This is a genomic window from Lysobacter sp. Root690, from assembly GCF_001427785.1.
GTDB lineage: Bacteria > Pseudomonadota > Gammaproteobacteria > Xanthomonadales > Xanthomonadaceae > Lysobacter.
Genome location: NZ_LMHM01000001.1, coordinates 731244 through 788674 on the forward strand (window position 1 = coordinate 731244; position 57431 = coordinate 788674).

The window sequence follows — 57431 nt, forward strand, 5'->3', positions numbered from 1 at the left end:
CGCGACCCGTGTCTGCGCGATCGCAAACGCGATGGCGCATGCCGCGGCCAGGCCGAATCCACCCAGCACTACGGCATGATCGAATCCCAGGCGCGGCGTCTCGATGATCGCGCCGATCAAACCGACCAGGCCGACCACCGCCAACACCTGCCCGGCCATATCGAGGCGCCTGTCGGCTTTGCGCGGCGTTTCCGCGATGCGCCAGGCCAGCACGATGCCGAGCGCGCACAGCGGCAGGTTGACGAAAAAGATGCTGCGCCACCCGAGCGTTTGCAGCAGCGCGCCGCCCAGCAGCAGGCCCATTGCCGCCGCCGCGGCGCCCGAAGCGGTCCACACCGCCATGGCGCGTGCGCGCTGCGCCGTGTCGTGCGCGAAGGCGTGATTGAGCAAGGCCAGCGAGGACGGCACCATCAAGGCGGCGAACAGCCCTTGGCCGGCGCGCGCCGCCACCAGTTGGGTCACGCTCTGGGCGAGGCCGCATGCCGCCGAGGTCAGCAGAAATCCGCTCAGGCCGATCAGAAAACTGCGTCTGGCGCCGAAGCGATCGCTGATCGCGCCGGCCGACAGCAGCAACGAGGCGAACAGCAAGGTATAGGCATCCACCACCCACTGCAGGCCGAAGATGTCGGCGGCCAGATCGTTCGCCAGCGTCGGCAGCGCCAGATTGACGATGGTGATGTCGAGCTGGACGACCATGAAACCAAAGCAGGCCGCGAGTCGGGTGACGCGAAGCTGGCGGTCGGAGGATCGAGGTGGCGTGGGTGATGGGTCGGACATTTTGTTTCCGTCGACAGGGTGAAAAGCGGTCCGTGGTTTCCGTAGTGGAAGACCCAATCCACCGCGGCTGTTTTGGCCAAGCGTCACGACAGAGCGTCCACGCGCGTGGGCGAGCGCCACACCACATCCACATGCCCGCGGATCGGCACCTGGCCGCTCGCATCGATCACCTGCATCGCGATGCGTGCCTTGCCTTCGCTTGAACCGGTCACGGCGATGATCTGCGCCGCGTCGATCGACGCATTGGCCTGGATGTCGCCACTGAGCGGCTTGCGGAAATCGGCCTGCACCGCCTTGACCACGAGCTTGGCGCCACGCGCCAGATGCTGCGCGACCACCAGCGCGGCGGCATATTCGCCGGCCAGGCTCGCCGCCATCGAATGAATGCCGCCGGCGCGATTGCGCAGATGACGACGATTGCCGGCCAAAATCGACACCTTGCCCGGTTCGATGGCGACGATGCGGAAGCCGTGGGTGTGGAAATACCGACTTTGCCGGCCCAGCGCCGCCGATACGATCCGATAGCGCCAGCCGCGGGGAAGAAACGCGAGCCGATCCAGCGAACCGGACACATCGCCCATGATCCGCTCATGCCAACTCAGGCTAGGCATGTCGCATCAACCCGCGGCATGTCCACTTGACGTAATGCGTCAGCACCCAGATGCCGCGGAAGAATTGCTTTTCTTCGCCGCCCTGCACTACATGCCGGTGATGCAGCTCCTGCAAGGTCAGCAGGTAGCGGAACAAACCGAAGATCCGATAGAACGCCCAGTCCTTGCTGCCGCGCGCGGAGGCGCTCAGGTAGCGATCGAGCAGTTCCTCGCGGCCGAACATCCCGGGCAAGTGCGACGGCTGCCACTGATAGCGCCGCGCGACGAAGTGGTCGCCCGGCTCGGTCCAGTACGACAGCAGTATGCCCAGATCCATCAACGGATCGCCCACGCCGGCGAATTCCCAATCCAGCACCGCGCGTATGCGCGTCGGCCGCGCCGCGTCGAAGACGATGTTGTCGAGCCGCCAATCGTTGTGCAGCAACGCGGCGTGACGTTGCTCGGGCACGTGATCGAGCAACCACTGGCCTATCGCGCGCAGATCGGCGCCGTTCCAGGTCCTGAGCCGAGCATGACGGCTCAACCAGTGCAGCAGCAGTTTGCGCAGATGGCTCGCGCTGGGTGGCGCCAATGTCAGATCCTTCGAGACCAGCGAACGCGGATCGATCCGATGCAGCGCGAGCATCTGCTCCAGCAGGTTGACGCACACCTGCCGCGCATCGCCGATCGACAAGGCGACGCCGCCGAACGATCGCCGGCGAGGCACGATCCCCGGAACGTAGCGCATGACATAGAACGGCGTTCCGACGATGCGTTGATCCGCGCACAAGCGGAGCATGTCGGCGACCGGACAGTGCGGTCGCAGCGCGGCCTGCAAGGCGAACTCGCGCCGCATCCGCTGCAACCCGCCCTGCCCCGGCGGCGGCCGGCGCAACACCAGGTCGTGCGTGTCGTAGCGCAGGCGATAGGTCAGATGCGACATGCCGCCGTCGCAACGATGGATATCGGGCCGCCCGTCGACATCGACGCCCTCCGATCGCAGCCAGCGCGTGACCGCCGCGACCGCACCGGACGTTTCCGACAACAGCGGATCGGTGGATCGCGACGGCACCGGTTCGACGTGCGCGCGTTGTCCGACGAACTGCCGGTGCCGGATCGAAATTCCGGCCGTACTTGTGCGATGGCGAAAGCCGAAATCCGGATCGGCGAACAGTCGCGCGCGCGCGCCTGAATCGGTCAACACCGCCGGGCCGAGACGATGCGGCCCGCGCGGCGGCCCATCGAGGCCGGGCGGCGACGCAAGCGTGGTCGGCTTGTCGTACGCGGATGGCCCGCCTGTATCGCCTTCGTCCTTGTCGTTCGCCATGGCGCGCCCCTGTCCGACTGCGTCCGCCTTCGAGTGCTCCGCGCAAAACCGGCCGTAGCGCACAGTTCCGCTCGCTCCAGCCGCGGCGGCAAGCACGCCGCTATCGCGCGAATCGATAGCACGCGTCGGGCTGCATAACTGATACTCGCGACCGCTTTCCCGGCCCCGGGCGGATCGGCGCGCCTGCGCGATCGCGCATATCGGCCGACGGTCTCAGTTGCGATGCGTGACCGGTTGCCGCGCGTGCGCAGGCGATCGCGGGACCGTCGCGCGCACCCCGGTCAGCAAAGCGTCGGACGCCAAGACACAGGCTGCTGCTGCCTTATTGCCAGGACGCGTGGCGGGCGTGCTCGGTCGCATGAAGCGCTCCGAGGCGCGCTATCCCTTCATGAATGCGCACACGCATCGTCCATCCCGCGACGCAAGGCCGTTTCGCGCCATCGCCATGTTGCGCCGCGACAAATAAATCGGCCGAGAAAACGCTTTCTGTCGAGTCCGTAGCAGCCCATGTCCTGTTTTATTGACAGCGCTGTCAGTCCGCGTGTCAAATCGCCCCGCGGCACTTTCGGGGCATGCAGGATGTACCTGCATATCCATCGCAAGATCCTGGGGAGGAGTTTCGATGAAGCAAACGCGTGTTGCCCCGCGGCACACCATGCTGGCGTCCGCACTGTTGTTGGTGCTCGGCCAGCCGCTGTACGCACAGACGACCACGACCACGCCGGGCACCGCTGCCGACGAGCAGCCCAAACCCGATGGCGAGCGCGATGCGAGGACGCTCGACACGGTCGTCGTCACCGGCATCAAGGGAAGCCTGACCTCGTCGATGAACCTCAAGCGCGATGCGCAGGGTGTCGTCGACGGCATCGCCGCCGAGGACATCGGCAAGTTCCCCGACACCAACCTGGCCGAGGCGCTGCAGCGCATCAGCGGCGTGTCGATCGACCGCAGCAACGGCGAAGGCTCGCGCGTGACCGTGCGCGGCGTCGGCCCGGACTTCAATCTCGTGCTGCTCAACGGCCGGCAGATGCCGACCGCGACCGGCGGCCGCGCGTTTGAATTCAGCGACCTGGCGGCCGAATCCATTTCCGCGGTCGAGGTGTTCAAGACCAGCCGCGCCGCCACGCCCACCGGCGGCATCGGCGCGACGATCAACATCAAGACCGCGCGGCCGCTGGACAATCCCGGCCTGCACGCCAATGCCGGCATCAAGGGCATCTGGGACGGCTCCGACGACGATCTGCCGGGCGCCTACAAGGGCGATTCGGTGACGCCGGACGCGTCCGGCATCTTCAGCAACACCTCGGCCGACGGTCGCTTCGGCATCGCGCTGAGCGCGAATTACCTCAAGCGCGAATCCGGCTCGGCCTCGGCGTTCGTGGCGTCGGGCAATGGCTGGCGTCCGTTTATCGATACCCCGCAGCCCAACGGCGAAGGCGCCGGCTCGGCGTTGCCGCTGCCCGGCCAGCCCGGTTCGGGCAACATCACCAACCGCCCCGGCCCGAACGACGTCTACTCGATGCCGCAAAGCCTGGGCTACAGCATCAACTCGGTCAAACGCGAACGCGTCAACAGCCAGCTCACCTTCCAGTGGGCGCCGACCGACAACCTCACCACCACGCTCGACTACACCTATTCGCAGAACAAGATCGAGCAGCTGCGCAACGACATGTCGGTGTGGTTGAACTTCACTCCGGGCACGAGTTCGTGGACCAAGGGCTCAGGTTCTTCGCCGACCTATTACGACGAGCGCTACAACGGCAACTCCGACTTCGCCAACGGCGCGAGCAAGACCGCGGTCAAGCGCGAGAACAAGTCGGTCGGCCTCAATGTCGATTGGCGCGTGGCCGACAACTTCAAGCTGAACTTCGACTACCACCGCTCCACCGCCGAATCCTCGCCCGACAGCCCGTACGGCTCGAGCAACACGCTTGGCGCCGCCGGCTTCTTCCGAGCCGGCAATACCATCGACTTCAGCCGCGATTTCCCGGTGCTGACGCTGCACCTGCCGGCCGGCATGACCGCGATCGACCCGGCGCAGATGCTGGTCGCCGGCTCGGTGTTCCGCAACGACATGCACCGCGCGAAGATCGAACAATTCCAGGCCAACGGCGAGTTCGAGTTCCAGAACTATTCCAAGCTCAATTTCGGCGTCGCCTCGACCGACTACGAAAACCGCTCGGCCTTCACCAACGTCCAGCTCGATACCTGGGGCGGCGCCACCAGCGTCAACGACTACCCCGATTCGGTCTGGCGCCTGCAGCACATGGGCGATTTCTTCAACGGCGTCAGCGGCAGCAACGATCCGAACTTCACCGATTCGTTCTTCCTGTTCGACTTCGATCAGGTCCGCCAGCTGGCCGAGGACGCGTGGGTCGCCGCGGGCAAGGGCTCGCGCGAGGACTACCGCGCGTCGTTCGACTACAGCGGCGCCGCGGTTCCCGGCAGCACCGCCAACCGCACCGTGGGCGACAGCCAGGTGCGCGAGGAGTCGAGCAGCTTCTACGTACAGTGGAGCAATACCTTCGAGTGGAAGCTGCCGGTCAACCTCGCCGCTGGCGTGCGTTACGAGCGCACCAAGGTCAAGGCCTCGGCGCTGCAGCCGGCGCCGTCGGGTATCGACTGGCTGTCGGAGAACGAATTCATCATCCGCTACTCCGGTTCGGAGTTCCGCAATCTCGACGGCGACTACAAGTACTGGCTGCCCAGCCTGGACGTGTCGGTCGACCTGACCGACAGCATGAAGCTGCGCGCCAGCTACGGCGAGTCGATCGGCCGGCCGAACTGGAGCAGCCTGAATCCGGCGCTGGGCGTCGGCGGTCAGGCGCGCTACGACGGCGGCGGCGGCGGCGCGGGCAATCCCGGGCTCAAGCCGCTGGAATCGCGCAACTTCGACCTGTCCTACGAGTGGTACTACGGCGAATCGAGCTATTTCTCGGTCGGCTACTTCCGCAAGAAGATCGACAACTTCATCGCCGATCAGGTCAGCCGTCAGACCCCGTATCCGGATCTGCACACACCCGCGGGCGGCGCGTACTGGAATCAGGCCATCGCCCAGGGCTGCGCCGCCACCGACCGGCCGTGCATCCGCAACTTCATCCTCAACACCTATAACGGCCAACCCGGCGTGGTCAGAACCGGTGTCGACGCCAACGGCATCGCGACCGGCACGATCACCGGCCAGCCCGGCGATCCGGTCCTGACGTTCAACATCACCGCGCCGGTCAACAACCGCTCCGATACGCTCGACGGCTGGGAGTTCAACCTGCAACACGTGTTCGGCGACTCGGGCTTCGGCCTGGCGGCGAACTACACCATCGTCAATTCCGGTCTGACCTATAACGACGGGCGCCTGGGCACCCAGTTCGCGATGACCGGCCTGAGCGATTCGGCGAATCTCGTCGCGTTCTACGAAAAGGGCCCGTGGCAGGCGCGCGCCGCCTACAACTGGCGCGACAAGTTCCTGACCTCGCTCGGCGACGGCAAGGGCGCCAATCCCGCCTACGTCGAGGCTTACGGGCAGCTGGACATGAACGTCAGCTACGCGGTCAACGACAATCTGGTGCTGTCGCTGGAAGGCATCAACATCACCGACGAGACCATGCGTACACACGGGCGCAACTCGCGCCAGTTGTATTCCTACGATCAGTCCGGGCCGCGTTACATGTTCGGGGTGCGCTACAAGTTCTGATCGCGGCGATCGCCACGCCTTGCCGTCGGCGCGCACGGGACTACTGCTTCGGCAGACCCATGCGACGTCGACGGTGAGGGCATGGCGGCCATCGTCTTCGGCCACGGTCCGGCGCCCGATGCGCCGGCGATGCGCGGGCCTTCCCCTCGGTGCGCCACGGGTACATTCTCCTCCGGAGCAGCCACCGCGGGCGCAGCCCCGCGGAAACCTGCGCCGCGGCTGGTGTTCCGCGGAATCCGCACCCGCTGGGCGCCACGCTCACTCATGGCCCGCACCGATCCTGGAAACCGCGATGCCCCAAGCCGTACTGCTCAACAACATCGACCATCACGACCTGCGCGTGATCACCGCCCGCGGTGCTCGCTACGGCGACGATACGATGCTGGCGCCGACCTTCTTCCGCGAGTTCCGCGACTTGCAGGCGCACTACCCGGTGGTGTTCCAGAAGACCGCGGACGGCGGTTTCCAGCCGATGGCGCTGCTGGGCCTGCGGCCGGACGAAAACCTGTTTCTCGACGGCGAAGGTTCCGGCACCCAACGCTGGGACGCGCATTACCTGCCGATCGCGGTCCAGCGCCTGCCGTTTCTGATCGGCATCGCCGACGACGAACCGATGATCCATATCGACCTGGCTCATCCGCGCGTCGCCCGCGGCGATGCGGCCGAGGGTGAGCCGCTGTTTCTCGAACATGGCGGCACCACCGCGTACCTCGACCACATGGCCTCGATGCTGCGCGCGCTGCACGACGGCCTGCGCGACAATGCGGACTTCATCGCCGCGCTGCTGCGCCATCGCCTGCTGGAACCGTTCGCGCTCGATATCCGCCTGGACGACCGATCCGAACTGCGCCTCACCGGATTTCACACCATCGACGAACAACGCCTGCGCGAACTCGATGCCGCGGCACTGCATGAGCTGTCGCAAGCCGGTTTTCTCGAAGCCGCGTACATGGCGATGGCCTCGATGTCGAACTTGCGCGACCTGATCGAACGAGTGAACCGCCGTCATGCCGCCGATCGCTGAGGCCATCGAGGAACTGCACAGTATCGACGCGGCGGCGCTGCCCGAGGCCTTGCTGCATCCCACCCGGCCGTACGTCTTGCGCGGTCTCGCGGCGGATTGGCCGATCGCCCGCGCCGGCGCGGCGTCGGCGCAGGAGGCGATCGCCTACCTCAAGGGTTTCGCGCGCGATACGCCGGTCACGGTCAGCATCGCGCCACCGCAGGCTGGCGGACGGATTTCCTATCGCGAGGACATGCTCGGCTTCGGCTTCTCGCAGGAGAAGTCGACCTTGCCGGTCGTGCTCGACAGCTTGCTGCAACAACTCAACGATCCGGCGGCGCCCACTGTCTACGTGGGCTCCACCACGATCGATACCTGGCTGCCGGGTTTTCGCGAGCACAACGACCTCGGCTTCGGCGCGGCCCAGCCGCTGGCGAGCATCTGGATCGGCAATCGCACTCGCATCCCCGCGCATCAGGACGTCCCCGATAACATCGCCTGCGTGGTCGCCGGCCGGCGTCGGGTAACGTTGTTTCCGCCCGACCAGTTGCAGAACCTGTACATCGGTCCGCTCGATCGCACCCCGGCCGGACAGGCAGTCAGCCTGGTCGATTTCACCGCGCCCGATTACCAGCACGACCGCGAACGTTTTCCCCGATTCGCCGACGCCTTGCGCCACGCGCAAACCGCCGAACTCGGGCCCGGCGATGCGGTGCTGATCCCGAGCATGTGGTGGCATCACATGCAGGCACTGGATGCCTTCAATGTGCTGGTCAATTACTGGTGGCGGCAGTCACCGAAGTGGATGGACACGCCGATGAACGCGTTGCTGCTCGCGATCATGAGCGTGCGCGACCTGCCACCCGAGCAACGCGAGATCTGGCGCGAAGTGTTCCGCCATTACGTCTTCGATGCCGACGCGCAGACCGCGGCGCATATTCCCGAAGCGGTGCGCGGCCTGCTCGCGCCGATCGACGAACTTCGCGCGCGCGAATTGCGCGCGCGCCTGCTACACGGCCTGAACCGTTGAGAGACGCCATGCATAACGATGCCGAGCGCAATGCAAGCGCAGCCAGACCGATCAAGCGCGTGGTGATCGCCGGCGGCGGCACCGCGGGCTGGATGGCCGCGGCCGCGATTTCCAAGATCCTCGGCGGCAGCCTGGAGATCAGCCTGATCGAATCGGAGGAAATCGGCACCGTCGGCGTCGGCGAAGCCACGATCCCGACCCTGACCACGTTCCACCGCCTGCTCGATATCGACGAGCGCGAGTTCATGGCCTCGACCCAGGGCACGATCAAGCTCGGTATCTCGTTCGAAAACTGGACCACCGAGCAGCACCGCTACATCCATTCCTTCGGCAGCACCGGCAAGGATCACTGGAGCGCCGGCTTCCAGCATTTCTGGCGTCGGGGCCGCGAACTCGGCCTGGCCGGCAGCTACGACGACTACTGCGTCGAACTGCAGGCCGCGCTGCAAGGCAAGTTCGCGCATCTGAAGAATTACCGGATGAACTACGCCTACCACCTCGACGCCAGCCTGTACGCGCGATTCCTGCGCACGATGAGCGAGGGCAACGGGTGCCGGCGCATCGAAGGCAAGATCGTCGAAGTGCTTACCGATCCGGATTCGGGCTACATCACCGCCTTGCGCCTGGAGCGCGGCGAAGTGATCGAAGGCGATCTGTTCATCGATTGCACCGGCTTCCGCGCGCTGCTGATCGACAAAACCCTGGGCGTCGGCTTCGAGGATTGGTCGCACTGGCTGCTCAACGACAGCGCCATCGCCGTGCAGACCACTTCGGTATGCGATCCGGTGCCGTACACCCGCGCGATCGCCGAAAAGTGGGGCTGGCAGTGGCGCATCGCGCTGCAGCACCGGGTCGGCAACGGGATCGTCTATTCCAGCCGTCATGTCGGCGACGATGAGGCCAAGCAGGCGTTGCTCGATAGCGTCGACGGCGAGATCCTCAAGAATCCCTGGCCGGTGCGGTTCCGTCCGGGACGGCGCCTGCAGTGCTGGAGCCATAACTGCATCGCACTCGGTCTGGCCGGAAGTTTCATCGAACCGCTGGAATCGACCACCATCCATCTGATCCAGCGCGGCATCACTCACCTGATCCGTTCGTTCCCGCAGGTCATCAGTCAGGCCGGTGTCGACGAATACAACACCCAGATGGCAGATGAGCTGCAGCACGTCCGCGACTTCGTGGTGCTGCACTACCACGCCACCGAGCGCCGCGATTCGCCGTACTGGGAATATGTGTCGAGCATGACCTTGCCCGATACGCTGCGCCGTCGCATCGAATTGTTCCGCGAGACCGGCACCGTGTTCCACGTGCCCGGCGAGTTGTTCGCCGAGAACTCGTGGATCCAGGTGATGATGGGCCAAGGCATCACGCCGAAGACCCATCATCCGACCGCCGACACCATGAGCCAGGCCGATCTGCGGCGGTTCCTCGACGACATCCGCACCCAGGTCGACGCCACCGTGCGCGCATTGCCGTCGCATCAGGCTTATCTCAGCCAGTACTGTCCCAGCGCGCCTCGCGTGACGGTGCCCGCCAATGTCGCGTGATCGGATGAACACTCGTTCCGGCAACACGCGCGGCCTCGGCGTCGCGCTGGCTTCGGTGGGTCTGTGCGTGGCGATGGCCTTCGCGCCGAAAGCGGCCCAGGCCGAGGGATTCCTGCGCGCGCAAGGCCAGCAGATCGTCGACGAACACAACCGCCCGGTGATTCTGCGCGGCGTGGGTCTGGGCGGCTGGATGCTGCAGGAGGGCTACATGCTGGGGCTCAGCGGTCCGGGCATGCAGCACACGATCCGCCGGCGCATCGTCGATCTGATCGGCGAGCAGGACACGCAGGTGTTCTACCAAGCCTGGCTGGACAACTATGTCAGCAAGGACGACATCGACACCTTGGCGGCCTGGGGCTTCAATTCCATCCGCTTGCCGATGCATTACGAGCTCTACACCCTGCCGGTGTCGAAAGAGCCGGTGCCGGGCCAGCAGACCTGGCTGGAGGACGGTTTTCGTCGTACCGACGAACTGATCGCCTGGGCCAAGGCCAACGGCGTGTACGTGATTCTCGATCTGCATGCGGCGCCCGGCGGTCAGGGCAACGACCTCAACATCTCCGATCGCGACCCGTCCACGCACTCGCTGTGGGACGACGCCGCCAACCGCGACAAGATGGTCGCGCTGTGGCGCAAGCTGGCCCAGCGCTATCGCGACGAACCCGCGGTCGCCGGCTACGACATCATCAACGAGCCCAACTGGGGCTTCGCCAGCGCCAAGGACAAGAACGGCTGCGAGGAAACCGGCAACGCGCCGCTGCGCGAGCTGCTGATGCGCACCACCGCGGCGATCCGCGAGGTCGACAAGCGCCACATCGTCATCATCGAAGGCAACTGCTGGGGCAATAATTACCGCGGCGTGCTCGATGCCGGCCTGTGGGACGACAACTTGGTGCTGAGTTTCCACAAGTACTGGAACGGCACCGGCCGCGACAGCATCAAGGATCAACTGGCCCTGCGCGCGCGCTGGAACATCCCGCTGTGGCTCGGCGAGACCGGCGAGAATTCCAACGACTGGTTCGCCCGCACCGTCGAAACCATGGAAGGCGAAAGCATCGGCTGGGCCAACTGGCCGGTGAAGAAGCTGCGTTACAACAACCCGCTGCAGGTGATCGCCAACCCGGGTTACGAGCGAGTGCTGGCGTACTGGGAAGGCAAGGGCCCGCGACCGAGCCGCGAGCAGGCGCGCGAGGCGCTGCTGACCCTGGCCAACCACGACATTCTCCTGCACAACAATGCGCGCCATCCCGACGTGGTCGATGCCTGGCTGCGCGCGCCGCGCGACGACCGCAGCCTGCCGTTCAAGCGCAATGCGATCGCGTCCGGCGGTGGCGAGGTGGCCGCGGTCGATTTCGATCTGGGCCGCAACGGCGTGGCCTATTTCGACCTGACCGCGGCGAACGAGAGCGGCAAGCCGAGCGGCGACTGGAACCCGTCGCAGTTGTATCGCAACGACGGCGTGGACCTGATTCGCACCGCCGACGGCCTGCGCGTGGCCGCGATGCAGAACGGCGAATGGCTCAAGTACACGATCGAGGTCGAGGCCGCCGGCAATTACGCGTTGACGGTACGCGGCAGCGCCGGTCGGCTGAAGATAAAGCTCAACGGCGACGCATTGGCGCCGATCGATGTGAATCAATCCCGGCCGGTGACCTTGCCGCGCGGCCGCAACACGGTGGTGGTCGAAGCGGTATCGGGCACGCCCGATCTCGCGTCGCTGCAACTGCAACCCGTTTCCGGAGACGCTCGCTGATGCGGGTATTGGTCAGCGACATCGGCGGTACCAACGCACGCTTCGCCATGGCGGAACTGGCGCGAAGCGCGCCGCTGCTGCACGACAGCGTGCGCGAGTACCCGGCAGCGGATTTCCCGGGCGCCGCCGATGCCGCGCGCCACTTCCTCGACGAACTGGGCGAACGCGCCGATGCCGCGGTGTTCGCGGTGGCCGGCCGCGTGCGTTTCGAGGAAGCGCAGATCACCAATCATCCCTGGCAGATCCGCGCGCCCGAAATCGGCGCCGCGCTGGGGACGCCGCGGGTGGCGCTGATCAACGATTTCGCCGCGCAGGCGATGGCGATCTCGCGGCTGCGCGCGGACGACGTTGTGGCGATCGGTCCGCTCGGCTGGCCGGGCTTCGACACGCGCGCCACGCAAACGTATGCGGTGATCGGACCGGGCACCGGCTTGGGCGTGGGCGGTCTGCTGGTTCGCAACGGCCGCTGCTTTCCGCTGGAGACCGAAGGCGGCCACGCCGGTTTCGCGCCGTCGCGGCCGCAAGACCTGCGTACCCTGGAATGTCTGATGCGCAGGTTCGGGCGCGTGTCGTGCGAACGCCTCGTATCCGGGCCCGGGCTGGTGAATCTGTATCTGTCGGTGTGCGAGGTCGAGGGCGTGGCGGCGGAATCGTTGTCGCCCGCGCAGATCAACACGCACGCCGCGGCCGGGGATGCGCACTGCCAGCAAGCCGTCGATCTGTTCTGCGCGGCGTTCGGCTCGATGGCCGGCGATCTGGTGCTGACCCTCGGCGCCTGGGACGGCGTATTCCTCGCCGGCGGCGTGGTGCCGAAGCTGTTGGATGCGATGCGGACACGCGGCTTTCGTCAGGCCTTCGAAGCCAAGGGCCGCTTTTCGCCGGCCATGGCCGACGTGCCGTCGCTGGCGGTCGTGCACGCCTGCGCGGGCCTGCTCGGCGCGGCGGCGTATGCGGCGGAAACCTACGAACCGGCGGCGGTCGCTTAGCCGTCGCCGGTGGTTTCAGGCTCCACTCGCGCATACCGGCTCGGCGAACGTCCCACCTGCCTGCTGAAGGCGATGCTGAAAGCGCTGGCCGAACCGTAGCCGACGCGTTCGGCGATGTCCGCCACGCTCAGTTCGTCGCGCCGCAGCAGGTCCTTGGCGATTTCCATGCGCCATGCGAGCAGGTATTCCATCGGCGCGACGCCGACCGCTCGGGTGAAGCGATCGAAAAACGCCGATCGCGACAGCGCCGCTTCCTTCGCCAGTTGCGCGACCGTCCAGGAACGGTCGATGTGCGCATGCATCCGCGTCAACGCGATCGCCAGCCGTTCGTCGCCCAGGCCGCGCAGCAATCCCGGCGGCGCGGTCACCGCCGTGCCCGAACGCAGCGCTTCAACTAGCAGCATCTCGACCAACCGGCTCAGCATGAACTCGCTGCCGGGTTTGCGGTCTTCGTACTCCTCGCCGACCATCTGCACCAACTGGACGAGCCGCTGCGATCCCTGCACATGCACGACCGCCGGCAGCAGCGACACCAACAGCCCGGAATCGGCGCCGTCGAACAGGAACGCGCCGCCGAGCGAACGCATGTCGGGCGGTCCGTCCTGATCGCCATGGCGCAGCTCGCCCTGCCCGCCCGGAACCAGCTCGGGATCGATGAACACCGGCGGCGCCGGCACGAAACTCGACATGGTGAAGCCCGGCGTCGTCGGCAACAGCACGAAATCGCCGGCGCGGATGCTGATCGGCGCATGCCCGTCCACCGCCAGCAGCGCGCCGCCTTCGAGCACGATGCAAAAGCTGGGCCGGCCGTATTGCGCGTAGCGCACGGCCCAGTTGCCCTTGCCGCTGATGAGGTTGGCGAACGCCGCGCGCGGCTGCAGTAACCGGACGACTTCGGTAAGCGGGTCGCTCATTGGACGCTCGCTAAATTAAAACGGACTTCCCATTATCGACCATCCCGATGGCCTTCCCTATCGTTCGCTCCGGACTATTCACTTCACTGGAGCCAAACGATGAACGACGCAACCAAGACCGTATTGATCACCGGCTGTTCTTCGGGCTACGGCCTGGAGACGGCCCGCCATTTCCTCACCCAGGGCTGGAAGGTGATCGCCACGATGCGCACGCCGCGCGAGGACGTATTGCCTACCTGCGAGCGCCTGCGGATCCTCGCGCTCGACGTTACCGACCCTGCCAGCATCACCCAGGCGCTGGAACTCGCCGGGCCCGTCGACGTGCTGGTGAACAACGCCGGGATCGGCCTGTTCGGCGCGTTCGAGGCCACGCCCATGGTGACCGTGCGCGACGTCTTCGAGACCAATACCTTCGCGGTCATGGCGATGTGCCAGGCATTCATTCCGCAGTTCCGGGCCCGCCGCGCAGGCACCATCGTCAATGTCACCTCCAGCGCCACCCTGGCCGCGTTTCCGCTGGTGGCGGCCTACACCGCCAGCAAGACCGCGATCGAGGGATTCACCGCTTCGCTGCAGCACGAACTGCAGGCCTTCGAGGTGCGAGTCAAATTGATCGAGCCCGGTTACGGCCCGTCGACCCGTTTCACTTCCAACGGCCAGCAACGCATGCAGGGATTGATTCCCGAGGCCTATGCGCCGTTCGCGCACAGCGTGTTCGCCGGCCTCGCCGACAACACAGCGGTCACCCGCGAGAGCGATGTGGCCGAAGCGGTCTGGCGCGCGGCCAACGACGCATCAGATCGATTGCATTTCCCGGCGGGCGCCGACGCCGTGGCATTGGCGCGGCAGCCCCGACTCGCATGAAGCCGGCTGTCGCCGTCAGCAGCTGAAGAAGAACGGCTTGCCCGGCGTGCCCTTGCCCAGGGTGCGTGTATTGATATCGAGCGAGTACCACAGCCCGCCGCGCCGCAACGACACCGGCACGGCGCCGCAACCGGGCGCCGCGTCCTGGAAATCCTCGCCGAACGGCGTTCGCCCGGCCGCGTCGATCACCGCATAGCCGCGCGCGCGTTGCAGGACCAGGAAGTCCTGAGTCTGCATGTACAGCCGCCCCTCGAAGCGCCCCACCCGGCGCGGCTCGCCGCGCGCATCGAAACGGAACAACTCGGTGTTGCCGTCCTCCGACGGCAACGCCAGCATTCCCGATCCGGTGATCGCGACCCTGCAGCCGTTGAGGCCATGCGGCGCGCGGGTGAACGGGGTCAGGTCCAGAGTGAGGTAGACACAACCATCGTCCTTCGTGTCCAGCGCCAGCGCCACCAGCGTATTCCACGACCATAACGCCGCCGGCTGCCCATCGGTCAGCGCACGCAGCTCGATCACTTTGGCGATGCCGTCGGCTGCATGGTGCGGGCCACACTCGCTCAACAGTTCGACCCGCTGCTTGGCGAATGCGATCCACAGTCCGGCGCCGCGTCCCGCAGCCTGCTCCTGACTTGGCTTCGACGCCGGACACCTGTCGATTCCGCCGCTCGCGGCATCGACGAATTCGATCGAATCGAAACGCGGCGGCAGCACTTCGCGCAGGTCGGATGCGAGTATGCCGGTCGCGCCGGCATCGGCCTTCGGCGCATACCAGTACGTCTCGCCGCCGCTTCTGCCGCGATAAGGCGAGAGGTAAGCGTAATAGCCCGAGCGCCGCACAAGCGGGCGATCGCCGGGCCCGATGCGGATCAGCTGCATGCCCAGGGGATCGCCGCCGACCAGCACCACGCTGCCGTCGTCGTTGATGTGATCCACACCCAGACTCGCATAGGCCAGCGGCAACACCGTGGCACCGTGGACGTCGATCACGCCCTGACAGCTCCCGCGCGCGACTTGCAGCAATCGGTCATTGATCGGCTGCATGCGGTCGAAGATCGGCGGCGTCAGGCGCCGATCTTTTTGCTCCAGACCGAAACGCCACAAGCCAGCGGCGCTGACCGCATAACGGCGAATGCCCTGGTCCGGTGCGATGTCATCGTTCTGCTCGTCATAAAGTGAATTGAACGCATCGCCGTCGGGCTCGCCGTCGAAACGGCACGGACCGGCTGCCTCGCGCAGCGCGCGCGCCGAGGAGAAGTCGATACTCGATCCGGTGTGCACGCCGGTTTCACTGCCGACGCTCGTCGCCGGCCACAGCAGGCATAAGGCCACAAGCCACGTTGTTTTCACCGACCGACTCCGTTTTCGCGAGCTGCCGACGCCTTCCGTTGGCTGTGACGCCGGCCACCGTCCATAACGGAATCGTCCATGCAAGGCAGGGGATTATGCATCGCGGCAGATCGACGCGAGCGAACCGCCGTGTACGCGCTGGCCTCGACGAGCGCGATGGGCGCGTGCATCCAGGCTTTGCGTCATCGCTGCTTGCATGCCGCCCGCGACGAAGCCGCCTGGGCCCGAATCAGATCTCGGCGGAGGCGCCCGACGACACGGCGATCGTGATGGCTTCCTGCAGATGCTCATGGCGCCAGTTACTCGGCCCGCGAGCGTGCGCGGTGACGCGAACAGCGCCATGGGTCTTGTCTTGCCAAGCAACCTGACACTCGATCTCGATCGGCTCCCCACTCACGCCGACGACTCGGGTTGAAGCCGCGCGCCCCACCAAGGCGATGAGTTCGGTCTCAGGGAGGGTGCGGATGGCTTCCAGTTCCTCCTGAAGTACGACGTATGCGTCCGAAGTTCTCATCGATGAGCCGCCATGCGCGCAACGGCGGGATTGAAGCCGTCCACGCAGCGATTCAGTTCGGGATGATTTTTCATTTGCGACAGGCCGCCTTTACCTTGGAAGCCCAGTACCGGTCGCCAGGATCGACCGTAACAACCCGGAAGCCGTGCCTGTCGCCTTCCGCTTCGACTCCGGCGCAGTCATCGACCAGCAAGTCGATCCCGAATGCCGGCGGGTACTTGGACGGACCGACGGGCCGGCCGCGCAAGGCGTTCGCATGGGCGGTTGCATTCACCACGCCGCCGAGACGAATTCCCGCGCATAACAGCCATAGGTACAGGTAGCGCTTCGAACGCAGCGAGGACGTGTATATCCAGACCTCATGCCCGTCGGCCTGCAGCTCGCGCATGAGCGCGACCGCCCCTTCGCGCAAGGGTTCGCGAAAAACCAGGCGCATCGGCAGCGGCAACGACGAAGATCGGAATTGCCCTCGACCCAGCGGAGTCAAGGTCCCGTCGATATCGAAGGCGATCCGCATCTGAAGTTGCCCCGGGACCTCGGTCAATGACGCCATGCCGCGGAAACAGCGCGGCGCCAAATCAGCGGCGGCCGCATGCCACGACCGCCGCCGGAGTCCGCACGAACGAACAAGGCTTATTGCGCGCTGCGTTCGCTCCGCGGGCTCTGCGCCTGGGCGATCTGGATCGGGCGCGGCAACGGATTTTCGACCATCGGCCGCGGCAGGTCGGTGAACGGCGCGGCGATCGGATTGGTGCAGAAGGTCTCTTCGCACAGCGCACGCGCTTCTTCGCAGACCTGCTGCTTTTCCGGCGTATCCGCGCGGCTCATACAGCGCACGAACAGCCAGGGGCAATCGTTGCAGGCCGCGAACGCGCTGGAGATGGGCAGCAACGCGGCGAAGACGGTGATCGAGCCAAACAGCAATGGGGTCAGCAAGCGAGACTTGAACATGACGATCCTTCCCATGGGTGGCGCCGACTCATTCGGCCCGGTGAGATTATCACTTGGCCGATCCCGCCGAAGGCTGCATGGCAAAGCGCCGCGAGCAACCCGCGCTTGGATGGAAATCCGGACGCAGCGCGCATTAAGCGTCTGACCGCCGTCGAAAACCAGACGGCATCAAGCCGTGGTTTGAGCTCGATCCGAACCGCGACGCGGCGACAGCTCGGAACCGTCTGACCTCTCGGTCAAAGGCCTGGACTCGAGCTTCGATGCATTCGGTCCGATGCATGCCGCACTGCGGCAGAGGCATCGCTGCCCTGGACGACGTTGCCGACCATCGCCGGAGGATCGCCCCTTAGTACTGCGACGCGACAGCGCGACGACGCCTCGGGCGGCGCCACGCTGTCGCCTTCATGCCTTCGCTCAGAGCCTGCGATACACGCGCACATAGTCCACGTGCATCTTCGCCGGCAACTTGCTTTCGTCGACGTTGAAGCCCGGCCAGTTGCCGCCGATGGCGAAGTTCAGCAGCAGGAAAAAGTCGCGATGGAATTCGTCGGTGCCGTTGATGCTGTTCTGGATGTTGGCTTCATGGAACTTGTTGCCGTCGACGTACCAGCGGATCGCGTTGGCGTCCCACTCCACCGCGTAGACGTGCCAGTCGGCGACGTTAAGGGCGGTGTTGCCGCCGTATTGCGCGTAGTTGCCGTTGTGGTCGCGCCAATGGATGGTGCCGTAGGTACGATTTTCGTTGTTGACATGCTCCATGATGTCGATCTCGCCGGAGGCGGGCCAGCCGACTTGCGGCAGGTTGGAGCCCAGCGCCCAGAACGCCGGCCACGCGCCCATGAACGACGGCAGCCGCATCCTCGCTTCGATCTTGCCGTACCTGAAGTTGCGGATCCCCTGCGTCTTCATGCGCGCGGAGGTATAGCGAAACCCGCCGAAATCCTGGCGCCGGGCGGTGATGACCAGGGCATTGTTCTCGATGCCGGCGTTCTCGCGCCGGTAGTACTCCAGTTCGTTGTTGCCCCAGCCGCCGCTGCCGTTTCCGGTCTCGAACACCCAGCTCGGGCCGATCGATCCGTTGAACTCGTCGCTCCAGGCCAGCTGCCAAGTCTGCGCGCTGGCGCCGCCGGCGAACATGCAGGCGACGAAGAACAGCATGCCTTTCATAAGCAGTTTCATGACGTCTTATCCTCGTGGGAAAGGGAGTGAATATCGATTCGACCGGACACGGCGCGACGACTCGCGCGCAACGACGCGAGGTGTTCGGCTATATCCGACTGGCCGCGATCAAGCCCGACCGCTCAGGCCGGCTGCTTGGTCCTTGATGAGAAATTCCGCGGCGCCGCCAATGTTGAGCGCATGCCGCCAGCGACGCGCCCGAGCATTCGGCAACCGGCCGCGAGGATGGATCGATCGGTGCATGCGCCGACGTTTCGCCACCCTTCCGCATCAGGTCCGCGACCGACGCTGTCCTTGCATGACAGCGCTGTCAACCGGTGTTTTGCCGAACGATTCTTTGCGCGGACAGGTTCACATTCCGGATGTGGGCTGGTTGGTACTAAGCCTCGGCCTTCGCCCGAGCCGTGCTGCACGACAGCACGACGCTGCGCCCGCATCGGCGAGGTGAGTTGTCCGTCAACGGGCACGGTCGCTTGCCTCGATACAAAATTTGCCGAGTCTGCCCTGGTCGCGATTTTGCGCAGCAGTGCCGGTCGGTCCCGTCGCGCGACGGGTAGAAGCGACGTTCCGGCGTGGGCCGGAATCCCAAGGCGCTAAGGAGAGTTCCGATGTTCCGTTTGCACAGGTTGTCCAAGAAGAAGTTGTCGCTCGCGTTGTTCGCCGTCGGCCTGATCGTGTCGTTCGCCGCGGCCGCCCTGCCCTATCCGAATCCGGGCGAAAGCTACATCCAGACCTATTACTCCGATGCGACGCGCACCCAGGTGGTCGGCGAGCGTTCCTACGGCCACTGCGGCGAGAGCTACTCCTGGGGCACCCTGAAGGGTTACTTCACCCTCAGCAAGGTCACCTGCGGAACCGGCGGCCCGGAAGGCGCTAACTGAGTCGTCGGCCGCGGCGCTCGTCGCCGCGAGCCGCAACCGAGCCCACCGCATGCGGTGGGCTTTTTGTTTGGCGATCCATGCTCGACGGTGTCGCGATCGACCCATGTCGGCCTGAATGTTCGACGTCGGTTTTCGTGGGCGGCCGGCCCAGGCCACATTCGACCGTGACGTAGAACGCACTTCCACGAGCATGTAACCGTTTCCAAGGGTAATCCCTAGCTGGTCCTGTGCCATCTCGGCACCTGTAATGAGCCACGACCGCTATCACCGCCGCGCACCGGGCGGCACACAGCACAGGAGACCGACTCATGGACAGCGTCAACGGCAGCTCCGGCACCGCAGGCACTTCGGGCACTCACGACAGCCAGTCCGCCTCGCTCGGCGCGCAGTCCACGCCGACCCAGGCCGAGACCCAGGAACAGGATCTGCGCGAAGCCCTGGCCGAAAATCCCCAGGCGGTGGCCGCATTGTCCGCGCTGACCGCGAACACCCACTACGCCCAGCTCAGTGTCGAACAGCAGGTGCAGGCACTGGACGCGTTCAACGCCGCGCCCAACCTCGCCACCGCGACTTATCTGCAGGGCGTCGCCGAACAGACCTTGAATCCGCAAGCCACGCCCACCTCGCTGACGCCCGATGCCGGCACGCTGACCCTCGACGGGCAGACCTACAGCATTCGCAACGGCAATCTGATCGGCGCCGACGGCCAGGTCGCCGGCACCATCCGCAACGATGGCCAGGTGCAGCTCAACAACGAAACCACGACGCGCAGCGTCTACGACGACATCAACACCCGCGTGCAGTTGCGCGAGACCAACGCGGCGCAGGAGTTGCAGGACTTGGTCAACCTGCACGCCGCCGATCCCAACGCACGTCTGGACAACGCCAACATCAACCGCGAGATGGCCCGCCTCGCCACCGACGTGATTTCGCGCGCGCGCATGGAAGGCATGGACATGCGCGTGGTCAGCGATTTCCGCAGCGTCGAGGAGCAGAACGCGCTGTTCGCGCAAGGCCGCACCGCGCCGGGCCGGGTGGTGACCAACGCGACCGGCGGCAGCTCCTGGCATAACTACGGGCTGGCGGTGGACGTGGCCTTCAACAACGCCAACGGCCAGCCGAGCTGGCCGGAAAACGCCAACTGGGATCGCTACGGCGAGATCGCGGTCCAGCGCGGACTGGAGTGGGGCGGCAACTGGCGCGGGATCAACGACCGCCCGCATATCGAATACCACCCCGGGCTCGGCGCCGGCGAAGCACGCACCATGCTGCCGGCGTATCGCCAGGGCGGACTGGATCAGGTCTGGAACAACCTCGGGCTAGGCGGACGGTGACGTGTATCGCCTGACGATCCCGGCGTTCGCGTGGATACTGACGCCATCCGCGCCGGCCGGGACCGCTTCGCCATGACCGCAGCATCGCTTCGCCATCGTCGTCTGCGCCTCGCGGTCGCCGCCTGCTTTCTGATCGCGACCGCCGCTTGCGCCGCACCGCCGCGCGGCGTCGTGCCCGCGGTCGACACCACCGCGGTGCAACTGCCGGCGCAGGGACCGTTGTCGTTTCATCCGCAGCGCGATGAGCTGTCCTGGGCGCAGGGCCGCGACTGGCATCGGCTGGATCTGAGCAACGGCCGCAGCGAACACTTCCAGGCCGAGGCCGAGATCGCCGATCTCGCTTACGCCGACGACGGCGCGCTGTGGCTCGCCGCCGGTGCGCCGCAGCGTTGGCTGCAAGGCCGGCGCACTTGCCACGGCGATAACGCCGATCTCAGCCGCGCGTTCGGCGCCGACCGCGACGGCATGCGCATGGCCAGCTACGGCCACGACGACACTCAGGGACCGATCCGCCACCAATACTGGTTCGATCCGCAATGCCGCGTGCGTCGCGACAGCCTCGCGCCGTTGCCGGCCGGCCTCACCGACAGCGCCGCCGATCCGGGCGAAACGTCCGGCTCCGATGCTGCACTCGCGGCCAAGCTGCGCAGCGCCACGCAACCGACCGCGGATGGCACCATCGCGGTATCGCGCGATGGCCGCTGGCGCGTGGTCGAACGCGGCGGCGAACGAAAACTCGAGCGCGTCGGTCCGCCTTAAGTCCGCACCCGGCGGTCGCCAAGCGCATCGGCGCGACGCGATCGATCGCATTCGCGGCGGCTGCGACGTATCCGGCCAAGACTGACAGCCCATACAACGACAGGGCTGGAACTTCGCGCAACTTGAACGATCGCGGCGGTGATCGCGACGCGCCTACATACCGAACGGTCGATCCCCTCGACTGCATTCGGCTGCATGCGTGGCCGTGCGCGGCACACGAGGCCGCGGCGGAGCTCGTGCATGAAATCGCCGCTGATCGCAAACCCGATCACACGCCAAAAGGACGGCCGTTGAATTTTTCCGTTCAAGCGGCGGCGGTATCGAATCGCGCATCGCCGCGGCGGCACATGCCGCGTGCAATGCCGATACATCGCACGCGTTATCTGTCGCGCTGACTCAGAGCGGACTGATCGCAACCACCGTTATCGTCGCATCGGCCGTCGACATTCGCACGCGACGGTCGTCGAGAGGTTGAGCACGCGCGGACGCCCCGCCGCCAAGCCTTGGTCACGGAGGGTTACGGCACAGGCATTCGATGGGTGGCTGACGCACGGCTCGACTCGATGTCATCGCTACTCAAACCACAGGATGGACCAACGACATGAAGATCGATTCGCCACAATCGTCTTGTCCCCGCAACCACGTCGATATCGACCAGTTCTGGAAACTCGCCGACGATCTGCAAGGCAGGACCGTCGAACACGCCAAGGACATGTTCGCCTTCGTCGAAACCGCCAGCCCGGACCGCTTGTTCTCGCTGCTGGTGCAGTACCGGTATTTCACCGTCTACTACATCTCCGACATCGCGCTGCTGATCGCGCGCCTGCAACCGGGCCGGATGCGCAGCTTTCTCGCCGACATTCTGCTCGACGAGCTCGGCGGCGGCGACCACACCCAAGCCCATCCGGAGTTGTACGACCGCTTTCTGGCCAGTCTGGGACTCGAACATTCCTCGCTCGACGGCATGGCGCTCGCCGACAACATCGCCTTGCTGGAAACCGCGCGAGCGAAATTGATCGCGCCGGAAAACACCAGCGCCTACGGCATCGGCCTGCGCGGGATGGGCGGCGAATGCGTATGCCAGATCTATCTGGCCCGCTTGTACGAGCATCTGATCCTCAATCCGTACATCCGCGAACGCACGGCGAGCATCGACTGGACGTTCTGGGAGCTGCATATCGGCGAGCACGACATCGCCCACCGCGAGAACCTGCGCAAACTCATCAGCGACGAAGTCGCCGGCATGGACGGCGACAGCGTGGCGGCGCTCGAAGCCGGCTTCCGCGACAGCATGACCGCATGGTCGGCGTTCTGGCAGAACATCCACGACGAGGCGACCAAACCGGCGGGCCAGGAATCGAACCCGCGCGCGGCCGTCGGCGACGTGGTGCTTGGTCCGGCCAAGAACGATCGGGATGCGGTCACCGACATCCACCAGTTCCATCTCGCCATCGGCGTGCATGACTTGCAGCAGGCGCGGCAGTTCTACTGCGATGTGCTCGGCGCCAAGCAGGGACGCTCGACCAAGAACCTAATCGATCTCGACTTCTACGGCCATCACCTGGTGATCCACCAGACGCCCAAGGACGCGGACAACACCGACAACGCCTTCGGGTCGGCCTTCTATGGCGAAACCGTGCGCGTCCCGCACTTCGGCATGAACCTCAACTGGCGCGACTGGAGTTCACTGGCCGATCGGATCAAGTCGAAGGACTACACCTTCATCGACCCGCCGCACGTGCGCATGCGCGACCTGCCCGGCGAGCACGCGACCATGTTCCTCAACGACCCCAGCGGCAATTCACTGGAGTTCAAGGCGTTCCGCAATCACGACGAAGTGTTTTCGGTGATCTTCTCCAACAGCACCCGCGACATCTTCGGGCTGGATTCGCTGGTGGCGAAGGCCGCCGCGGCCGCCTGACCGCGAACGGACCGCTGCATCGAGGAGGCCCCGAGCATTTCGGGGCCTCCTTGTTTCCGCGGCCCGACAGGCATCGGGCCGCGCACGAAGCGGCTACGCCACCGCGTATCGATCGGTCACGGCCAACGCCTCATCGATGATGGCCAGGCCCTGGCGCAGATCGTCTTCGCTGATCGTCAGCGGCGGCACCACATGGGTTCGGTTGAAATGAGTGAACGGCCACAGGCCGCGCTGCTTGCAGGCGGCGGCGAAGTCGGCCATAGGCCGGTTGTCGGCGCCCGCGGCGTTGTACGGCACCAGCGGTTCGCGGCTGTCGCGGTCGCGGACCAGTTCGATCGCCCAGAACATGCCGACACCGCGCACCTCGCCGACCGAGGGATGCCGCTGCTTGATCGCCTCCAGCGCGGGCGCGATGAGTTCGTCGCCGAGTCGGCGCACGCGCTCGATGATGCCGTCGTCTTGGTAAACGTTGATGCAGGCCACCGCGGCCGCGCAGGCCAGCGGGTGCCCCGAATAGGTCAGTCCGCCGGGGAACACCTTGGTGGCGAAACTCTCGGCGATACGCTCGCTTATGATCACGCCGCCGAGCGGCACGTAGCCGCAGTTGACGCCCTTGGCGAAGGCGATGAGGTCCGGCACCACGCGCCAGCGGTCGATCGCGAACCATTCGCCGCAGCGGCCGAAACCGGCCATCACTTCGTCTGCGACCATGACGATGCCATGCCGGTCGCATAACTCGCGAACGCCCTGCAGATAGCCGTCGGGCGGGACCAGGATGCCGTTGCCGCCGACGACGGTCTCGAGCACGATCGCCGCCACGGTGTGCGGACCTTCGACCATCAACACATCGGCCAGATGGGCCAAGGCGCGATCGCGCTCCTGCTCGGGCGAGGACGAATAAAAGGCCGAGCGGTACGGATACGGCCCCCAGAATTTGACCGCGCCGGTCACCCCAGGCTCGGCGCCCCAGCGACGCGGATCCCCGGTCAAGGCCATGGCGCCCGCGGTGGCGCCGTGATAACTGCGATAGGCCGACAGCACCTTGTGCCGGCCGGTGTGATGGCGGGCGATGCGCACGGCGTTCTCGATCGCCTCGGCGCCGCCGTTGGTGAAGAACACCTTGTTGAGATCGCCGGGCGCGACCTGCGCGATCAGCCGCGCCGCTTCGGCGGTGGCCTCGTTGGCGTGATACGGCGCGAGCGTGCACAGCTTGTCGGCCTGCGCCTTGATCGCTTCGATCAATTTTGGATGTTGATGACCCAGATTCACGTTGACCAATTGGCTGGAGAAATCCAGCCAGGTCTTGCCGCTCTCGTCCCAGAAGCGGGAGCCGCTCGCGCCGGCGACCACGACCGGATCCAGCGAGGCCTGCGCCGACCACGAATGGAAGACGTGCGCGCGATCGTTGCGATACGCGGCCGATCTGGCCTGAGCCTGCGCGTCGTGGTCGGTGTCTGTCGTCATGCCGTCGCTCCGGATGGGCGGAATGGATTGCCGTCAGGGCCGATCGTCAACGCGTCGCGGCCGATCCGCTTCTGCGGCGACAACCGCTCAAGGCCCGCGGCCAGAATTACAGCGACCGTTCCGGCGCGCAAGCCGGGTTGGATGCGACCGACGCCGCTTGATCGTCACGCCGATCGATGTGCGCCGCCGCGCGTCTGCGGGCCAGCAGCCGATCGCGCAGCCGCAGGAACGGCCGCTCCACGCCGTAGTGCAACAGCGCGGCGGCTGCCAACGCGGCGACGCCAAAGGCGGCGAAGGCAACGATGCCGCGCCCGGCCAATACCTCGCCGAACGCCTCGTCGACCACATGGAACATCGCCTTATGCACCAGGTACAGGCTGTACGACGCAGCCGCGAGCCAACCGGCCCCGGGAATCGCCCAGCGCCCGATCCAACTGCCGCGGCTGGCGCCGGCGAACACCAGCAAGCCCAGGCCGGCCGACAGCACCGGCCAGCCGATCGCATTGCCGAGCAAGCCGGTGCGAACGTGAAACAGCTCGAACGCAAGCGCGACCACACCCAATCCGAGCAATAAGGCGATGTTGGCGTGAGCCTGCGCGCGCCGCCACGTGTGCGGGCGGAACGTCTTGAGCGTCGCCAACACGACGCCCGCGAGCAAGCCGTCGAGCCGGTTCCAGGTCGGGTAATAAATGTCCTCGACGAACCAGTTGCGCCGCGCCGCGTCGACCGGCCCTTCGACCGCGGCATCGTGCAGCCAGACACCGGCGCGCAAGGCCACCCCGGCCAGCACCACGCCGATGCAGATCGCGACGAACGCCGCCTTCGAAGGCCGCCGCGTCAGCCACCACGCAAGCAGCGGGAACACCAGATAGAAATGCTCTTCCACGCACAGCGACCAGGCGTGCGAGAACGCCTTGTTGTCGCCGTAGTCGATCAGCAGATTGAGGGTGAAGCTCAGGAACTTCCATGCCGGCTCCAGGCCCGGCGCTTCGCGGAATCCCGGCACCCACATGTAGATCGCCAATACCGCCAGGAACGCCGGCAGGATGCGGAACGCGCGACGCAGATAGAAACCGCCGAACGACAGGCGCTCGCCACGCGCGAGCGGCGCCAGCACCTGCGAGCCGATCAGATAGCCGCTGAGCACGAAGAACAGGTCGACACCCATCCAGCCGTAGCGCGACAGCCAGGCGTAGTCCTCGCCCAGGCCGCCGACCACGTAGGAATGAAACAGCATCACCCAGACCACGGCGATCGCCCGCAGCAGATCGAGTCCGGGCAGGCGCGTCGCCTCGCCGGCCGGCTCCGGCGTTTGCAGGCGTGCTGCGTCGAGGGGTGCGTCCGCCACGTGGGCCGTCCTGTGCAGGAATCAAACCGGAACTGTAACGGACCCGGCGCGGTTGTGAATCGGCGCGTCGCCGAATCGTGCGCGGGTCGCGGCGAAGCGGTGGCTGCGTTTTCGAAACGCCCGGCGCTGCGGGCAGCGCCGCCTCGTGCCCGGTTCGCCGCATCCAGCCACCGGCTGGCCGCAGTGCGCGCGCCCGCCACGGCGCGCGGCGCTTACAGTCCGCTGCACCCTTGCAACCTGTCGAGGTTCGGATGAAAGCGTTGTCGATTCTGCTCGCCTGCCTGCTGTCGCTGCCCGCATCCGCGTCCACTTCCGCGTCCACCAACGCAGAACCGCCGTCGCGCCAGCACGAGGCGGGCATCCGCTCGGTGATCGAAGCGTTCCGGGTGTCCATCGTCGAAAAGGACAAACCACGCTTCGTCGCGCTGTTCGTGCCCGCGCCGGTCACCTGGCAATCGGTCGACAGCGACGAGATGGTTGAACGGATCCGCAAGCAGCACCCGCGGGCGGCCAAGACCCGCTTCAATCCGGACAGCACCTATCTGAGCTTCATCGACAGCATCGTCAACGACCCCAAGCGGATCGAGGAAACCTTCGACCGCATCCGCATCGACAGCGACGGCGATATCGCATCGGTCGCTTTCGACTACCGGTTCGTGGTCGCGGGCGTCGAAAGCCATCATGGCCAGGAAAGCTGGCAGTTGCTGCGCACCGACCAGGGCTGGCGGATCGCTTCGGTGATCTGGTCCATGCGTCCGTCGCGCAAGGCGAGCGGCGGTCGATGATGCGGTTGCCGCCTGGATCGGCGGGCTTGATGGCATCATGATTTCAAACCCAGCCGCCGGGACACCGAGTCGATGAAACAAGCCGGGGATAGCGACATCGAACCGCTGTCGTCGCCGCCGTTCTGGCTGCCCGTCCTGGCGGGCCTGCCGATCGGCCTGTGCCTGATCGTGATGGCCCTGCCGGTGCTGGGCCACGGCCACGCCACCGCCTACCGGACCTTGTACCTGCTCGCGTTCCTGATGTGGGTCGTGCCGCTGACCGCGTTGCAGCGCGCGTTGTGGCGCCGGCGCACGCCGCTGTGGGCCATGGCCTTCGTGCTGCTGGCGACGACTTATCTGATGTCGCTCGCGAACAACGCCCTCGGCGCCGCGCTGGCGGTGATCGCCGGCTGGGAGTCGGCATCGGATTTCGAATGGACCGGACTGTTCAGCGGCCTCGATGGCTGCTGGCTGGCCTTGATCGCGTTCTGCGCGATCCACGCAGTGGTGGCGTACTACGCCCAGCTGAAACAGGAACAGCACCGGCGCCTGCATATGACCGCGCTGGTGCGCGACGCGGAATTGCGCGCGCTGCGTTATCAACTGCGCCCGCACTTCCTGTTCAACACGCTCAACGCCATCTCGGCCTTGGTGGCCGAGAACCGCAATCGCGAAGCCAGCGACATGATCGTCCGGCTCGGCGACTTCCTGCGCGCCACCCTGGATGGATCGCAGGGCCATGAGGTCGCCTTGGCTGACGAATTGGCCTTGACCGAGACCTATCTGGAGATCGAGAAAGCGCGCCTCGGCGAGCGCCTGCGCCTGAAATGGCAGCTGGGGCCGGATCTGCTGCGCGCACGCGTGCCCTGCCTGCTGCTGCAACCGCTGGTCGAGAACGCCATCCATCACGGCATCGCGCGCCGCACCGCCGCCGGCGAACTCGATATCCGCATCGCCCGCGAGGGCGACCGGCTATGCCTGCGCCTAAGCAACGACACCGAACCGACGTCATCGGCCGATGCCGCGCCGCGCGCCAGCGCCATCGGCCTGCGCAATATCCAGGAGCGCCTGGAAAAACTTTACCCCGGCGAACACGGCTTCGAGGCGGGTCCGCGCGCGGACGGCGGTTTCGAGGTGCGGGTGAGTCTGCCGTTTCGTGAGGCGTCCAGCGCGCAGGACACCTCCGCATGATCCGCGTCGTGGTGATCGACGACGAACCGCTGGCCCGCAGCGGCGTGATCGTGCGGCTTGCACGGCAGGCCGATGTGGCGGTGGTCGGCGAATACGGCGATGGCGCCGCCGCGCTCTCCGGTTTGCGCGAGCTGCGGCCCGACCTGGTGTTCATCGACGTGCGCATGCCCGGGCTGTCCGGACTCGATGTGCTCGCCGCCCTGCCCGCGCACGAGCGCCCGATGGCGATCCTGTTGACCGCTTACGAGAGCTTCGCCGTGCGGGCCTTCGAGCTGCGGGCCGTCGACTACCTGCTCAAGCCCATCGACGACGAACGCTTCGCCGAAGCGCTCGATCGCGCGCGCCAGGCGCTGGCGTGGCGAACGTCGATGCCGCCGGCGCCCGCGGCCGCCGAGCCGAACGCGCCCAGCCGCTGGCTGACCCGCTTCTGCGTGCGCGTGGGACGCAAGACCGTCTACCTCGCCGCCAGCGAGGTGGAATGGATCGAGGCCGACGGCGACTACGCCACCCTGCATGCCGGCGACAAGACGCATCTGCTGCGCGAATCGCTGCAGCGGCTGTGCGAGCGTCTCGACCCCGCGCTGTTCATGCGCGTGCATCGCTCCGCGATCGTCCGCATCGACTGCGTCACCGAGCTGCAGCCGCTGGCCAACCGCGACGCCATGCTGCGATTGCGCAGCGGCACGCCGCTGCGCGCGAGCCGCACCTACATCGAGCCCTTGCTCGGGCGGTTGCGTGGTGAGCCGGACCCGGAATCGTAGTTGCCGGATTCCGGCGGCAAGTCGAACCTGGATTAGCCATCGTCGCGAAAGTCTCGTGCAACCTCCCGGCAACTGCGAACCACTCACGCATCATCCGGTGTTCCGTTCGCGGCTGTCGCTGACGAAGTTCGCCGCGCTGAATTAGCGCGCCGCAGCGGCACTTCCGACAAACCTGTCACGACCGAGCTTGACCGCCAGTTTGCGTGCATCGGCGAGATCCTCGTCGTTCGGCGGCGCGCGGCGCTCCAATTCCGGAAGTCCTTGGCGTAGCAAAGCACGCGCCCGAACCACATCGCCGCTGAGTGCATAAATCTCCGCCGCTTCGATTCGAATACGCGCCAATTGCAGATCGTCGGCTTGGATTCTTTCGCTATACCCCAAGGCAGCCTCTATGTGCAGGCGTGCTCCAGCCAGGTCGCCGCGTTTTTTCGCCAGCATCGAATCGGTCGTCGCGAACATGGATCCAACACTCAGTTTTCCAGGAAAATGCCGCGCGTAGCCGGCGCGGCCGATCTCCAGGAAACGTTCGCTCTCATCGAGCCGTCCCTGTTCCATCAACATCTGGGCATGTAAATACGCCACCCAGGCGTATTTCGCGGAGCGTTCGCCCCTGAGTCGCTTCGCCAGACTCAGCGCCCGTTCGATTGCGGTGGTGGATTCGGCCGTGCGCCCAAGGTCGAACATCACGTTGGCGCGAATCGCATGGGCATTGACGATCGCCTGGGCCATGCCGGGTTCATCCTCGGGAAGACGCGCGATCGCGTCGTCTAGAAGCACCAGAGCGCGCGCGGAATCACCTCTTTCGAAATAATGGATGGCCAATGTGACATCGCCATCGGCCAGGCTGCGCTCATCAAGCCCAAGGCGCTTCATGATCGAGCGTGCTCGTCGCAGGTGGTCGGAGACGTTATGCCCATCTCCTTCCGGGACGAGTGTCAACGCCATCGCCGTCTCCGCGTCTGCGGTCAGCCGGCTGTTCTCGCCATAGATACGATGAGCGATTTCAAGCGCACGCCGCGTATGCCAGCGCTGTTCCAACGGGCGTTCCTGGACGTAACGCAGCCGCGCTGCGCTATTGTGCAGCGAAAACCAGAGCGGATCGTCCGGCCCCAACGATGCCTTCGCGGCTCTCTCGGATTGCTGCAAATAGGCCTGCGCTTGTGCGATTTCGTTCTTGGTCGCCGAAATATCGAGTAAACCGATTAACAGCGAGGCGCGCTCGGGCGAATCGCCGACCCCGGCTTGATCGAGATAGGTCAGACCGCGACGCATATGGCGACCGGCGGCTTCCATATCGAAGACTTTCTGGGCGGTGGCTCCATAGTCCGCATAGGCTCTCGCCATCTCGACAGGGCCTGCATTAAACCGCTCGCGCAGTTCGACCATCTGCTTCATCGTAGCCAGCGCCTCGCGATGCCGGTCCAGTTGCATCAACACCTTTCCGCGCGCGCTCAAGGCACGGGCGCGCAACTCGGCGCCGGCGGGATCGCGACCGTCGAGCAACGACAACGCGACATCGGACGCGCGCAGGCCCGGTTGCGGATCGTTGACGCTGGCGTAGATCTCGGCCACGGTGAGCCAGGCGATGGCGCGGGTGACGCGATCCTCGGGCGGATTCCTGGCCAGCTTCTGCGTCGCCGCGCTCAGCAGCGAGGCGACCGTGATCGGCTTGCCGCGCGCCTGGGACGGATCGCTGGCGCCGAGCACCGAGACCAGGAAGTCGCGCGAGGCATGCGCATTGCGCGCCTCGCGTTCGGCGGCGATCTCGGCCGCGCGCGAACGCTGACGCTCGACATCGAGCCGTACCACGAACGCGCCGATCAACACCAGCGCACCGACCCCGACCGCGCAGCCCAACCGGTGCCGGCCGACGAATCGGCTCAGGCGATAGCCGAGCCGATCCGGCGCGGCCGAGATCGGCCGGCCTTCGAGGTAAGCGGCGATGTCGTCGGCCAAGGCCGTCGCCGTCGCGTAGCGGTCCTCCGGCCGTTCCGCGCAGGCCTTGAGCACGATGCGATCGAGATCGCCGCGCGGGACGAGGCGGCGCGCGCGATCCTCGGCGTGAACGCTCGGCGCCGGCACGTGCGCGTCGCCTTTTCTAAGCGTCGACAGCCTGGCCCCGGTCAACAGATCGAACAGCACCGTGCCCAGGCCGAACACGTCGGTCGACGTGGTCGCTTCCTCGCCGCGGCGCTGTTCCGGCGCGCCGTAGCCCGGAGTGAACGCGACGGTGACGGTCGCATTGTCGCCGAGGTTTTCGCCGATCAGCTTGCCGACGCCGAAATCGAGCAGCACCGGCGAACCGTCGTCGCGCACGATCACGTTGGACGGTTTGATGTCGCGATGCAGGATCAGGCGCTGGTGCGCGTGTTGCACGGCCATGCACAACTGCCGGAACAACTCCAGGCGCCGACCCAGATCGAAAGTTTGCGAGGCGATGTAGTCGGGCAGCGTCCGCCCCTCGACATAGTCCATGACCAGGAAGGGCTGGCCCTGCTCGGTTTCGCCGCCGTCCAGATGCTTGGCGATCCGCGGATGATTGAGCCCGGCCAGCAAGGCGCGCTCGCGCCGCATCCGACGCCGCTCGGCGAGCGTCGGCACGCCGTGCAGCAACTTCAGCGCGACCCGCTGCGCGGTACCGCCGACATCGCGCTCGGCCAGGAACACCGTGCCCATGCCGCCGGCGCCCAACTCGCTCAACAGCCGGTACGAACCGATGCGATGTCCCGGCGCCGGCACCGACCACAGATTTCCGAGCCGGTACGCGAGCGAGTCCGGCATCGCGTCGTCCCCGGTGTCCTGCGCATGCCGCAGCAGACGCAGCACCGTATCGCGCACCTGGGTATCGGCGTCAGCCGCGCAAACGAACTCGGCGCGCCGATCGGGCGGCTGGGTGCTGGCGGCGTGGAAGATTTCTTCGATCCGACTCAGTTGCTCGGGCGTCATGGCGATGAACTCCTTTCCATCGGCCTGCCGGCCATGGGCGGAGTCTAGCGCTTCGATCGCATCCGGCCGCCGGGCGGCGTGCGCCTAATCAGGTGTTTCCCGCGACGCGGCGAGCGCGCTGACCATGACGTAGTAACTATCGGGATCGCGTAACACGAACGAAACTGCGTGCAGCTTATTGCTCTTTGAAGAGCGCGGCCTTGGATTGCGGGAACAACCGCATGCGCCGGCTGCCGAACGATTCGCTCCGCGAATGCACCAGCATCGTCATCCTCGTATCTGTTCGAAGTTCCGGCCCTGCCCATGCCTCCACAGCGGCGCGCTGGAATCGGGCCTGACCTTATCGCGACGGCCGTTTCCAGACTGTTTCTTCGCTACCCGCGCCGACGCCCAAGCGTCGACAGCATCGCTGCGAACTCAGGGTCGATCGCCCGCAAGCGGTGGGCAAGAGTCGTCGGACGCCACGCATAAAGGTATCGGCGTACCCAGCATCCCCGAACGCGATACCGGAACCAGCTCCAGCCTCCAGCGAACCTCTCCGTCGGCATCCGCGGAGAGGCTGGTCCAGGCCCAGTGAAGGGTGGCGGCGCCGTTTTCCGCGCGTCTGGGCGTGATGGGATGGGTGGGCAACGGCGCCTCGCCGTTACCGCCCGCCTGCTCGCGGATGAAGACGCCATAGCTGTCGATGTCGCGAGAAGTCGGACCGGACAGTTCGATGGTGATGAAGCCGATTCCGTCGCAAGTGCTGTCGCTTCTGACCTGCGGGACGAAATTGACCTTGCGCACCTGGAGCCGCGGCGGATTTTTCGTAACCTGCGTGGCGGCGCGTGGGTAAAATTCCGGCGACATGTACATTCTGCACGCCGATCCGGTGGCGGGCAGCAGCGCAAGCAGCGCGATGGCGGCGAAGCGTTTGTTCATCATCCCTGATCCCCCTGTCGAGCCGAGCAGCAAGCTGGGCTGCACGCCAGCGCCGCTCAGGCGCGAACCTATGTGATCACAACCCCGACCGATGTCAAACCACAGGCGGCATCCCAGGCCAACGCAGGTCGAAGGAACGCTGGCCGAACGACGCGGCCGCGATCAGAACACGATGAGTCGATCCGGTCGCCGCCGTCGTCGCGATCGCGGAAGTGCCCCATGAAAGATCTCCGGCCGCCGAGTACGGATCGGACGCAAACCCGGCTATCGCCAGGAACTATGCGAACAGGTCCAAAGGCCAGGCCAACGCAACGGCACAGACCAATCGCAACGATGCCGAAGAACCGAATGCGTTGAGCATCGCTTGCTTGCGAAACCGCGGTTCCGGCCTCGCTCGTCCGCCTTGGACGAACACGCCCGCATGGCCAGCCGGACCGCCGCGCGAACCGGACTGGGCGGGTCCATTGAACCTTGGTCGCAGTGCCCGGCAAGTACGAGTGGCACACATCCTGTGCTAGCGTCGCCTTTCCCGATAATTCCGGAGGCCGCCGCCGCTTCTGGAGGGGTCGCGTCATCGCGATACGCGAGGGTTGCGCGTGCTGTCCGACCGATGAGGGGAACGACCGGGGCGGCTTTCAACGGAGGGATAAAGCATGAAGGGATGGATTGCAAAAGGCGCCGTGTTGGCGGTGTTCGTGGGTGCGATGGTGTCGGCCATGCCGGCCGCCGCGGAACCGACCTACGAATGCACGCTGGCGCACGAAGGCGAGTTGTTCCAGGTCGCGTACGATCACCCGGTCGATCCGGGCTACCTGTACCAATGCCGCGGCGCCAACTGGCGCCTGGTCGGAATCTGCAGCCAGAGCCAGGGTTGCCCGCCGGCGCCGGACCCGGGTGGTCCGATCGTGGAGATGTAAGGATTTCTCGCGTCCGACCGACGTGGCTATTCGAGGCGGGGCCCAGGCATGGGCCCCGCCTTTTTCATGCTCGCTCGGTGGCGATGCATGGCGCATGCGCGGCGCCGCGTTCGATCCTGAATCGTCGATCGCGCGCGCCCTCAGCGTAAGTCCGCAGTAAGAAGGCGCCGGCAACACTGCGCGCCCCTCCCCCCATGAGTCCGGACCATGCTGAAGTTCTTCCCGCTCGCCTTGTTGTTCGCCGCGCCCTCGATGGCGATGGCGCAATCCGCGACCAGCAGCGGCGACCTGCTCGCCGAGGAGGTCGACGATCGCTGGGATCTCGGCCTGGCGCTGTCGGTCAACGACAGTCCCTATGCCGGCGAGGATGTGCGCGCGCGGCCGTTTCCGCTGATCGGCTATGAAGGCGAGCGCCTGTTCTGGCGCGGCTTGTCGGGCGGCGTGCATGCCTTGCGCGGCGATGTCTTCAACCTCGACGTCATCGTGTCCGGCCGTTTCGACGGCTTCGACATCGACGACCTCGGCCGCCGCGAGTTGGCGGCGAACGGCGTCGACGCCGATCTGCTCGACGATCGCGACGACGGCTTCGATGTCGGCCTCGCCGCCAGTTGGAAGGGACGCGCGGGAGAATTCAAACTGCGTGCATTGGCCGATGCCAGCGACACCCACGACGGCTACGAACTCGCCGCCGACTACGCCTACCCCGTTCATCTCGGCCGCACCACGCTGGTACCCAGCATCGGCGCGCGTTGGCTGTCCAAGGACCTGGCGAACTACTATTACGGCACCCTGGACAGCGAGGTCGCGCGCGGCGTGACCCTGTACCGGCCGGGATCGGCGGTCATTCCGCAAGTCGGCGTGGCGCTGTTGCGGCCGCTCGGCGAGAAATGGCGGTTGTTCGGATCGATCGACTACAAGCTCCTGCCCGACGAGATCAAGGACAGCCCGCTGATCGATCCCGACGTCAGCGGCGAGGCCGGCCTCAAGATCGGCATCAGCCGCGGTTTCTGAGCTATCGAGCGTCGCCCACGCCCCTGTCGGAAAGCCCATGTCGCCAAGCACCCGCAAACTGCATCACCGGATCGCGCTGGTCGAAGACCACGCGCGCCTGGCCGATCTGGTGACGCGCGGCCTGGTCGGCGCGGGCATCGCGGTCGACACCTTCGCCACGCTCGAATCGGCCTGGCACGGCATCGGCGAGCGCGAATACGCGGTCGCGGTGATCGATCGCGGCATGCCCGACGGCGACGGGCTCGGCCTGGTGCGGCGCATGCGCGACGCGCGGATGCTGACGCCGTGCCTGATGCTGACCGCGCGCGATGCCTTGCGCGATCGCGTCGACGGATTGGACGCGGGCGCCGACGACTACCTCGCCAAGCCCTTCGCCATGGAGGAACTGATCGCGCGCGTGCGCGCCCTGATGCGCCGGCCGGCGCAGATCAGCGACACGCGGCTGTCGTACCACGGCGTCAGCGTGCAACCCGAAGCCGGCCACATGCTGTGCGGCGACCAGCACGTGAGCCTGGCGCCGGCGGAGCTGCAGATCATGATCTGCCTGTTGCGCGCCGGCGGTCAGGCGGTGCGCCGGGCGACCCTGGAAGCGGCCGCCTGGGGCGTCGGCGAAGCGGTCACGCCGAACGCGTTCGACGTCGCCCTGCACCGCTTGCGCAAGAAACTCGCCGCGATCGACGCCGACCTGGCCCTGGTCAACCTGCGCAGTTACGGCTACGCGTTGAAGGCCGGCGATGCTGCCGCGTAGCCTCACCGCGCGGCTGATGCTCGCCAGCCTGGGCGGGCTGCTCGCGGCCGCGATCGCGGCCGCGGCGTTCGTCTGGCTGCAGTTCTGGCCCGCCTCGCCCGCCAGCATGGTGCGCGCGGAACTGCGCGGCGAACTTGGCGATATCGAGGAAGCATTCCGGGTCGATGCGGGCGGACGCGCCCGCGTCGTGCTCGATCATTACGACGCGGCTACCTACGACGCCATGACCAAGGATGCCGCCTACCTCGTATTGAACGATGCGGGCGATGAAGTTGCCCGAAGCATCGACGGCCCCGCGCTCGCAGGTCTGCGCGCGGCGCCGCGCGGCGCGCGCGCGCTCACCTTGCCCGGCGGCGACGCGACGGTGCGCTTGCAGGTCGGCGAACTCCATGCGACGCGCGAAGGCCATCGCTATCTCATCCGCATCGCCCGCAGCGAGCGCCTCGTCGTCACGCTCAACACCTTCGCCGGCGAGAAATTCCTGCGCGGCGCGATGGTCACGGCGGGGTTCGCCTTGTGCACCTTCGCCCTGGTGGTCTACTTCACGATCCGTCGCATGGTCCGGCCGCTGCGGCGCGCATCGGCGGTGGCCGCGCGGCTGGAACCGGGCAACATGTCCGAACGCCTGCGCACCACGGGCGTGCCGAACGAAATCGTGCCGCTGATCGACGCCTTCAACTCCGCCCTGGGCCGGCTGGAGCGCGGCTTCCGCGTGCAGCAGGATTTCCTGGCCTCGGCCGCGCACGAACTCAAGACCCCGCTGGCGCTGCTACAGGCCGAGATCGAACTGGGCGGCGCCGCCGACAAGAACGCGCTGCTGCGCGACACCGCGCAGATGGCGCGCATCGTGCATCAACTGTTGCATCTGGCCGAAGTCAGCGAAGGCCATAACTACCGCTTCGAACCTGTGCAACTGCAGACCGAGATCGGCGAGGCCGTCGATTATCTGCAGCGCCTGGCCGCGCAACGCGGGGTGTCGCTGCGGCTGGACGGCGCAGCCAGCGACAACGCAGTCGAAGCGGACCGCGGCGCGGTATTCGTGCTGGCGAAGAACCTGCTCGAAAACGCATTGCATCACTCGCCTCCCGGCTCGACCGTGCACGTGCGGGTCGAGCCGGACGGCTTCTGGGTGCAAGACCAAGGACGCGGCGTGGCGCCCGAGAACATCCCGCACCTGTTCGAACGGTTCTGGCGCGCCGACAAACAGAACAGCGACGGCGCCGGGCTCGGCCTGGCGATCTGCGAGGAGATCTGCCGGGCGCATGGTTGGCGGATTCGCTACGAAGATGCGGGTGCGGGCGCGAGCGCGACTGGCGCGCGCTTCGTCGTGACGACTGTGACGGATGGAGCGCTGGATTAGCGGACCTCGCGACTGATGCGCAACGCCGCGATTCGGAAAGCATGCGGGATTGTCGACGACACGAGCTTGCCATCATTCGGCCCGCGATATTCACTCGCGCGCCTTACGGTCGTGGCTTGCGTCCATCCGGCAATGCCGGCTGCCGCGATCCCCAGCCCTACTTCTTCCCCGCCGACAGCGGCTCGCCTTCGTCGTCATAGGCCGGCGGCGAATAAAAATTCACCGTCTTCAGCGCGGTCCGGCCAGTGTTTCGTATCTCATGCCGCTCACCGCGTTCGATCACGATCAAACTGCCGGGCCCGAGCCGCTGGCGATGGCCTTCGACGATCGCCACACCACTGCCCGCGACCACATACAGCCACTGGTCCGCGCCGCGATGGCGATTGTCGGGCCCGCCCTCGCTGTCGCCCGGCGCGATGACCATCTCCGCCGCCTGCACCCGACGCACCTGAAACGCAACCCGAAAGCCCTTCCCGAAACGGAATCGCTTGTGCTTCATGCCCGACTCCATCGATCGTGGATCGCGGCCAGAATGCGCGGCGCGACGTTAACGCCGCACGCAGGGGATGTGAAGAAGCGCGCGGAGGTTTTTCATGGCCGGTCTGGACCATGTTCGGCCGCCACGATCGGAACAGAGGATTTTTTGCATTCTGGCAATCCGCCGCGCATGGGCGGACGTCGCGTTCAAGGCTGACGCCGGACGCCAGCCGGACCTAAGAACGCCGTCAGCTCAATCGCCTTCCAGCCTCACTTGACGAACTGCATCTCGAGTAACGCACCGGTCTTTACATCGACCCGGGCGATATAGCCCACATCGAGATAGAAGCTCAAAGGATCCTCGCCCGCGATGCTGTACATCACCAGATGGTCGTCGTCGCGTGGGAAATGCGCCAGGTCGAGATCGCTCCAAAGCACGGTGCGATCCAGGTCGAGCGCGAGAATGGAGGGTTCTCCTTCGTCGGGCAGGAACGTCACGATCACCGTATCGCCGATCAGTGCCGCATCGTGAATGTGTCGACCGAAGTCCCACTCGCTGCCGTTGACGATGATGGTTCTTCTGATGGGGATCTTCATGCTGGGCCTGTCCATGGATGGCTGGCGCGGGAGCTGCGTCGCCGACGAATGCGCTCCACAATCGTAGTTCACTGATGGCCGAAGTACGGCGATTTAGAGCGAACTCTCCCACACCGGCGCCGCGCGCGGCCGCACCGTGCACCGGCCGCCAGTCCACGCGACCCAAGCCGTGGGCCGTGCTACAAATAGCCATCATCCGGCGCAAAGGACCCGCCATGGCCCGCTATCCCAGGATCGACCAACCCTGCCCGCTCGACGCGACGGCCCGCAGCCGCATCGACGGCCACTGCGGCCAGTGCGGCAAGACCGTGTATTGCCTGGACGCGAACAGCGATGCCGAGCGCGCGGCATTGTTGCGGCAAGCCGGCGGCCCGATCTGCGTTTCGTATCGATTGGCGATGGGCACGGCCTTGGCCCTGGCGATCGCCGCGCCAGCCGCAGCCACTTCGGTGGACGCCAATGCAGCAGCCGCATCGTCGCAGGCCGCGCCCCTGACTTCGCCCAATGCCGCGTCGCAGAGGCAAACGCCGGTAGCGCCCGAGACGCAGGTCGAGCCCGACCTGCGGATGGTGTTCGTCGGCGGCATCAGCCGGCCCGACGAAGCCGAATGGATCGACGAGGATCACGAGCTGCCGGAGTTGCCGATGCGGCGCGACCCGCCGCCGCGCGAATAGGCGCTCGCGACACTCAGTTCGCGGCGCGGTCCTCGTCCAATACCCCGAACGCATCCTCGATACGCAGGCCGGCGATGGCCTGCATCGCTCCGCGCAGACTGTCCGGATCGCCATCGCCGACCACCAACGCAAGGTGGCCGGCGTCGAATTCGCCCATACCGGCGTCGTAACTGACCCAGCGTTCCCCGTTCCAGGCCTGCACCCACATATGCGGCCCGAACGCGTTAGTGCGGCCGACGAAGCGACTGCCGTAGGCCAGGCCGGCGACCACCCGAGTCGGTATGCCGCGCGCCCGTGCGGCCGCGGCGAGCAACAGCGCGTACTCGGTGCAATCGCCTTCGCGCCGCGCCAAGGCTTCGCGCGCGCTGTGGTAACCGCTGTAGACCACGGGTCCGGATAGATGCGCCTGCACCGCCGCAACCAGGCGGCGCATGCGTGCGTCGACGCTGCCGCCTCCGGCGGCACGGGCGAAACCCGCCACCGCGCGGTCGTCGCTTTGCAACCACGGCGTGGGCGCGAGGTAACTCCTCAGCGCTTGCGCGTCGGGCGCGGTTTCGCCGCCGCAATCCTTACAGACGGTCACCTCCAGCCCATCGGACCTGCGCACCGCGGATTGCTCGCCGGTCCGCGGCCACAACCAGCCCACCGCTCCATCGCGCTCGCCGAGCCGGTAACGGATGGTGCCGTGACGCGCCGCCGGCGACAGCCGGTACGGCGACGGCACCAACACCGCCTGGATCTGCGCCTTGAGCTCGAGCTCGGACGCGGCGCTATCCGCGGCGTCGGCTTCGCGCACCCAGCCTGAACACAGGAGCAGCCACGCGCATAGCAGAATTCGTTTCGATTTCATGCACCGTCTTCCCAGCGTTCTGGTTATCTCCAGCCTGAGCGCGCCCACCGTCTCACGCCGCGGGCGCGGCGGTCGACCCACGCAGCATCAAGCTGAAATCCAGTGTCTGTTGATGCGGCACTTCCACGGCCTCGATGATGGCGAGCAGCAGGTGGACGGCGCGTACGCCGATCTCGCGCATCGGCTGACTGATCGTCGTCAGCGGCGGGGTGAGATAGCGCGACGATTCCAGATCGTCGAAACCGACGATCGAAAAATCCTGCGGCACGCGGATGGCCAGATCCCTGCACGCGGCGAGAACGCCCAGTGCCATCTGATCGCTAAAACAGAACGCGGCGGTCGGCGCGGATGCCTGGCTCAGCAGTTTTTTGGCAGCCACATAGCCCGATTCAACCGAAAAGTCGCCCGGGGCGATCGTCAGCAGACGTAAACGACCCTTCGCTCTGGCCGCGGCTTTGGCGCCTTCCAGCCGTTGTCGATGCAAGGGATTGTCGGGCGGACCGCCCACCACCGCGATCCGCTCGTGCCCCAATCCATACAGATGCTCCATCGCGACGCGCGCAGCGGCGGCGTTGTCGATGTGGACGCTGGGAATGCCCAGCGCCGGGTCGAACTCGCATCCGTTGACCACCGGCGCGGTAGCGCCCAGCCGCTTGACGATCTCCTGCGCCGTCGGCGGAAGCCGATGGCCCAGCACGATCAAGCCGTCCGCTTCGTTGCGGGGAAGCATCTGCGCGTAGCGCTCTTCGCGCTCCGGTCGGTTCTGGGTATCGCCGAGCAGGACGGCGTAGTCGGCGGCCTGCGCCGCTTCTTCCGCGCCCTTGAGGATCTGCGCGAAGAACGGATTGGCGATGTCCGGAACCGTGACCAGGATCTTGCCGCTGCGCTGGGTCTTGAGCGTCCTGGCCACCGTGTTGGGGACATACGACAGCGCGGCGGCCGCCTCCTCGATGCGCTTGCGCGTGGCCGGCAACACCTTGTCCGGGCGGGAGAGCGCGCGCGACACGGTGCCGGCCGAGACACCGACGTGTTTAGCGATGTCGTAGATGGTCGCCATGACTCAACCGCGGGTCCTGCGATGCAGTGCACAACGCGTGTCCCGGGGACCCCATGCTAGGATTGCAATCGATTGCATTGGGCGGATTACCGTGAAAACACTCAAGGGTCCAGCGCTGTTCCTCGCGCAGTTCATCGATGACAAGCCTCCGTTCGATCGGTTGGACACGTTGGCCGAGTGGGCGGCCGGGCTTGGCTATTCTGGGGTACAAGTGCCGACCAGCGCGCCCCACCTCTTCGATCTCGCCCAGGCCGCGCGCAGCCAGGCCTACTGCGACGATATCGCCGCCACCCTGGCGCGGCACGGCATCCAGATCACCGAGCTGTCCACGCACCTGCAAGGTCAGCTGGTCGCCGTCCATCCAGCCTACGACATCTTGTTCGACGGTTTCGCTCCGCCGGAAAAACGCGGCGATCCGGCCGCGCGGCAAGCCTGGGCGGTCGAACAGCTGACACTGGCGGCCAAGGCCAGTCAACGCCTGGGACTCAGCGCGCATGCGACGTTTTCCGGCGCGCTGGCCTGGCCTTACTTCTATCCCTGGCCGCAGCGACCGAACGGATTGGTGGAGGAAGCCTTCGCCGAACTCGGTCGCCGCTGGCGCCCCATCCTCGACGCCTTCGACGACTGCGGCGTGGATGTGTGCTACGAGATCCATCCGGGCGAAGACCTGCACGACGGCGCGACCTTCGAGCGATTCCTCGACGTCGTCGATCAGCATCCGCGCGCGAAGATCCTGTACGACCCCAGCCATCTGTTGCTGCAGCAGATGGATTACCTGGGCTTCATCGACCGCTATCACGAGCGGATCGGCATCTTTCACGTCAAGGACGCCGAATACCGCGCCAGTGCGCGCAGCGGCGTGTATGGCGGCTACGAGAACTGGATCGATCGTCCCGGACGATTCCGCTCGCTGGGCGATGGCCAGATCGATTTCAAGGCGATCTTCTCCAAGCTGGCCCAGTACGACTTCCCCGGCTGGGCGGTACTGGAATGGGAGTGCTGCCTGAAGCATCCCGAAGATGGCGCGCGCGAGGGAGCCGCCTTCATCCGCGACCACCTCATTCGCGTCACCGAGCGCGCATTCGACGATTTCGCCGACAGCGGCGCCAGTGCGGAAACGATGCGCGGCATGCTGGGGATTTGATCCGACACCGACCTGGGAGGGGAAGTCATGACGTTCACCATGTCGCGCCTGAGCGCGATGATGTTTCTTCAGTTCTTCATCTGGGGGGCGTGGTTCGTGACCCTGGGTACGTACCTGGTGCAGGGACCGCTGCAGGCCAGCGCCAGCCAGGTGGCGACGGCATTCCTCAGCCAGTCCATCGGCGCCATCGTCGCGCCGTTCCTTGTGGGACTGATCGCCGATCGCTACTTCGCCGCGCAGCGCATCCTCGCGGTGCTGCATCTGGCCGGCGCGGTACTGATGTGGCAGGCCTCCACGGCCACCAGCTTCGGCGCGTTCTCGGCCTGCGTCATGATCTACATGCTGCTGTTCATGCCCACGCTGGCCCTGGCCAACAGCATCGCGATGCGACATATGCAGTCGCCCGAAAAACAGTTCCCGCCGGTGCGCGTCGCCGGCAGCATCGGCTGGATCGTCGCCGGCGTGCTGATCGGCTGGCTGGGCTGGGAACAGGCCCATCGGCTCGAGCTCACGTTCCAGATGGCCGCGGCCGCGTCGTTGCTCCTCGGCCTGTATGCGCTCACTCTTCCGAGCACACCGCCGCTGGAACAGCAACGCAACGCGACGCTCGGACAGATCCTGGGGCTGGATGCGCTGCGTCTTTTGAAATCGCGTTCGTACCTGGTGTTCTTCCTGGCCTCGATCGCGATCTGCATCCCGCTGTCGTTCTATTACAACTTCACTAACCCGTACCTCAACGACCTCGGCGTGCGCGGCGCGGCCGGCCTGCAGTCGCTCGGCCAGGTGTCCGAAGTGCTGCTGATGCTGGCGATGCCGTTCCTGTTCGCGCGGCTGGGCGTCAAGACCATGCTGGCGCTGGGCATGGCGGCGTGGGTGCTGCGCTATGTCCTGTTCGCCTATGGCGATGCCGGCGCCGGGTTCGCGCTGCTGGTGGGCGGCATCGTGCTGCATGGCATCTGTTACGACTTCTTCTTCGTCACCGGCCAGATCTACACCGATGCCCACGCGGGCCCCGCATCGCGCAGCAGCGCGCAGGGCTTCATCACCCTGGCCACCTACGGCGTCGGCATGTTGATCGGCAGCTTCCTGTCCGGCGCGATCGTGGAGCACTACACCACGGCGGCGGGGCGCGACTGGCAGCAGATCTGGCTGTTCCCGGCGGGCGTCGCCCTGGTCGTGCTGGTGGCGTTCGTATTCCTGTTCCGCGAGCGGCCGGCCGCCGTGTCCGACGCATCGTCCGCGCCATCCGCGCACTGAGGATCCAGACCGATGAGCAAGCTTGGAGTCGCCATCGTGGGCGCCGGAATGATCGGCGAGGTGCATCGCCGCGCGGCGATCCTGGCGGGCGCCATCGTCAGGGGCGTGAGCGCGTCGTCGCCTGAGCGCGCCACCCAGGTGGCATCAGCCTGGGATGTTGCGCGCGCCTATCGCGATATCGAAGAAGTCGTCGCGGACCCGCAGGTGCAGGTCGTGCATGTCTGCACGCCCAACCACCTGCATCGCGCGATGGCGCAGGCGGCGCTGGCGGCCGGCAAGCACGTGATCTGCGAAAAGCCGCTGGCCACGACGCTTGAAGATGCCAAGACCCTGGCGGCGTTGGCCGCATCCACCGGCCTGACGGCCACGGTGCCCTTCGTCTATCGCTATCACCCGGTCGTGCGCGAGGCGCGCGCGCGCATCGCCCACGGTGAACTGGGGCCGCTGCGCCTTATTCACGGCAGCTACCTGCAGGACTGGTTGATGGACCCCGCTAGCAACAACTGGCGCGTCGATCCGAAACTGGGCGGCGCCTCGCGCGTGTTCGCCGACATCGGCTCGCACTGGTGCGATCTGGTGGAATGGGTCACCGGCGAGCGCTTCGCCGAGGTCAGCGCCGCATTCGAAACGGTGATCGCCGAGCGAGGCGCGGCCACCAGCAAGAGCTTCGCCAGCGCAACGACAGACGGCGCGATGCACGCGGTATCGAGCGAAGACGTCGCGGCGGCCATGTTCAAGACCGGCGGCGGCACCCTGGCCTCATTGACCGTCAGCCAGGTGTCGGCCGGACGCAGGAATCGCCTCTGGTTCGAGATCGACGGCGCCAAGGCCAGCGTGGCGTTCGATCAGGAAGACAGCGAGCGACTGTGGATCGGCCTGCCCGACCAGCGCGAAGAAATCTTCGTGCGCGGCCCGAGCGCGGGAAGTCCCGAGCAACGCAGACTTTCGGTGCTGCCGGTCGGCCACGCCCAAGGCTACGGCTACTGCTTCGAGGCTTTTGTCGCCGACACCTATCGCGCCATCGCGGCCGAACGGCCGGAAGGGCTGCCGACGTTCGATGACGGGCTGCGCTCGGCCTTGATCGTCGATCGCGTCATCGCATCGGCCAGAACACGCGTCTGGACACCCATCAGTTGAGCGACAACGAAGCGCGTCGGTCCGCCCGACGCCGCGAGTACAGCGCCACTTGAGTCGTTACTTGTCCACCGTCATCACAATCCCGGAAGGAAATCATGATGATCGTCACCCCACGCAGCATCGCGGCAGCCGTACTTCTCTTGGTCACCGCCTTGCCCGCCTTCGCGCAGACTACCCGAAGCCACGCCAAGCCCATCGCGGTGCAGATGTACACACTGCGCAACATCGCCTCGCTCGATGAACAGCTGAAGATCGTCCACGACGCCGGCATCCACGCCGTGGAGACCGTCGGCACGCAGAACACGTCGGCCAAGGAGCTCAAGCAGCTTCTGGACAAGTATTCGATCAAGGTCGTTTCGACCCACGTGCAGTTGTCCGACCTGCGTAGCGACCTCGACAAGGTGGTCGCGTTCAACAAGTCGATCGGCAACATCGTGCTGGTGGTGCCGTATCTGAAAAAAGAGGAGCGCCCGACCGATGCCGCCGGCTGGACCGCATTGGGCCAGGAACTGGGCGAGATTTCGGACAAGGTCCGGGCCAAGGGCATGACGCTGGCCTATCACAACCACGACTTCGAGATCGTCGACTTCAACGGCAAGACCGGCCTTGAACTGATGTTCGAAGGTGCCGGCCCCAAGCTCGAAGCCGAACTCGACCTGGCCTGGATCGCGCGCGCGGGCCACGACCCGGCCGCGTTGCTCGGCAAGTTCCGTGGGCGTGTGTACGCGGTCCACGCCAAGGACAACGCGCCGTCAGGTCAGGCCAAGGAAGAGGACGGTTTCGCCGCCGTGGGCAAAGGCGTGCTGAATTGGAATGCGATTCTTCCCGCCGCCGCAGGCGCCGGCGTGCAGTGGTACATCATCGAACACGATCATCCGCTCGATCCGGCCGCTGTCATCAAGACCGGCGCGGCCTACCTCAACCAGCACCTGCCCGCGGGCGCGGGTCGTTAGTACCGAGGAAAGCCCATGTTGAAATTCATTCCGATAGCGGCCCTGCCCTTCCTCGCCGCGGCGATCGCGGCCGCGCCCGCCACCGCGCAGGATGCCGCGGCAGGCGCCAAGCTCTATGCCGCCAACTGCTCGGCCTGCCACGGTCCCGACCGCGCGGGCATCGCGGGAACGTTTCCTGCCCTGACCGACGTGAATAAACGGCTCGACCCGAAGCAGATCAAGGAAAAGATCCAGAAAGGCGGCGGACTGATGCCGCCGTTCGCGCAACTGTCGGAAAAGGATATCGACGACATCGCGGTCTTCCTGAAACAGTAGCGAGCGGGCGCGGAGGTTCGGCTCCGCGCGCGTCGCTCACAACTCGCGCACCCAGACGTTGCGGAAGCTGACCTTCGAATCGTGATCCTGAAGGTAGATCGGGGCGCAGCCATGAGGCGAGTACGAAGGCGCTCCGATGTATTCGGTCTTGCCCGACACGATGGTGTCGTTCTGCACGAGAACACCGTTGTGCAAAACGGTGATGCGGGCGGGCGCAACGAGACCGCCGCCGTCCGAGAAGCGCGGCGCCTTCCAGATGACGTCGTATGCCTGCCATTCGCCCGGCGCGCGCGATGCATTCACCAGCGGAATGGCCTGCTTGTAGATCGAAGCCGCCTGGCCGTTGGAATAGGTCGGATTGTCGTAGCTGTCGAGCACCTGCAGCTCGTAGATTTCCTGCAGGAAGATCCCGCTGTTGCCGCGATTCTGGCCGGCAAACCCTTGGGTTTCGGTCGGACTGCGCCATTCGATATGCAGCTGGATATCGCAGAAGCGCTTCTTGGTGCGGATCCCCTTGCTGCCGGGCACCACGGTGAACGCGCCGTCGGCTACGGCCCAGGGCGCTTTGCCGCCCTGTTCGCTTTCCCAGGCCGACAGATCCTTGCCATCGAACAACACCACCGCGTCGGATGGCGCGGCGTCCTTGGGCGTGGCGACGGCCACGGGAACCGGCCTCCAGGCTTCTGTCTTGGCCGGGTCGCGCTGCTTGTCGCCTTGTGTCTGCGCGAACGTGGGCGTCGCGGCCAGCACGCACAAAGCCATCAGAATCGGTTTGGTCATCATTCCCCCAAGAGGAGCGGCTCGAGCACGTCGAAGCGTTATCAGTTGGTCGCCCACGCGGGCGTGCCCGGCTCGTAGGCGACGTTGCCGTCATAGCGGCCCGGCACGGCGACGTAGTGCAGCACCTGTGTCGCTCCCACCTTGGAGGTGAAAAATCCGAAGAGAACGAGCTGCTTGATCATCGCGAAGTAATGCAGCTTCACCGAGGCCGGATTGGCGCCTCCGGTGGCCACTTCCGTCGCGTTGCGCTGCTTTCCGGCTTCGGCATCCAGGACACGCAGCAAGTCCGTGCGGGCCTGGGGCGTCAGCGACATGAAGTCGCCGCCCGCGCGCTTGTCGATGTCGGCCAGTCCCTTGCGGAAGACCGTCCGATACTCGGGCGTGTAGCAATCGCTCACGAACTGCGCCATGAACAAGCCCACGCCCGCATCCTTGGCGCCCGGCGTCTTGGTGCGCGGCAGTATGGTTTCCGCGATCTCGTCCAGCTTGGCCACTTCGGCCTCGGAAAAAACCGTCGTCCCGTTCGCGACCGGCGCCTGTCCATAGACGAACGCCGGCAGGCCGATCATGGCCGCGCCGGTGGCGGCGGCGATCATCTTCAAAAGCTCGCGACGTTCCATCACAAGTTCCCCGCCTTGAGTTCGCGCGCTGCATGATCCGCCGCCCGCGCCGTCAGCGCCATATACGTCAGCGACGGATTCACGCAGGCACTGGAGGTCATGCAGGCCCCGTCGGTCACGTAGACGTTCGGCGCATCCCACACTTGGTTGTGCATGTTCAAGACCGAATTCTTCCGATCGCGACCCATGCGCGCGGTACCCATTTCGTGGATGCCCATGCCGGGGGCGTAGTCGCCCTTGTGCACCTTGACGTTCTTGACGCCGGCGGCTTCCAGCATCTCGGCCGCATCCGCGCCCATGTCCTTGCGCATGGCCAATTCGTTCTCGCGCAGGCTCACATCCATCGCCAGCACCGGCAGGCCCCACTTGTCCTTGCGCTGCGGATCGAGGCTGATCGCGTTGTCGTGATACGGCAACATCTCGCCAAAACCCGTCATGCCGATGGACCAATCCCCCGGTACGCTCAGCGCGTCCTTCAGGTCGGCGCCGATGCTGAGTTCGGCGATATCGCGCGACCAGCCGGTGCGGCTGGCCGAGCCCTGATAGCCGAACCCACGCACATAACCGCGCTTGTCGCTGCCGAGGTTGCGGAAACGCGGGATGTAGAAGCCGCACGGGCGGCGGCCGAAGTAGTACTTGTCTTCGTAACCCTCGACCATGCCGGCGGCGCCGACGCGGAAGTGATGATCCATGACGTTGTGCCCCAGCTCGCCCGAAGACGAACCCAGTCCGCCGTCCCACACATCGGTGGCTGAGTTCATCAGCAGCCAGGTCGAATTGAAGCTCGATGCGTTGAGGAAGATGACGTCGGCCGTGTATTCATAAGTCTGGCCGTTCTCCGCATCGATGATTTCGACCCCGCGTGCCCGCTTGCGGTCCTTGTCGTAAAGCACTTCCTTGACGATCGAGAACGGGCGCAAGGTCAGGTTGCCCGTTTTCATCGCCGCCGGCAGCGTCGCCGACTGAGTCGAGAAGTAAGCGCCGTAAGGACAACCGAGGATGCACTTGTTGCGGTACTGGCAATTGACGCGGCCCTGCTCGATCTTGGGCTGAGTGATGTTCGCGGTGCGCGAGTGGATCAGGTGGCGGGTGCCGCCGAAGGCTTTCTTGATCCGCGCCGCCACGTCCTTTTCGACCACGTTCAACGGGATGGGCGGCAGGAACTGACCGTCGGGCAGAACGTCCAGCCCTTCGACGGTGCCGGCGATGCCCGCGAATTTCTCCACGTGGTCGTACCACGGCGCGATGTCGGCGTAACGGATCGGCCAGTCGGTGGCGATGCCATCCTTGAGGTTCGCCTCGAAATCCAGATCCGACAGGCGATAACTCTGCCGGCCCCACATCAGCGAGCGGCCGCCGACGTGATAACCGCGGAACCAATCGAAGCGCTTGGTTTCGGTGTAGGGGCTGTCCTTTTCGTTGGCCCACATCCCCATCGTGTTTTCAGCCAGCGCGTAGTCGCGCATCAGCACCGGGAAGTCCGCCTTCATCGCCTGAGTCGGCCGGTCGCGGTGCGGGAAGTCCCACGACTCCTTCATCGCGTTGACGTAGTCCTTGACGTGTTCGATGTTGCGGCCGCGTTCCAGCATCAGGACCTTGAGTCCCTTTTCGGTCAGCTCCTTGGCAGCCCAACCGCCACTGATTCCCGATCCAACGACAATGGCGTCGTAGTGATTGTCTGCCATGGGTACTTCCCTAGGTGGATATCGATTTCAAACGTCGCACAAACGTATCGCCTCGCGCAGCGAGGCGACGGGATCGGGCGCCTGCGGCATGAACTCCTGCGCCAGATAACCGCCGAAGCCGGTGTCGCGGATCGCACGGCAGATCGCGGGATAGTTGAGTTCCTGGTCCGCGCCGATCTCATGCCGGCCAGGTACGCCGGCGGTGTGGTAATGCTTGAAGAATGCATGGTGCTTGCGGATGCTGGCGATGATGTCGCCTTCCATGATCTGCATGTGATAGATGTCGTAGAGCAGGCCGAAGTTGTCCGAACCGATCCGCTTGCACAACTCGACACCCCACGCGGAGTGATCGCAAAGGTAGTCGGGGTGATCCACCCGGGAATTCAGCAGCTCCATCACCAGCATGACACCGCGCTTCTCGGCATGCCCGAGGATGCGCTTGAGCCCCGCCTCCGCGTTCGCCAGCCCCACCGCGGGATCCATGCCGTTGCGATTGCCGGAAAAGCAGATGAGGTTGCGGTAACCGGCATCGGCCACCAGGTCGATGTGGCGGGTGTAGCGCTCCACCAACTGATCGTGGAACTCGGTGGCGGCGAAGCCCTTGGTCAGGCCGATCTCCGCGCCGTTGCACATCGAGCTGTCCACGCCGTGCGCTTTCAAGGTCGGCCAGTCGTCCGGGCCGACCAGGTCGATGGCGGAAAAGCCGATGCTCTTTACCGTCTGGCAAAGCTCGGCGACCGACTGCTTCGGGAACGTCCAGCGCGCTACGGAATGCTTGAGGTTGCCCTTGAGCGGCTTTGTCGCCGCAAGCCCGGGCGTAACCGCGCCCGCGGCCAGCCCGAGACCGGCCATCATCGCGGCGCCAATCGCGTTCCGCCGCGTGAGTTTGGGGTTGAAGGAACTCATCGAGTCATCCTCAAACCACAAACGAAAGATTTCCCGGACGAATCTTTCGAGGCATCGCCTCTGCTGCAGGATGCATATCCGCCACTGATTCGTTGCGTCGGTTGGATCGAATAGATACCCATCTATCTTCCGGCCTCCCAACCGGCGCGAAACCTTGAAATTCGCCAAGATGCAATCGATTGCACCATAAACAACGGCGAGCGTCACCGCAAGGCTTCCGAAGCCGGATTTTATGCTGCAAGGCACAACAGAAAACGCCGCGAAATCCACAGATCCTCGCAGTCCTGCAATAGTTCGATGATCTTATGTCGGTCGTCCACGCGGATGATTTCATGCATCGCTGCGGCGATCTTGTGCGCCGCACGGAGCATGTCGGGCATCAGCCGCGACGAATGAGTGGTTAAATATTTCTAATTGACTCTGCACGGATCGCGAATGCTTCGGATCGCAGAGCATGGAAGAAACGACAACTAGCCTCGTCGCGCATCGAACTGATGTGGGCACTGAGCCTTGTCACCCTCAGCGCACGATATGAGCGCGGGCATCGGTTTGGCGTGCAGGCGCGGAAGCCATGGAAACCCGGTTCAAGCCCACTTGATGGGCCCATGAGGGCTCATGAAGTCCTTGGGATGGGTTCGCGGAGACGTTGCCGGCGTCGGCTTTTCCGGTCGAGTACCTGGCAGGCATTCTACGCGCCCGCGATTCTCACCGGCAGCGCTGGCCTCGGCCATGCCGTCTAACGTCAATCGCGGCGTCAGTGCCAAAGCGTTTGAACGTGCCTCGCGTTGAGGCCGGTCAGTATCTGACTTTGCTTCGCAGTCCACCCGTGTCCGCTACTCGACAAGCGGATTCAATCCCGAACACAACGATGGGATCAGGTTGAGCCACCCCAGCTTTCCGCGGCGTGGCGCCAAGCTCGATGGCGTCGCGCGATCACCACGCATGACCCGGAAGCGAAAACGCTTCCGGGCCCGCGCACCACTTAATAGACCAGATACTCCAGACGTTTCGCGCTCAACTCCGCGGACGATTCGTTGCGCACGTCGGCACTGAAGCCTTGCCCCGTCAGGGTGCCCTGGCTGATCAGGAAACTGAAAATACTCGGCCCCTTGCCAGTTGTTTTGTCCCTGGGGTATTGCGCGTTGCCGTGGCAGCCCATGCATCCGCCCATCACCAGTTGATCGCTGTTCGGCGGCAGCTTCTTCACGCCCAGGATGCTCGGCAGCCCGCGCTTGGCAAGCAGGGTGAATTGCTGCTGGTCGGGGTCGGGATCCTTGACGCCGCCCTTGAACAACTGGATGCCAGGCTGGCTGCTCTCGATCACGATATTCGCCAGGTAAAAGTCCTGGGTGAGCGGATCGGGCTTGGCCGGCGTGACCGAGCTGTCCTCGTTGGTGGGCAAAACCTGCAGCCCCACGAGACGGTAATACCGCCACACCGAGTTCTTGAACGCGGGCGAGCTGGCCATGGCTTGCTGGACTTCGCTGTTGACGCCGTAGACCGCGCTCGTCGCTACCGGTGGATTCTGGACCTTGATCGGACCCGAGAATCCGGGCGGCAGAGTGTATTTTCCGGCAATGACATCGTAGCCGTGGGCGCTGTCTATCGCGCCCGCCAAGGGCAGCGTGACCGCTGTGCGGTTGGAGCCCGAATTGAGGATCGCCGTCGGCCGCGTCCCTGACGGTACCGATGCATCGTATTGCATCTGGTCATACAGATTGATGAGATACAAGCCGGTGTCTTTGTTGTCCGGCGTGGTCAGACTGTCCACCTGTTCGAAGGTGGTGTAGACGAAGGTCGGGTAGTTTTCCATCTTGCGCAGGATGTGCAGGCCGACCAGACCGAAGGTGGCCACCCGAGCCTGGGTCACGCCGTTTTCCTTGTAGTAGTACAAGGCCTCGGCGGTGTGATAACGGCCGGACGCGATCAAGGCGGGCGTCATTTCCCGCCATGCCGACTTGACCTCCACCGATTCGTTCTGGCTCGTCGCGTTGGGAGGCAATTCGAGCGAAGCCGGCGGGTTTCCGGCGTTGTAGATGGATTTTATATAGTCGTATTCGACCGGATTCACCTTGGCCTGGAACAAGATGATGTGATCGTCCTGAGGATTGGGCGAGGGCGTGTTGCCGTTTTTCGGGAAGAAGATCTGGTTCTGGCCGATCTGGGTGTTTTCGTCGAGATTGTTGAACCGGGCGTCGGTCGACGCGACCTTCAGATTCGCCTGGAAGACGTACTCGGGATCCAGGGTGGCGAGGTTTCCTTTGGGGGCCGATCCCGCGGGAAACAGCTCCGACCGATGAGCGAAGGTTTCCCACACCAACTGATTGCCGCTGAAGTTGGAGGCGCCGGTTCTGCCGCTCTGGTAGAAGTCGCTGGCGCCGGACGCGGCGAAGTTGCGGCTCGGATCGATGCTCCCGCGCACTACCGGCGACTTGCCGGCGGCATCGACGCCGTTCTTCTGCGCCGGCGAATTGAAGTGGATGAACTGCCGCCAGGCAAAGCGCGCGTATTCCGCATGAGTGATGTTGGGGTTGTAAGGATCGTAGTTGTACGCCGGCGGAGCGGCGGGCAGCGCCGCCGGGGTCGCGGTCAGATCAGCCGCGGTGATCGGCGCGCCGCCCGGAAACGGTGTTGCTTGATCCTTGGCGACCGATGAAACGGCGACAGCGGATTCGGTTTTCGTACACGATGCGGACATCGCCAGCACACTGGCGAGTGCGCCGAACATCAGGATCCTGGTCTTCATTGCCGCACTCCGTCATTGTTGCGCCGCGCGGCGAATCCACGCGATCCATCGCGGCAGCCATGGGAATTGATGAGGTGTCGTGCCGCCCCCGCTTCAGTCGGGAACGGGGGGCGAAGGCGATCAACCTACGTACGCGTACCACTGGATCACGAAGCTGGTGTCGTTGTAATCCATGTCGCCACCGTCTTCCGTCACGTACAGGGTGCCCCCACCGAATACCTTGTTATTGATGAAGAACTGGACCGGATTGCCCGCCGAGACCAGCGGAACATTCGGCCCGCTGCTGCCGAACTGGACCTGCATCCCCGACGCCATCGTGAACCGGCCGGCGCCGTTCTGCAGGAAGCCGACATTGACGCCGCTTCCCGAGATCGGAAAGCTCGCCTGACTGCCGTCCAGGCAATGGAAACTGATGGGCCGGTTGTTGGCGTCGATGATCTGGACGTATTGCGTGTATTCGGCCTGATGCATCGCCGTGAACGTCACGAGCATGCCGTCGGGGATATAGGCCAGCGATTGAGCGGCCGACCATTGAACGCCTGCCATGATGAAATCTCCTTGTCTTGATTGGCTTCCAGGATTGAGTGAGGCAACGCTGCTGCCTTCACCGACTCCCACGGAGCCGGTGATTCCCGTTGAAACATGCGGGCTTGGTTAGAGACGAGTGCTACGCGCGACGACTTTCCCCAATCGGCGACACAGGGCGATAAGTGACGAAGTAGCCTCAGGGTTCATCGATAGCCTTTCCGTGATTCAACGGAAGCACCGTCGTCTTAGGCTCGAGCATCTGCGTCTTGGCGCATCACCAGCTACTACGCTGTCAGGCGGAAGCTGCGGCCAGGTTTTTTGATCGATGCTTGATTGAGCTCACAAAATTTGGCTGCTATTTCGCGCCAATGGGACTTTGCTAGCAAATGCATTAATATCCAGCCAGTGGGAAGCTCCATGCGCACAATCGCCGGATCGGCGCTGATGCTTCGGAGAAAAGGTCGATTTGCCCTGAAGGCAGGTGAGCACGAGACCGGCCGGCCCGAACTGAGTGTCTACCGGACCATGTCCGCTAGACGCGTCTGTCAGCACATGCACGCCACTAGCCCGGCGACCGAAGCGCGATCGGCCACACGCATCTCGACCAGCACGCTGGCAAGACTCCCGCGCCGACAAAAATTCGAGCCTCAGTCACGATGATTTTGTACGCGATCACAGCGAACGCGAGACTCTATTTCAGAGCAATCGGATGCCCATGTTCGCAGCACGCGATCACGTGCACCTCGGAACATTCACCGGCCACTGGCTCATCGAGAACTTGCCCAACTCGCCAAGGACGGACTCAACACACTCCGGCAGCGCTCATCAACGACGCGATAAAAAAATCGTCACGCAAGAGGAACGGTTCAGCCCGCACGACCTCAAGCGCAAAGGCATCACCGATACGCCCGGCACGGGTGCCGAGAAGAAGGACGCAGCCGGCCTCTCGGAGGCGATGATGAAGACCTACGATTTGAGCCGATTGGCCGTGAAACCTTCCGCAACTTGATGAGTTTTCCGAAGCGCAATTCCGAAGTTTGCAACTCCCCGGCGCTAAGTCATTGAAAACGTGGTGGGCCCACCAGGATTCGAACCTGGAACCAAAGGATTATGAGTCCTCTGCTCTAACCGTTGAGCTATAGGCCCGCGCGAGGCGCGAGCGGGAATTCTAATTGCTTGGCGGGTCTGGCGTAAGCCGCGGTCGGGACGACGGATACGGAAAAGGCCCGGGGTGCGGAAACCCGGGCCTTTCGTGGTGCATCACTCAGTGAGCCGTGGCTCAGTGCCGCAGCGCGGCGACCGGTCGGCGCGTCAATCGGACTCGACGGCCGCGACTATCCAACCCAGAGCCACCACCCTCACCGCCCCACACTCATCGAATACGGCCGCAGTTTCGGATCCGTCGCCCATTCCTTGTTCGGCTGCGCCTGCATCACGAATCGCAGTTCCCCGCCCGCGACGATTTCCTCATGCCGCAGGAAGCTGCGATTCAACGGTTTGCCGTTGAGGGTCGCGCTGCCGATGTAGGTATGCGCCTCGTCCAAGCCGTCGGCGATCACGCTGAAGCGTTTGCCATTGGGCAGGTTGAGGGTGGCGCGCGGCAGGAACGGGCGGCCGATGGCGTATTCGTTGCTCGCCGGGGCGACGGGGTAGAAGCCCAGGGCGGTGAAGACGTACCAGGCCGACATCTGGCCGAGGTCGTCGTTGCCGGCTAGGCCGTCGGGACGCGGGGCGTATTGGGTCGCCATGATCTGCTTCAGCCGCTCCTGGGTGCGCCAGGGTTGGCCGGCGTAGCCGTATAGATACGCGACGTGGTGGCTGGGTTCGTTGCCGTGCGCGTACCAGCCGATCAGGCCGGTGATGTCTTCCATGTGTTCGAAGATTTTCGGATCGACCTTGGCGTCGAACACCTGGTCGAGTTTGTCGACCAGTTTGGTGTCGCCGCCGAGGGCCTGGGTTAGGCCGGCGACGTCCTGCGGTACGTACCACGAGTACTGCCAGGCGTTGCCTTCGGTGTAGTCGCTGCCATAACCGCTGACGGTCGGGTCGAAGGGTTCGCGGAAGCTGCCGTCGCGTTTGCGCGCGCGCATGAATCCGGTCGTCGCGTCGAATGCGTGTTTCCAGTTACCCGCACGCTTGGAGAATTGCGCGGCGATGTCCTTGCGCCCCATATCGGCAGCCACGCGCGAAATCGTCCAATCGTCGAACGCGTACTCCAGGGTCTTCGACGCGGCCTCGCCTTCTTCGTTGATCGGCACGTAGCCCAGCTCCATGTACTGGGCGATCCCGTCGTAGGGGCCGTAACTCGCGCTGGCGACCATCGCATCCAGCGCTTCCTTGGTGTCGTAGCCGCGGATGCCTTTCATGTAGGCGTCGGCGATCACCGGCACCGCGTGGTAGCCGACCATGCACCAGGTTTCCTGGCCGTGGAACGCCCACACCGGCAGGATGCCGTAGGGGCTGTCGCGGCGCGAGGCCAACAGCGAATTGATGAAGTCGTTATTGCGTTGCTCGGGTTGCACCAGGGTCAGCAGCGGATGCAGCGCGCGGTAGGTGTCCCACAGCGAGAAGGTCGAGTGGTAACGAAAGCCTTTCGCCTGATGCACGGCGTTGTCGGGCCCGCGATAACGGCCGTCGCTGTCCATGAACAGACTCGGCCCCATCAGCGTGTGGTACAGCGCGGTGTAGAAGCTCTTGCGCATCGGTTCGGGCGCGTCGGCGTCGATCGCCGACAAGGCCTGGGTCCAGGTCGCGCGCGCCTTGGCGCGCACGGCGTCGAAATCGAAGCCCGGCACTTCGGCTTCGAGGTTCGCGATCGCGTTGTCTTCGCTGACCGGCGAAATCGAAACTTTCACCACCAACTCTTTGCCGGCGGCATCGTTGAAATCGAAGCTGCCGACCAGTTGCCGGCCTTCGATCTGCGCTCGCTTAGTCGGGTCTTTTTCGCCCGGCGGCGGGAAGCCCTTGTAGGCGACATCGGCTTCGGTGTCATGGAATCCGTGGCCGCTGACCGGCCGCGAGAAGCGCATCGCGAAGTACAACTGCCGGCCCGGCGCCCAGCCGCGGGTTTCGCGAAAGCCGGTGACGGTGCCGTCGGCGCGCAGACGCAGGCGCGACCACAGCACCTTACCGGGGTAGTCGTACATGCTCGTGCGCAGGTCGATCAGCACATGCGCGGCCTGCCCTTGCGGGAAGCGGTAGCGATGCACGCCGACGCGCTCGCTCGCGGTCAGTTCGGCGCGGATCTTGTAGTCGTCGAGGGTGACGGCGTAGTAGCCGGGCTGGGCGACTTCGTCGTCGTGGCGGAAGCTCGATCGGTAACCGCTGCGCGCGACCTTGGAATCGCCGCGCTCGAGTTTCACTTCGCCGGCGATCGGCATCAGCAGCACGTCGCCCAGGTCGGAATGGCCGGTGCCGGAAAAATGCGTGTGCGAGAAACCGACGATGCTGCTGTCGCTGTAACGGTAACCGGCGGCCCAGCCGTAGGCGTCCTTGCGCGGCTTGATCTCGGTGTCGGGGCTGAGCTGGATCATGCCGAACGGCACGGTCGCGCCGGGGAAGGTGTGGCCCTCGCCGCCGGTGCCGATGAAGGGGTCGACCGCCTCATAGGCGCGGCGACCGGCCTCGTTCGCGGGCGCGGCGGACACGGCGAAGGCGCAGGCCACCAGCATCGCGGCACTCAGGCTGCGCCAGAAACGACGCGCGCCGGGTGCCATGGCGGTAGGCTGGGGCAATTGGGTCGGCCGGGTCATCCGGAGTACTCCATCTCAGACAGGATCGGGGTGGGGCCGGCCGCCAGGGGATCGGGGCCGGACACTTTTAGATCGTTCTAAATACGGGCAAGCTAACACGGGGCCAGGACGCGTTCATGCTGCATTGCAGAATGCAGGGACGGGCCTCAAGCCGCAGGATGACGGCATTTAGAACGATCCAAAAGCCTTCAGCGCGAGCCCGCCATGATCCGCCACCGCCCTATTCCAGCGAGGTGCCACCGATGAACGACGCGCCCGCCCCCCGAGGCCGGGTCACTCTGGCCGACATCGCCCGGGCCTGTGGCCTGTCGCGCGCGACCGTGTCGCTGGTGCTGCGCGGCAGTCCGCTGGTCCATAGCGAAACCCGGGCCCGGGTCGAGGCCGAGCTCAAGCGCCAAGGCTACGTCTACCACCGCGGCGCGGCCAACCTGCGGCGCAAGGTGTCGACCGGCGTGGCGCTGGTGATCAACGACCTGTCCAACCCGTTCTTCGCCGAATTCGCCGCCGGCGTGGACGAATGGCTGGCCACGGCCGGCTTCGTCACCCTGCTCGGCAGCACCAACGAGTCGGTCGAACGCCAACAGGCGGTGCTGACTTCGCTGATGGAGCACGACCCGGCCGGAATCATCCTGTCGCCGGCCGAAGGCAGCGACGGCGCGCGCGTGCGCGCCCAGGTCGGCGGACGCACGCCGGTGCTGGTGTTCAACCGCGAGCTCGACGCCACCGACTGGGATTTCCTCGCCCTCGACAACACTCACGGCGCGCGTCTGGCCACGCGCCATCTGCTCGAACGCGGCCATCGCCGCATCGCCTTCTTCGGCGGCCATCGCGATTCGTCCTCGTGCCGGCAACGCCGCCAGGGCTATCGCGAGGCGTTGGCCGAAGCCGGCATCGAACCCGAGCCGCAGTGGCTGGTCGAATGCGCGCCCACCCGTCTTGAAGCCGCGCAACAGACCGGCGCGCTGTTCGTGCGCGATCCCGCGCCGACCGCGGCGGTCTGCTACAACGACGCGGTCGCGCTGGGCCTGATGGCCGGGCTGGTCGCACGCGGCCGTCGTCCCGGCGGCGATTTCGCGGTGATCGGATTCGACGATATTCCCGAAGCCTCGGTCGCCTCGCCCACGCTCACCACGATCGCGGTCGATCCGCGC

General features: G+C 65.4%; 53 protein-coding genes and 1 tRNA gene (2 of these 54 cut by a window edge). 28 read left to right on the top strand and 26 right to left on the bottom strand.

Features of this window, described 5'->3' with window-relative positions; translation table 11 throughout:
• The 3 genes from ASD86_RS03175 to ASD86_RS03185 all read right to left on the bottom strand — a co-directional run.
• Positions 1–777: the 5' portion of an MFS transporter gene (locus tag ASD86_RS03175; protein ID WP_056106711.1), read on the bottom strand. 609 nt of this gene lie to the left of the window's left edge; 777 of the gene's 1386 nt are visible here — the first part of the coding sequence; it begins with the start codon at positions 775–777; the stop codon falls past the left edge of the window.
• An 83-nt stretch (positions 778–860) separates the two neighbouring features.
• Complete coding sequence (locus tag ASD86_RS03180; protein WP_056106713.1) at positions 861–1358, bottom strand: DUF4442 domain-containing protein; 498 nt, start codon at positions 1356–1358, stop codon at positions 861–863.
• 22 nt (positions 1359–1380) lie between these two features.
• Positions 1381–2694, bottom strand: coding sequence for a phosphotransferase family protein (locus tag ASD86_RS03185; RefSeq protein ID WP_056106715.1), 1314 nt, complete (start codon positions 2692–2694; stop codon positions 1381–1383).
• Between the two features lie 622 nt (positions 2695–3316).
• On the opposite strand from ASD86_RS03185, the gene ASD86_RS03190 reads away from it, so the two are divergent.
• From ASD86_RS03190 to glk, 6 genes are all read left to right on the top strand, one after another.
• The gene (locus tag ASD86_RS03190) at positions 3317–6385 is read left to right on the top strand and encodes a TonB-dependent receptor (RefSeq protein WP_056106716.1); all 3069 of its coding nucleotides are present in this window, start codon (positions 3317–3319) and stop codon (positions 6383–6385) included.
• A 292-nt stretch (positions 6386–6677) separates the two neighbouring features.
• On the top strand, positions 6678–7409 hold the full coding sequence (locus ASD86_RS03195; RefSeq protein WP_056106718.1) for a SapC family protein: 732 nt from the start codon (positions 6678–6680) through the stop codon (positions 7407–7409).
• Positions 7393–8418, top strand: a complete 1026-nt coding sequence (locus ASD86_RS03200) for a cupin-like domain-containing protein (RefSeq protein ID WP_056106720.1) — start codon at positions 7393–7395, stop codon at positions 8416–8418. Before ASD86_RS03195 ends, ASD86_RS03200 begins: the two co-directional genes overlap by 17 nt.
• A gap of 8 nt (positions 8419–8426) precedes the next feature.
• A complete protein-coding gene (locus ASD86_RS03205) occupies positions 8427–9965 on the top strand; it encodes a tryptophan halogenase family protein (protein WP_056106722.1) in 1539 nt (512 codons plus the stop codon).
• Positions 9966–9969: 4 nt separating this feature from the next.
• Entirely contained in the window at positions 9970–11718 is a 1749-nt protein-coding gene (locus ASD86_RS03210; protein WP_200957171.1) for a cellulase family glycosylhydrolase, read from the top strand.
• Positions 11718–12704: a glucokinase gene (glk, locus tag ASD86_RS03215; protein ID WP_056106724.1), complete on the top strand. Its 987-nt coding sequence runs from the start codon at positions 11718–11720 to the stop codon at positions 12702–12704. The genes ASD86_RS03210 and glk overlap by 1 nt, the downstream gene beginning before the upstream one ends.
• Here the strand turns inward: glk and ASD86_RS03220 are convergent.
• Positions 12701–13618 (bottom strand): AraC family transcriptional regulator, encoded by a 918-nt coding sequence (locus ASD86_RS03220; protein WP_056106726.1) that lies wholly within the window; start codon positions 13616–13618, stop codon positions 12701–12703. The two genes, glk and ASD86_RS03220, sit on opposite strands and share 4 nt — an antisense overlap.
• A 99-nt stretch (positions 13619–13717) precedes the next feature.
• Between ASD86_RS03220 and ASD86_RS03225 the strand changes: the two genes are divergently transcribed.
• A complete protein-coding gene (locus tag ASD86_RS03225; RefSeq protein ID WP_056106728.1) occupies positions 13718–14482 on the top strand; it encodes an SDR family oxidoreductase in 765 nt (254 codons plus the stop codon).
• A 15-nt stretch (positions 14483–14497) separates the two neighbouring features.
• Here the strand turns inward: ASD86_RS03225 and ASD86_RS03230 are convergent, their stop codons facing one another.
• The 5 genes from ASD86_RS03230 to ASD86_RS03250 all read right to left on the bottom strand — a co-directional run bounded on the left by ASD86_RS03230 (position 14498) and on the right by ASD86_RS03250 (position 18476).
• Entirely contained in the window at positions 14498–15832 is a 1335-nt protein-coding gene (locus ASD86_RS03230) for a hypothetical protein (protein ID WP_157476069.1), read from the bottom strand.
• A 229-nt stretch (positions 15833–16061) separates the two neighbouring features.
• Positions 16062–16346: a hypothetical protein gene (locus ASD86_RS03235; protein WP_056106733.1), complete on the bottom strand. Its 285-nt coding sequence runs from the start codon at positions 16344–16346 to the stop codon at positions 16062–16064.
• Positions 16347–16416: 70 nt separating this feature from the next.
• Positions 16417–16899: a hypothetical protein gene (locus ASD86_RS03240; protein ID WP_162253600.1), complete on the bottom strand. Its 483-nt coding sequence runs from the start codon at positions 16897–16899 to the stop codon at positions 16417–16419.
• A gap of 80 nt (positions 16900–16979) precedes the next feature.
• A complete protein-coding gene (locus ASD86_RS26370) occupies positions 16980–17297 on the bottom strand; it encodes a hypothetical protein (protein WP_056106737.1) in 318 nt (105 codons plus the stop codon).
• A 414-nt stretch (positions 17298–17711) separates the two neighbouring features.
• Complete coding sequence (locus tag ASD86_RS03250; protein WP_056106741.1) at positions 17712–18476, bottom strand: glycoside hydrolase family 16 protein; 765 nt, start codon at positions 18474–18476, stop codon at positions 17712–17714.
• A gap of 608 nt (positions 18477–19084) precedes the next feature.
• Here ASD86_RS03250 and ASD86_RS03255 point away from each other — a divergent pair.
• From ASD86_RS03255 to ASD86_RS25710, 5 genes are all read left to right on the top strand, one after another.
• Complete coding sequence (locus ASD86_RS03255; RefSeq protein WP_056106742.1) at positions 19085–19357, top strand: hypothetical protein; 273 nt, start codon at positions 19085–19087, stop codon at positions 19355–19357.
• 308 nt (positions 19358–19665) lie between these two features.
• Positions 19666–20691: a M15 family metallopeptidase gene (locus tag ASD86_RS03260; protein WP_056106745.1), complete on the top strand. Its 1026-nt coding sequence runs from the start codon at positions 19666–19668 to the stop codon at positions 20689–20691.
• Positions 20692–20763: 72 nt separating this feature from the next.
• A complete protein-coding gene (locus ASD86_RS03265) occupies positions 20764–21450 on the top strand; it encodes a hypothetical protein (RefSeq protein ID WP_056106747.1) in 687 nt (228 codons plus the stop codon).
• 122 nt (positions 21451–21572) lie between these two features.
• Positions 21573–21845, top strand: a complete 273-nt coding sequence (locus ASD86_RS27170; protein ID WP_162253601.1) for a hypothetical protein — start codon at positions 21573–21575, stop codon at positions 21843–21845.
• 206 nt (positions 21846–22051) lie between these two features.
• The gene (locus ASD86_RS25710) at positions 22052–23371 is read left to right on the top strand and encodes an iron-containing redox enzyme family protein (protein WP_082578002.1); all 1320 of its coding nucleotides are present in this window, start codon (positions 22052–22054) and stop codon (positions 23369–23371) included.
• Positions 23372–23464: 93 nt separating this feature from the next.
• Here the strand turns inward: ASD86_RS25710 and ASD86_RS03275 are convergent, their stop codons facing one another.
• Together ASD86_RS03275 and ASD86_RS03280 are read right to left on the bottom strand one after the other, a co-directional pair.
• Positions 23465–24835: an aspartate aminotransferase family protein gene (locus ASD86_RS03275; protein WP_056106751.1), complete on the bottom strand. Its 1371-nt coding sequence runs from the start codon at positions 24833–24835 to the stop codon at positions 23465–23467.
• A gap of 106 nt (positions 24836–24941) precedes the next feature.
• Positions 24942–26117: an acyltransferase gene (locus ASD86_RS03280; RefSeq protein WP_255357251.1), complete on the bottom strand. Its 1176-nt coding sequence runs from the start codon at positions 26115–26117 to the stop codon at positions 24942–24944.
• Positions 26118–26434: 317 nt separating this feature from the next.
• On the opposite strand from ASD86_RS03280, the gene ASD86_RS03285 reads away from it, so the two are divergent.
• The 3 genes from ASD86_RS03285 to ASD86_RS03295 all read left to right on the top strand — a co-directional run bounded on the left by ASD86_RS03285 (position 26435) and on the right by ASD86_RS03295 (position 28899).
• Positions 26435–26968, top strand: a complete 534-nt coding sequence (locus ASD86_RS03285; RefSeq protein ID WP_056106753.1) for a hypothetical protein — start codon at positions 26435–26437, stop codon at positions 26966–26968.
• A gap of 72 nt (positions 26969–27040) precedes the next feature.
• A complete protein-coding gene (locus tag ASD86_RS03290; protein ID WP_200957173.1) occupies positions 27041–28138 on the top strand; it encodes a histidine kinase in 1098 nt (365 codons plus the stop codon).
• On the top strand, positions 28135–28899 hold the full coding sequence (locus tag ASD86_RS03295) for a LytTR family DNA-binding domain-containing protein (protein ID WP_056106755.1): 765 nt from the start codon (positions 28135–28137) through the stop codon (positions 28897–28899). Before ASD86_RS03290 ends, ASD86_RS03295 begins: the two co-directional genes overlap by 4 nt.
• A gap of 141 nt (positions 28900–29040) precedes the next feature.
• Here the strand turns inward: ASD86_RS03295 and ASD86_RS03300 are convergent, their stop codons facing one another.
• Positions 29041–31680 (bottom strand): protein kinase, encoded by a 2640-nt coding sequence (locus ASD86_RS03300; RefSeq protein ID WP_255357252.1) that lies wholly within the window; start codon positions 31678–31680, stop codon positions 29041–29043.
• 24 nt (positions 31681–31704) lie between these two features.
• On the opposite strand from ASD86_RS03300, the gene ASD86_RS27175 reads away from it, so the two are divergent.
• Positions 31705–31893, top strand: coding sequence for a hypothetical protein (locus ASD86_RS27175; RefSeq protein WP_162253603.1), 189 nt, complete (start codon positions 31705–31707; stop codon positions 31891–31893).
• A 369-nt stretch (positions 31894–32262) separates the two neighbouring features.
• On the opposite strand, the gene ASD86_RS03305 is transcribed toward ASD86_RS27175, so the two are convergent.
• On the bottom strand, positions 32263–32766 hold the full coding sequence (locus ASD86_RS03305; RefSeq protein ID WP_157476071.1) for a hypothetical protein: 504 nt from the start codon (positions 32764–32766) through the stop codon (positions 32263–32265).
• Between the two features lie 653 nt (positions 32767–33419).
• On the opposite strand from ASD86_RS03305, the gene ASD86_RS03310 reads away from it, so the two are divergent.
• From ASD86_RS03310 to ASD86_RS03325, 4 genes are all read left to right on the top strand, one after another.
• The gene (locus ASD86_RS03310; RefSeq protein WP_056106761.1) at positions 33420–33683 is read left to right on the top strand and encodes a hypothetical protein; all 264 of its coding nucleotides are present in this window, start codon (positions 33420–33422) and stop codon (positions 33681–33683) included.
• 207 nt (positions 33684–33890) lie between these two features.
• The gene (locus ASD86_RS03315) at positions 33891–34694 is read left to right on the top strand and encodes a MipA/OmpV family protein (protein WP_056106764.1); all 804 of its coding nucleotides are present in this window, start codon (positions 33891–33893) and stop codon (positions 34692–34694) included.
• Positions 34695–34731: 37 nt separating this feature from the next.
• Positions 34732–35442 (top strand): response regulator transcription factor, encoded by a 711-nt coding sequence (locus tag ASD86_RS03320; RefSeq protein WP_056106766.1) that lies wholly within the window; start codon positions 34732–34734, stop codon positions 35440–35442.
• A complete protein-coding gene (locus ASD86_RS03325; protein WP_056106768.1) occupies positions 35429–36802 on the top strand; it encodes an ATP-binding protein in 1374 nt (457 codons plus the stop codon). The genes ASD86_RS03320 and ASD86_RS03325 overlap by 14 nt, the downstream gene beginning before the upstream one ends.
• 157 nt (positions 36803–36959) lie before the next feature.
• On the opposite strand, the gene ASD86_RS03330 is transcribed toward ASD86_RS03325, so the two are convergent.
• Positions 36960–37301, bottom strand: coding sequence for a cupin domain-containing protein (locus ASD86_RS03330; RefSeq protein ID WP_056106770.1), 342 nt, complete (start codon positions 37299–37301; stop codon positions 36960–36962).
• A 248-nt stretch (positions 37302–37549) separates the two neighbouring features.
• Positions 37550–37876 (bottom strand): hypothetical protein, encoded by a 327-nt coding sequence (locus ASD86_RS03335; protein ID WP_056106772.1) that lies wholly within the window; start codon positions 37874–37876, stop codon positions 37550–37552.
• A 215-nt stretch (positions 37877–38091) separates the two neighbouring features.
• Here ASD86_RS03335 and ASD86_RS03340 point away from each other — a divergent pair, with 215 nt between their 5' ends.
• Positions 38092–38550, top strand: coding sequence for a hypothetical protein (locus ASD86_RS03340; RefSeq protein WP_056106774.1), 459 nt, complete (start codon positions 38092–38094; stop codon positions 38548–38550).
• A 13-nt stretch (positions 38551–38563) separates the two neighbouring features.
• Here the strand turns inward: ASD86_RS03340 and ASD86_RS03345 are convergent, their stop codons facing one another.
• Positions 38564–39400 carry a transglutaminase-like domain-containing protein gene (locus tag ASD86_RS03345; RefSeq protein WP_082578003.1) on the bottom strand — a complete coding sequence of 279 codons (837 nt, stop codon included), beginning with the start codon at positions 39398–39400 and terminating at the stop codon, positions 38564–38566.
• A gap of 52 nt (positions 39401–39452) precedes the next feature.
• Positions 39453–40457: a LacI family DNA-binding transcriptional regulator gene (locus ASD86_RS03350; protein WP_056106777.1), complete on the bottom strand. Its 1005-nt coding sequence runs from the start codon at positions 40455–40457 to the stop codon at positions 39453–39455.
• A gap of 91 nt (positions 40458–40548) precedes the next feature.
• Between ASD86_RS03350 and ASD86_RS03355 the strand changes: the two genes are divergently transcribed.
• The 5 genes from ASD86_RS03355 (at position 40549) to ASD86_RS03375 (ending at position 45263) form a co-directional block, all read left to right on the top strand.
• Complete coding sequence (locus ASD86_RS03355) at positions 40549–41601, top strand: sugar phosphate isomerase/epimerase family protein (RefSeq protein WP_056106780.1); 1053 nt, start codon at positions 40549–40551, stop codon at positions 41599–41601.
• A gap of 27 nt (positions 41602–41628) precedes the next feature.
• Positions 41629–42858, top strand: a complete 1230-nt coding sequence (locus ASD86_RS03360; protein WP_056106782.1) for a nucleoside permease — start codon at positions 41629–41631, stop codon at positions 42856–42858.
• Positions 42859–42870: 12 nt separating this feature from the next.
• Positions 42871–43995 (top strand): Gfo/Idh/MocA family oxidoreductase, encoded by a 1125-nt coding sequence (locus ASD86_RS03365; RefSeq protein WP_056106784.1) that lies wholly within the window; start codon positions 42871–42873, stop codon positions 43993–43995.
• A gap of 98 nt (positions 43996–44093) precedes the next feature.
• On the top strand, positions 44094–44948 hold the full coding sequence (locus tag ASD86_RS03370; RefSeq protein WP_157476073.1) for a sugar phosphate isomerase/epimerase: 855 nt from the start codon (positions 44094–44096) through the stop codon (positions 44946–44948).
• Between the two features lie 15 nt (positions 44949–44963).
• Complete coding sequence (locus ASD86_RS03375) at positions 44964–45263, top strand: cytochrome c (protein WP_056106790.1); 300 nt, start codon at positions 44964–44966, stop codon at positions 45261–45263.
• Between the two features lie 36 nt (positions 45264–45299).
• On the opposite strand, the gene ASD86_RS03380 is transcribed toward ASD86_RS03375, so the two are convergent.
• From ASD86_RS03380 to ASD86_RS03405, 7 genes are all read right to left on the bottom strand, one after another.
• Positions 45300–46043 carry a DUF1080 domain-containing protein gene (locus ASD86_RS03380; RefSeq protein WP_200957201.1) on the bottom strand — a complete coding sequence of 248 codons (744 nt, stop codon included), beginning with the start codon at positions 46041–46043 and terminating at the stop codon, positions 45300–45302.
• Positions 46044–46084: 41 nt separating this feature from the next.
• Positions 46085–46663: a gluconate 2-dehydrogenase subunit 3 family protein gene (locus ASD86_RS03385; protein WP_056106791.1), complete on the bottom strand. Its 579-nt coding sequence runs from the start codon at positions 46661–46663 to the stop codon at positions 46085–46087.
• Complete coding sequence (locus ASD86_RS03390) at positions 46663–48348, bottom strand: GMC family oxidoreductase (protein ID WP_056106794.1); 1686 nt, start codon at positions 48346–48348, stop codon at positions 46663–46665. Before ASD86_RS03390 ends, ASD86_RS03385 begins: the two co-directional genes overlap by 1 nt.
• Before the next feature lie 27 nt (positions 48349–48375).
• Positions 48376–49203, bottom strand: coding sequence for a TIM barrel protein (locus ASD86_RS03395; protein ID WP_235567660.1), 828 nt, complete (start codon positions 49201–49203; stop codon positions 48376–48378).
• A 281-nt stretch (positions 49204–49484) separates the two neighbouring features.
• A complete protein-coding gene (locus ASD86_RS27180) occupies positions 49485–49634 on the bottom strand; it encodes a hypothetical protein (protein WP_162253604.1) in 150 nt (49 codons plus the stop codon).
• 602 nt (positions 49635–50236) lie between these two features.
• On the bottom strand, positions 50237–52000 hold the full coding sequence (locus ASD86_RS03400) for a hypothetical protein (protein ID WP_056106796.1): 1764 nt from the start codon (positions 51998–52000) through the stop codon (positions 50237–50239).
• 120 nt (positions 52001–52120) lie between these two features.
• Positions 52121–52546 (bottom strand): hypothetical protein, encoded by a 426-nt coding sequence (locus ASD86_RS03405; protein ID WP_056106798.1) that lies wholly within the window; start codon positions 52544–52546, stop codon positions 52121–52123.
• A 697-nt stretch (positions 52547–53243) separates the two neighbouring features.
• On the opposite strand from ASD86_RS03405, the gene ASD86_RS03410 reads away from it, so the two are divergent.
• On the top strand, positions 53244–53537 hold the full coding sequence (locus ASD86_RS03410; protein ID WP_157476075.1) for a hypothetical protein: 294 nt from the start codon (positions 53244–53246) through the stop codon (positions 53535–53537).
• A gap of 61 nt (positions 53538–53598) precedes the next feature.
• Here ASD86_RS03410 and ASD86_RS03415 read toward each other — a convergent pair.
• Both ASD86_RS03415 and ASD86_RS03420 read right to left on the bottom strand, forming a co-directional pair.
• Positions 53599–53674, bottom strand: a tRNA-Ile gene (locus ASD86_RS03415).
• A 212-nt stretch (positions 53675–53886) separates the two neighbouring features.
• Positions 53887–56199: a GH92 family glycosyl hydrolase gene (locus ASD86_RS03420; protein WP_056107138.1), complete on the bottom strand. Its 2313-nt coding sequence runs from the start codon at positions 56197–56199 to the stop codon at positions 53887–53889.
• A gap of 323 nt (positions 56200–56522) precedes the next feature.
• On the opposite strand from ASD86_RS03420, the gene ASD86_RS03425 reads away from it, so the two are divergent.
• A protein-coding gene (locus ASD86_RS03425; protein ID WP_036105828.1) for a LacI family DNA-binding transcriptional regulator crosses the window boundary here: on the top strand, positions 56523–57431 show its 5' portion. The gene runs 144 nt beyond the window's last position; the window shows 909 of its 1053 coding nt (coding positions 1–909); its start codon is at positions 56523–56525; the stop codon falls past the right edge of the window.

Coding starts and splice junctions, on each gene's coding strand:
- ASD86_RS03180 (WP_056106713.1), bottom strand. CDS start 1,358: ATGGGCGATGTGTCCGGTTCGCTGGATCGGCTCGCGTTTCTTCCCCGC.
- ASD86_RS03185 (WP_056106715.1), bottom strand. CDS start 2,694: ATGGCGAACGACAAGGACGAAGGCGATACAGGCGGGCCATCCGCGTAC.
- ASD86_RS03190 (WP_056106716.1), top strand. CDS start 3,317: ATGAAGCAAACGCGTGTTGCCCCGCGGCACACCATGCTGGCGTCCGCA.
- ASD86_RS03195 (WP_056106718.1), top strand. CDS start 6,678: ATGCCCCAAGCCGTACTGCTCAACAACATCGACCATCACGACCTGCGC.
- ASD86_RS03200 (WP_056106720.1), top strand. CDS start 7,393: ATGCCGCCGATCGCTGAGGCCATCGAGGAACTGCACAGTATCGACGCG.
- ASD86_RS03205 (WP_056106722.1), top strand. CDS start 8,427: ATGCATAACGATGCCGAGCGCAATGCAAGCGCAGCCAGACCGATCAAG.
- ASD86_RS03210 (WP_200957171.1), top strand. CDS start 9,970: ATGAACACTCGTTCCGGCAACACGCGCGGCCTCGGCGTCGCGCTGGCT.
- glk (WP_056106724.1), top strand. CDS start 11,718: ATGCGGGTATTGGTCAGCGACATCGGCGGTACCAACGCACGCTTCGCC.
- ASD86_RS03220 (WP_056106726.1), bottom strand. CDS start 13,618: ATGAGCGACCCGCTTACCGAAGTCGTCCGGTTACTGCAGCCGCGCGCG.
- ASD86_RS03225 (WP_056106728.1), top strand. CDS start 13,718: ATGAACGACGCAACCAAGACCGTATTGATCACCGGCTGTTCTTCGGGC.
- ASD86_RS03235 (WP_056106733.1), bottom strand. CDS start 16,346: ATGAGAACTTCGGACGCATACGTCGTACTTCAGGAGGAACTGGAAGCC.
- ASD86_RS03240 (WP_162253600.1), bottom strand. CDS start 16,899: ATGGCGTCATTGACCGAGGTCCCGGGGCAACTTCAGATGCGGATCGCC.
- ASD86_RS26370 (WP_056106737.1), bottom strand. CDS start 17,297: ATGTTCAAGTCTCGCTTGCTGACCCCATTGCTGTTTGGCTCGATCACC.
- ASD86_RS03250 (WP_056106741.1), bottom strand. CDS start 18,476: ATGAAACTGCTTATGAAAGGCATGCTGTTCTTCGTCGCCTGCATGTTC.
- ASD86_RS03255 (WP_056106742.1), top strand. CDS start 19,085: ATGTTCCGTTTGCACAGGTTGTCCAAGAAGAAGTTGTCGCTCGCGTTG.
- ASD86_RS03260 (WP_056106745.1), top strand. CDS start 19,666: ATGGACAGCGTCAACGGCAGCTCCGGCACCGCAGGCACTTCGGGCACT.
- ASD86_RS03265 (WP_056106747.1), top strand. CDS start 20,764: ATGACCGCAGCATCGCTTCGCCATCGTCGTCTGCGCCTCGCGGTCGCC.
- ASD86_RS25710 (WP_082578002.1), top strand. CDS start 22,052: ATGAAGATCGATTCGCCACAATCGTCTTGTCCCCGCAACCACGTCGAT.
- ASD86_RS03275 (WP_056106751.1), bottom strand. CDS start 24,835: ATGACGACAGACACCGACCACGACGCGCAGGCTCAGGCCAGATCGGCC.
- ASD86_RS03285 (WP_056106753.1), top strand. CDS start 26,435: ATGAAAGCGTTGTCGATTCTGCTCGCCTGCCTGCTGTCGCTGCCCGCA.
- ASD86_RS03290 (WP_200957173.1), top strand. CDS start 27,041: ATGAAACAAGCCGGGGATAGCGACATCGAACCGCTGTCGTCGCCGCCG.
- ASD86_RS03295 (WP_056106755.1), top strand. CDS start 28,135: ATGATCCGCGTCGTGGTGATCGACGACGAACCGCTGGCCCGCAGCGGC.
- ASD86_RS03300 (WP_255357252.1), bottom strand. CDS start 31,680: ATGCCGGACTCGCTCGCGTACCGGCTCGGAAATCTGTGGTCGGTGCCG.
- ASD86_RS27175 (WP_162253603.1), top strand. CDS start 31,705: ATGCCGCAGCAGACGCAGCACCGTATCGCGCACCTGGGTATCGGCGTC.
- ASD86_RS03305 (WP_157476071.1), bottom strand. CDS start 32,766: ATGAACAAACGCTTCGCCGCCATCGCGCTGCTTGCGCTGCTGCCCGCC.
- ASD86_RS03310 (WP_056106761.1), top strand. CDS start 33,420: ATGAAGGGATGGATTGCAAAAGGCGCCGTGTTGGCGGTGTTCGTGGGT.
- ASD86_RS03315 (WP_056106764.1), top strand. CDS start 33,891: ATGCTGAAGTTCTTCCCGCTCGCCTTGTTGTTCGCCGCGCCCTCGATG.
- ASD86_RS03320 (WP_056106766.1), top strand. CDS start 34,732: ATGTCGCCAAGCACCCGCAAACTGCATCACCGGATCGCGCTGGTCGAA.
- ASD86_RS03325 (WP_056106768.1), top strand. CDS start 35,429: ATGCTGCCGCGTAGCCTCACCGCGCGGCTGATGCTCGCCAGCCTGGGC.
- ASD86_RS03330 (WP_056106770.1), bottom strand. CDS start 37,301: ATGAAGCACAAGCGATTCCGTTTCGGGAAGGGCTTTCGGGTTGCGTTT.
- ASD86_RS03335 (WP_056106772.1), bottom strand. CDS start 37,876: ATGAAGATCCCCATCAGAAGAACCATCATCGTCAACGGCAGCGAGTGG.
- ASD86_RS03340 (WP_056106774.1), top strand. CDS start 38,092: ATGGCCCGCTATCCCAGGATCGACCAACCCTGCCCGCTCGACGCGACG.
- ASD86_RS03345 (WP_082578003.1), bottom strand. CDS start 39,400: ATGAAATCGAAACGAATTCTGCTATGCGCGTGGCTGCTCCTGTGTTCA.
- ASD86_RS03350 (WP_056106777.1), bottom strand. CDS start 40,457: ATGGCGACCATCTACGACATCGCTAAACACGTCGGTGTCTCGGCCGGC.
- ASD86_RS03360 (WP_056106782.1), top strand. CDS start 41,629: ATGACGTTCACCATGTCGCGCCTGAGCGCGATGATGTTTCTTCAGTTC.
- ASD86_RS03365 (WP_056106784.1), top strand. CDS start 42,871: ATGAGCAAGCTTGGAGTCGCCATCGTGGGCGCCGGAATGATCGGCGAG.
- ASD86_RS03370 (WP_157476073.1), top strand. CDS start 44,094: ATGATCGTCACCCCACGCAGCATCGCGGCAGCCGTACTTCTCTTGGTC.
- ASD86_RS03375 (WP_056106790.1), top strand. CDS start 44,964: ATGTTGAAATTCATTCCGATAGCGGCCCTGCCCTTCCTCGCCGCGGCG.
- ASD86_RS03380 (WP_200957201.1), bottom strand. CDS start 46,043: ATGACCAAACCGATTCTGATGGCTTTGTGCGTGCTGGCCGCGACGCCC.
- ASD86_RS03385 (WP_056106791.1), bottom strand. CDS start 46,663: ATGGAACGTCGCGAGCTTTTGAAGATGATCGCCGCCGCCACCGGCGCG.
- ASD86_RS03390 (WP_056106794.1), bottom strand. CDS start 48,348: ATGGCAGACAATCACTACGACGCCATTGTCGTTGGATCGGGAATCAGT.
- ASD86_RS03395 (WP_235567660.1), bottom strand. CDS start 49,203: ATGATGGCCGGTCTCGGGCTGGCCGCGGGCGCGGTTACGCCCGGGCTT.
- ASD86_RS27180 (WP_162253604.1), bottom strand. CDS start 49,634: ATGCCCGACATGCTCCGTGCGGCGCACAAGATCGCCGCAGCGATGCAT.
- ASD86_RS03400 (WP_056106796.1), bottom strand. CDS start 52,000: ATGAAGACCAGGATCCTGATGTTCGGCGCACTCGCCAGTGTGCTGGCG.
- ASD86_RS03405 (WP_056106798.1), bottom strand. CDS start 52,546: ATGGCAGGCGTTCAATGGTCGGCCGCTCAATCGCTGGCCTATATCCCC.
- ASD86_RS03410 (WP_157476075.1), top strand. CDS start 53,244: ATGTTCGCAGCACGCGATCACGTGCACCTCGGAACATTCACCGGCCAC.
- ASD86_RS03420 (WP_056107138.1), bottom strand. CDS start 56,199: ATGCTGGTGGCCTGCGCCTTCGCCGTGTCCGCCGCGCCCGCGAACGAG.